Source organism: Roseovarius sp. TE539 (assembly GCF_003298505.1).
In the GTDB taxonomy this organism is placed as follows: domain Bacteria; phylum Pseudomonadota; class Alphaproteobacteria; order Rhodobacterales; family Rhodobacteraceae; genus Roseovarius.
This window is the reverse complement of the sequence record NZ_QNGB01000001.1, coordinates 224407-270684: the sequence shown is the minus strand read 5'-3', so window position 1 is coordinate 270684 and position 46278 is coordinate 224407. Positions and strand designations below refer to the sequence as shown.

General features: G+C 60.2%; 49 protein-coding genes (1 of these 49 only partly in view). 30 read left to right on the top strand and 19 right to left on the bottom strand.

Features of this window, described 5'->3' with window-relative positions:
- The 3 genes from DQW77_RS01335 to cysQ form a co-directional block, all read right to left on the bottom strand.
- Positions 1–156, bottom strand: a 156-nt coding sequence (locus DQW77_RS01335) for a transposase (RefSeq protein ID WP_258523634.1), incomplete at its 3' end; no start/stop codon positions are given.
- An 85-nt stretch (positions 157–241) separates the two neighbouring features.
- Positions 242–1042 (bottom strand): 3-deoxy-manno-octulosonate cytidylyltransferase, encoded by an 801-nt coding sequence (locus tag DQW77_RS01330; RefSeq protein WP_113256349.1) that lies wholly within the window; start codon positions 1040–1042, stop codon positions 242–244.
- A complete protein-coding gene (cysQ, locus tag DQW77_RS01325) occupies positions 1043–1843 on the bottom strand; it encodes a 3'(2'),5'-bisphosphate nucleotidase CysQ (protein ID WP_113256348.1) in 801 nt (266 codons plus the stop codon).
- Positions 1844–1969: 126 nt separating this feature from the next.
- Between cysQ and DQW77_RS01320 the strand changes: the two genes are divergently transcribed.
- Positions 1970–2791, top strand: a complete 822-nt coding sequence (locus DQW77_RS01320) for an ABC transporter permease (RefSeq protein ID WP_113256347.1) — start codon at positions 1970–1972, stop codon at positions 2789–2791.
- Here the strand turns inward: DQW77_RS01320 and DQW77_RS01315 are convergent.
- Together DQW77_RS01315 and glmM are read right to left on the bottom strand one after the other, a co-directional pair.
- Complete coding sequence (locus DQW77_RS01315) at positions 2788–3225, bottom strand: low molecular weight phosphotyrosine protein phosphatase (RefSeq protein WP_309301302.1); 438 nt, start codon at positions 3223–3225, stop codon at positions 2788–2790. The genes DQW77_RS01320 and DQW77_RS01315 overlap by 4 nt on opposite strands.
- A 49-nt stretch (positions 3226–3274) precedes the next feature.
- Positions 3275–4639, bottom strand: a complete 1365-nt coding sequence (glmM, locus tag DQW77_RS01310; protein ID WP_113256389.1) for a phosphoglucosamine mutase — start codon at positions 4637–4639, stop codon at positions 3275–3277.
- Between the two features lie 223 nt (positions 4640–4862).
- Between glmM and DQW77_RS01305 the strand changes: the two genes are divergently transcribed.
- Positions 4863–5225, top strand: a complete 363-nt coding sequence (locus tag DQW77_RS01305; RefSeq protein WP_113256345.1) for a VanZ family protein — start codon at positions 4863–4865, stop codon at positions 5223–5225.
- Here DQW77_RS01305 and pncA read toward each other — a convergent pair.
- Positions 5218–5814, bottom strand: coding sequence for a bifunctional nicotinamidase/pyrazinamidase (pncA, locus tag DQW77_RS01300; protein ID WP_113256388.1), 597 nt, complete (start codon positions 5812–5814; stop codon positions 5218–5220). The genes DQW77_RS01305 and pncA overlap by 8 nt on opposite strands.
- An 86-nt stretch (positions 5815–5900) precedes the next feature.
- On the opposite strand from pncA, the gene DQW77_RS01295 reads away from it, so the two are divergent.
- Both DQW77_RS01295 and DQW77_RS01290 read left to right on the top strand, forming a co-directional pair.
- Positions 5901–6185, top strand: coding sequence for a hypothetical protein (locus DQW77_RS01295; protein WP_181711169.1), 285 nt, complete (start codon positions 5901–5903; stop codon positions 6183–6185).
- A 68-nt stretch (positions 6186–6253) separates the two neighbouring features.
- Entirely contained in the window at positions 6254–7171 is a 918-nt protein-coding gene (locus DQW77_RS01290; RefSeq protein WP_113256344.1) for a rhodanese-related sulfurtransferase, read from the top strand.
- Positions 7172–7195: 24 nt separating this feature from the next.
- Here the strand turns inward: DQW77_RS01290 and ahcY are convergent, their stop codons facing one another.
- Entirely contained in the window at positions 7196–8590 is a 1395-nt protein-coding gene (ahcY, locus tag DQW77_RS01285) for an adenosylhomocysteinase (RefSeq protein WP_113256343.1), read from the bottom strand.
- Between the two features lie 225 nt (positions 8591–8815).
- On the opposite strand from ahcY, the gene DQW77_RS01280 reads away from it, so the two are divergent.
- Genes DQW77_RS01280 through DQW77_RS01270 form a run of 3 tightly spaced genes read left to right on the top strand, consistent with a single transcriptional unit; the run spans position 8816 to position 10845 of the window.
- Entirely contained in the window at positions 8816–9763 is a 948-nt protein-coding gene (locus DQW77_RS01280) for an FkbM family methyltransferase (RefSeq protein WP_113256342.1), read from the top strand.
- Positions 9764–9769: 6 nt separating this feature from the next.
- A complete protein-coding gene (locus tag DQW77_RS01275; protein ID WP_113256341.1) occupies positions 9770–10363 on the top strand; it encodes an HD domain-containing protein in 594 nt (197 codons plus the stop codon).
- Positions 10360–10845: a GNAT family N-acetyltransferase gene (locus tag DQW77_RS01270; protein ID WP_113256340.1), complete on the top strand. Its 486-nt coding sequence runs from the start codon at positions 10360–10362 to the stop codon at positions 10843–10845. The genes DQW77_RS01275 and DQW77_RS01270 overlap by 4 nt, the downstream gene beginning before the upstream one ends.
- Before the next feature lie 71 nt (positions 10846–10916).
- Here DQW77_RS01270 and DQW77_RS01265 read toward each other — a convergent pair whose 3' ends face one another.
- A complete protein-coding gene (locus DQW77_RS01265; RefSeq protein WP_113256339.1) occupies positions 10917–11468 on the bottom strand; it encodes an ActR/PrrA/RegA family redox response regulator transcription factor in 552 nt (183 codons plus the stop codon).
- 76 nt (positions 11469–11544) lie between these two features.
- Positions 11545–12177, bottom strand: a complete 633-nt coding sequence (locus DQW77_RS01260; RefSeq protein WP_113256338.1) for an SCO family protein — start codon at positions 12175–12177, stop codon at positions 11545–11547.
- A gap of 86 nt (positions 12178–12263) precedes the next feature.
- Here DQW77_RS01260 and regB point away from each other — a divergent pair, with 86 nt between their 5' ends.
- The 12 genes from regB to DQW77_RS01200 all read left to right on the top strand — a co-directional run bounded on the left by regB (position 12264) and on the right by DQW77_RS01200 (position 28483).
- The gene (gene regB, locus DQW77_RS01255) at positions 12264–13658 is read left to right on the top strand and encodes a sensor histidine kinase RegB (RefSeq protein ID WP_113256337.1); all 1395 of its coding nucleotides are present in this window, start codon (positions 12264–12266) and stop codon (positions 13656–13658) included.
- 75 nt (positions 13659–13733) lie between these two features.
- Positions 13734–15230: a PAS-domain containing protein gene (locus DQW77_RS01250; RefSeq protein ID WP_113256336.1), complete on the top strand. Its 1497-nt coding sequence runs from the start codon at positions 13734–13736 to the stop codon at positions 15228–15230.
- Positions 15231–15271: 41 nt separating this feature from the next.
- A complete protein-coding gene (gene tsaE / locus DQW77_RS01245; protein ID WP_113256335.1) occupies positions 15272–15754 on the top strand; it encodes a tRNA (adenosine(37)-N6)-threonylcarbamoyltransferase complex ATPase subunit type 1 TsaE in 483 nt (160 codons plus the stop codon).
- Entirely contained in the window at positions 15747–16766 is a 1020-nt protein-coding gene (locus DQW77_RS01240) for an aminoglycoside phosphotransferase family protein (protein ID WP_113256334.1), read from the top strand. Before tsaE ends, DQW77_RS01240 begins: the two co-directional genes overlap by 8 nt.
- The gene (locus tag DQW77_RS01235; RefSeq protein ID WP_113256333.1) at positions 16742–17434 is read left to right on the top strand and encodes a nucleotidyltransferase family protein; all 693 of its coding nucleotides are present in this window, start codon (positions 16742–16744) and stop codon (positions 17432–17434) included. The genes DQW77_RS01240 and DQW77_RS01235 overlap by 25 nt, the downstream gene beginning before the upstream one ends.
- Positions 17427–20360, top strand: a complete 2934-nt coding sequence (gene addB / locus DQW77_RS01230; protein WP_113256332.1) for a double-strand break repair protein AddB — start codon at positions 17427–17429, stop codon at positions 20358–20360. The genes DQW77_RS01235 and addB overlap by 8 nt, the downstream gene beginning before the upstream one ends.
- Positions 20357–23752, top strand: coding sequence for a double-strand break repair helicase AddA (addA, locus tag DQW77_RS01225; protein WP_113256331.1), 3396 nt, complete (start codon positions 20357–20359; stop codon positions 23750–23752). The genes addB and addA overlap by 4 nt, the downstream gene beginning before the upstream one ends.
- Before the next feature lie 59 nt (positions 23753–23811).
- Positions 23812–24132 carry a thioredoxin gene (gene trxA / locus DQW77_RS01220; protein WP_113256330.1) on the top strand — a complete coding sequence of 107 codons (321 nt, stop codon included), beginning with the start codon at positions 23812–23814 and terminating at the stop codon, positions 24130–24132.
- 129 nt (positions 24133–24261) lie between these two features.
- Complete coding sequence (hslV, locus tag DQW77_RS01215; protein WP_113256329.1) at positions 24262–24825, top strand: ATP-dependent protease subunit HslV; 564 nt, start codon at positions 24262–24264, stop codon at positions 24823–24825.
- On the top strand, positions 24822–25889 hold the full coding sequence (locus DQW77_RS01210; protein WP_113256328.1) for a hypothetical protein: 1068 nt from the start codon (positions 24822–24824) through the stop codon (positions 25887–25889). The genes hslV and DQW77_RS01210 overlap by 4 nt, the downstream gene beginning before the upstream one ends.
- Entirely contained in the window at positions 25886–27196 is a 1311-nt protein-coding gene (hslU, locus tag DQW77_RS01205; RefSeq protein ID WP_113256327.1) for an ATP-dependent protease ATPase subunit HslU, read from the top strand. Before DQW77_RS01210 ends, hslU begins: the two co-directional genes overlap by 4 nt.
- A 72-nt stretch (positions 27197–27268) precedes the next feature.
- Positions 27269–28483: an MFS transporter gene (locus DQW77_RS01200; RefSeq protein WP_113256326.1), complete on the top strand. Its 1215-nt coding sequence runs from the start codon at positions 27269–27271 to the stop codon at positions 28481–28483.
- On the opposite strand, the gene DQW77_RS01195 is transcribed toward DQW77_RS01200, so the two are convergent.
- Genes DQW77_RS01195 through DQW77_RS01185 form a run of 3 tightly spaced genes read right to left on the bottom strand, consistent with a single transcriptional unit; the run spans position 28472 to position 30752 of the window.
- Positions 28472–29059, bottom strand: a complete 588-nt coding sequence (locus tag DQW77_RS01195) for a Smr/MutS family protein (protein WP_404947916.1) — start codon at positions 29057–29059, stop codon at positions 28472–28474. The two genes, DQW77_RS01200 and DQW77_RS01195, sit on opposite strands and share 12 nt — an antisense overlap.
- Positions 29056–30093, bottom strand: a complete 1038-nt coding sequence (locus DQW77_RS01190) for a murein transglycosylase A (protein ID WP_113256324.1) — start codon at positions 30091–30093, stop codon at positions 29056–29058. Before DQW77_RS01190 ends, DQW77_RS01195 begins: the two co-directional genes overlap by 4 nt.
- A complete protein-coding gene (locus DQW77_RS01185; RefSeq protein ID WP_113256323.1) occupies positions 30090–30752 on the bottom strand; it encodes a Tim44/TimA family putative adaptor protein in 663 nt (220 codons plus the stop codon). The genes DQW77_RS01190 and DQW77_RS01185 overlap by 4 nt, the downstream gene beginning before the upstream one ends.
- Positions 30753–30859: 107 nt before the next feature.
- On the opposite strand from DQW77_RS01185, the gene DQW77_RS01180 reads away from it, so the two are divergent.
- Together DQW77_RS01180 and secB are read left to right on the top strand one after the other, a co-directional pair.
- Positions 30860–31348: an FxsA family protein gene (locus DQW77_RS01180; RefSeq protein ID WP_113256387.1), complete on the top strand. Its 489-nt coding sequence runs from the start codon at positions 30860–30862 to the stop codon at positions 31346–31348.
- Positions 31349–31407: 59 nt separating this feature from the next.
- A complete protein-coding gene (gene secB, locus DQW77_RS01175; protein WP_113256386.1) occupies positions 31408–31908 on the top strand; it encodes a protein-export chaperone SecB in 501 nt (166 codons plus the stop codon).
- Here the strand turns inward: secB and dnaQ are convergent, their stop codons facing one another.
- From dnaQ to DQW77_RS01155, 4 genes are read right to left on the bottom strand one after another with little or no spacing between them, the layout of a single operon-like run.
- Positions 31909–32607 carry a DNA polymerase III subunit epsilon gene (gene dnaQ, locus DQW77_RS01170; RefSeq protein WP_113256322.1) on the bottom strand — a complete coding sequence of 233 codons (699 nt, stop codon included), beginning with the start codon at positions 32605–32607 and terminating at the stop codon, positions 31909–31911.
- Positions 32600–33193, bottom strand: coding sequence for a dephospho-CoA kinase (coaE, locus tag DQW77_RS01165; RefSeq protein ID WP_113256321.1), 594 nt, complete (start codon positions 33191–33193; stop codon positions 32600–32602). The genes dnaQ and coaE overlap by 8 nt, the downstream gene beginning before the upstream one ends.
- Positions 33190–34023: a shikimate dehydrogenase gene (locus tag DQW77_RS01160; protein WP_113256320.1), complete on the bottom strand. Its 834-nt coding sequence runs from the start codon at positions 34021–34023 to the stop codon at positions 33190–33192. The genes coaE and DQW77_RS01160 overlap by 4 nt, the downstream gene beginning before the upstream one ends.
- Positions 34020–34619 (bottom strand): nucleoside triphosphate pyrophosphatase, encoded by a 600-nt coding sequence (locus DQW77_RS01155; protein ID WP_113256319.1) that lies wholly within the window; start codon positions 34617–34619, stop codon positions 34020–34022. Before DQW77_RS01155 ends, DQW77_RS01160 begins: the two co-directional genes overlap by 4 nt.
- A 418-nt stretch (positions 34620–35037) precedes the next feature.
- On the opposite strand from DQW77_RS01155, the gene hemJ reads away from it, so the two are divergent.
- From hemJ to DQW77_RS01120, 7 genes are all read left to right on the top strand, one after another.
- Positions 35038–35487: a protoporphyrinogen oxidase HemJ gene (hemJ, locus tag DQW77_RS01150; RefSeq protein WP_113256318.1), complete on the top strand. Its 450-nt coding sequence runs from the start codon at positions 35038–35040 to the stop codon at positions 35485–35487.
- Positions 35488–35606: 119 nt separating this feature from the next.
- Positions 35607–36878 (top strand): transcription termination factor Rho, encoded by a 1272-nt coding sequence (gene rho, locus DQW77_RS01145; RefSeq protein ID WP_113256317.1) that lies wholly within the window; start codon positions 35607–35609, stop codon positions 36876–36878.
- 28 nt (positions 36879–36906) lie between these two features.
- Complete coding sequence (gene mnmE / locus DQW77_RS01140) at positions 36907–38193, top strand: tRNA uridine-5-carboxymethylaminomethyl(34) synthesis GTPase MnmE (protein ID WP_113256316.1); 1287 nt, start codon at positions 36907–36909, stop codon at positions 38191–38193.
- 3 nt (positions 38194–38196) lie between these two features.
- On the top strand, positions 38197–40071 hold the full coding sequence (gene mnmG, locus DQW77_RS01135) for a tRNA uridine-5-carboxymethylaminomethyl(34) synthesis enzyme MnmG (RefSeq protein WP_113256315.1): 1875 nt from the start codon (positions 38197–38199) through the stop codon (positions 40069–40071).
- A complete protein-coding gene (gene rsmG / locus DQW77_RS01130; protein ID WP_113256314.1) occupies positions 40068–40682 on the top strand; it encodes a 16S rRNA (guanine(527)-N(7))-methyltransferase RsmG in 615 nt (204 codons plus the stop codon). Before mnmG ends, rsmG begins: the two co-directional genes overlap by 4 nt.
- A complete protein-coding gene (locus DQW77_RS01125; protein ID WP_113256313.1) occupies positions 40675–41484 on the top strand; it encodes a ParA family protein in 810 nt (269 codons plus the stop codon). Before rsmG ends, DQW77_RS01125 begins: the two co-directional genes overlap by 8 nt.
- Before the next feature lie 14 nt (positions 41485–41498).
- A complete protein-coding gene (locus tag DQW77_RS01120) occupies positions 41499–42419 on the top strand; it encodes a ParB/RepB/Spo0J family partition protein (RefSeq protein ID WP_113256312.1) in 921 nt (306 codons plus the stop codon).
- Positions 42420–42433: 14 nt separating this feature from the next.
- Here DQW77_RS01120 and hemW read toward each other — a convergent pair whose 3' ends face one another.
- The 3 genes from hemW to rph are packed head-to-tail and all read right to left on the bottom strand — an operon-like array spanning position 42434 to position 44901.
- Positions 42434–43591, bottom strand: coding sequence for a radical SAM family heme chaperone HemW (hemW, locus tag DQW77_RS01115; RefSeq protein ID WP_181711168.1), 1158 nt, complete (start codon positions 43589–43591; stop codon positions 42434–42436).
- Positions 43584–44192, bottom strand: coding sequence for an RdgB/HAM1 family non-canonical purine NTP pyrophosphatase (gene rdgB / locus DQW77_RS01110; RefSeq protein WP_113256310.1), 609 nt, complete (start codon positions 44190–44192; stop codon positions 43584–43586). Before rdgB ends, hemW begins: the two co-directional genes overlap by 8 nt.
- Positions 44185–44901 (bottom strand): ribonuclease PH, encoded by a 717-nt coding sequence (gene rph / locus DQW77_RS01105; protein ID WP_113256309.1) that lies wholly within the window; start codon positions 44899–44901, stop codon positions 44185–44187. The genes rdgB and rph overlap by 8 nt, the downstream gene beginning before the upstream one ends.
- Before the next feature lie 122 nt (positions 44902–45023).
- On the opposite strand from rph, the gene hrcA reads away from it, so the two are divergent.
- Positions 45024–46094 carry a heat-inducible transcriptional repressor HrcA gene (gene hrcA, locus DQW77_RS01100; RefSeq protein WP_113256308.1) on the top strand — a complete coding sequence of 357 codons (1071 nt, stop codon included), beginning with the start codon at positions 45024–45026 and terminating at the stop codon, positions 46092–46094.
- A gap of 4 nt (positions 46095–46098) precedes the next feature.
- Positions 46099–46278 carry the 5' end (the start) of a nucleotide exchange factor GrpE gene (locus DQW77_RS01095; RefSeq protein ID WP_113256307.1) on the top strand. It continues 381 nt past the right edge of the window, so 180 of the gene's 561 nt are visible here — the first part of the coding sequence; it begins with the start codon at positions 46099–46101; its stop codon lies off the right edge, out of view.

Below are 46278 nucleotides of genomic sequence, written 5' to 3'. Positions count from 1 at the left end.
GCCCAATTCGGGCGGCAGATCGCGCCACGGCGAGGCTCCCCGCGCCAGCCACAAGATCGCATCAAGGAAAAGCCGGTTGTCCGCCCCGGTCCGCCCGCGATCACCTTCCTTGCCAGGAACCAAAGGTTCGATGATCGCCCACTGCCTGTCTGTCAAAGTCCGTCTGCTCAAGATCGCCTCCCGTTTTTGATCTTGAATCAAACGAGAACCGATTTGGGAATCCCCTAAATGCAGACGCCGCCTAGGCCATGCCCATCTCGCGCATCATAGCCTCGAGACGCGCAATGTCCTCGGGGTTGTTGAGTTCCCAGAATTGCCTGTCACGCGCCGCCACTTTCACGCAGAGCACCGCGCGCCCGTGTTCGAGAAACCGGAGCTGCTCCAGCCCCTCAAGCATCTCCAACGGCCCGGGGGCAAGATCGGGATAGGCCGACAGCGCGCCGGGACGGTAGGCATAGACACCGACATGATGGAAAACCGGTGTCGCGGCATCGGGCGCGAAGCTCTGGCCGGTGTAAGGCACCACTTCCTTCGAGAAATAGAGCGCGTGGCGCCGGTTGCCGAAAACCGCTGTCGTGCCGCCGACACGGCCTTGGGCGCGATCCTCGAGAAACCCGTTCAGCGCCCGGCCGTCGCAGCGCAGCACCGGTGTTGCCACCTCGGCGGAGGCGTCGGCCGCGAGCCCGGCAACGAGATCCTCGACGAACCACGGCGGGGTCAGCGGCGCATCTCCCTGGAGGTTGACCACGATGTCATAGGCCCGGCTGAGCGCCTCATGCGCCTGGGCGCAGCGTTCCGTACCGTTCGCGCAGTCGGGCGACGTCATGACCACCTCGGCGCCGAAACCCTCGGCCGCGTCCCTGATGCGCCCGTCATCCGTGGCCACGACCACCCTGTCGGCCCCGCGCACCTGTTGTGCCGCCTCCCACGAGCGCTGGATCAGGCTGCGGGCCGCCCCGCCTGCACCGGTCAGCATCGCCAGCGGCTTTCCCGGATAACGTGAAGAGGCATAGCGCGCGGGTATGACGATCAGAACTCCCATTCAGCCCGCCCGCTTCAGCGCCACGCCGGGTGCGCAGGCGATGAAGAAAGGGTTTTCATAGCCCGGCTTGCCGTAGCCGAGCGGCGCGTGATCATCATGGCGCACCACCACGCCACCGGCCCCGCGCAACACCGCATCGCCGGCGGCGGTATCCCATTCCATCGTCCGGCCCAGACGTGGATAAAGGTCCGCCTCCCCCGACGCGACAAGGCAGAACTTCAAGGACGAACCGGCACTCTTCATGTCCTTGACGGCGTACTTGCCGATGTAATCCTCGGTCACCTGATCGCGGTGCGATTTGCTGGCCACCACCATCAGCGCGGAGTTGTCCGGTTCCGAGACGTGCAAGGGCCTCGTCAGGCCCGGGGTATCCGGATCGAAAGGCCCCGTTTCCTCCACCGCCGTACCATCGGGCAGAGTGTAGAACATCCGATCGCGTGCCGGGGCATAGACAACGCCACGGCGGGGCACGCCCGCCTCGACCCAGGCGATATTGACCGTGAAATCGCCGCGGCGCTGCACGAATTCCTTGGTACCGTCCAGAGGATCGACGATCAGGAAATCCGCCGCGTTTACGGCATGGGACTGAGCCTGTTCCTCTGTCACCAGCGCCACGCCGGGAAAGGCGGCAACAAGCCCGTCCGAAATCAACGCATCGGCGGCCTCATCGGCCACGGTCACGGGGCTGTCATCGGATTTCAGGCTCACGTCGAAATCATCCGAACGATAGATTTCCATGATCCGTGCACCCGCCTCGATGGCGAGGCGACGCATCACCGGTACAAGCGTTTCATAGTCCAAATCCGGGCTCCCCGCGGCCGTGGTGCCGCCTGTTGATGCATTTCACTCGGTGCCTTATGATGTCTGCTTAAAGGATCGGCAAGAATTCCGTATCAGAATTCAGGCAAGGGCGGGCGCGACAGGGCTATGTTTCAACAGGTAAAACCCAGATCAAGCCTGCATTCCGCCATCGTGATGGCCGAACTGGTCTATCATTCGATCGTCCGTGACGTTCGCAAGGGCCACGGCAATGCCATCATTGCCATAGGGCTCAACATCCTTCAGGCGGTGATTTTCGTCCTGGCCTTCTATGTCATGTTCAACATTATCGGCTTGCGCTCGGCGGCGCTGCGCGGGGATTTCCTGCTTTACATCATGTCGGGAATTTTCCTTTTCCTGACTCACATCAAGACGCTTGGCGCGGTCGTGGGCGCGGCAGGGCCGGCATCTCCGATGATGAAGCACGCGCCGATGAACCCGATCATATCGGTCTCGGCCGCGGCGCTCGGGGCTCTCTACATTCAGGTCTTGAGCCTTTTGCTGATCCTCTTCGTCTACCATGTGGGCTTCAAGGAATTTGACATCCACGAGCCCGTACCGGCCTTCGGAATGCTCCTCCTTGCATGGTTCACCGCGGTGGCGCTCGGCCTCGTCCTGTTGTCGATCAAGCCGTGGTTTCCCAATTTCGTCTCGACATTCACGCAGATCTACCAGCGCGCCAACATGATCGCCTCGGGCAAGATGTTCGTGGCCAACATGATGCCCGGATATATTCTCGCGATGTTCGACTGGAACCCGCTTTTTCACGCCATCGACCAATGTCGTGGCTTCGTGTTCATCAATTATTTCCCGCGCAACAGTTCGATCGAGTATCCGCTCACCGTCGGGGTGGTGATGATCGTCATCGGCCTGATGGGCGAATTCTACACGCGCCGTCACGCATCGCTCAGTTGGGACGCCAGGCGTTAGGCATCAGGGCCTGATATCCCTTGGCCGATCCGTGACGCCCAGGCATCCGCGCCCTGGATCAGCATGTCGAAGACAGCAGCGTGAACCGACCCGGGTCTGCGATACGGGTCCGGGATGGCCCGCGCGCCGGTCCAGTGATCGAAAAGCATGACGCGTCCCTGCAATTGCGGCGCGTCCGCAATGATCGTCCGCCGGTGCCACGGCTCCATCACCAGAACAAGATCCTGCCCGGCGCCCATCGAAGATGTGAACTGCCGCGCCACATGGTCGGCAAGCGACACACCCCGTGCCGCCGCGACGCACGCTGTCGTCTCGTTCGGTCCACGGCCAATCAGCGCGGCGATGCCCGCGGAGCTCACGGTTGCAGTGGGCAAGGCTGCTCGAAGCAGACGTTCGCCCAACGGTGATCTGCAAATGTTTCCGAAGCATACCACGAGAATGCGATTTTCACCGCCCGTGGAAGCGCCGCCGGATACCGCCACCTCAAGAGCCTTCCGGGACAATCCCCGAGACAGACCGAACCGCTTCGGAAATCGCCGAAACCGCGGCATTCAGAAGTGCCTCATCCTCGCATTCCGCCATCACCCGGATCAACGGCTCCGTCCCGGATTTCCGGATCAGGAGTCGTCCGCAGCCCGACAGGCGGCGTTCCTGTTCCGCGATCACGGTGCTGACATGGGCAGACTCGAGCGGGGCGGACCCCGCGGCGAAACGCACGTTTTCCAGCAATTGCGGCACGGGCGTGAAATTACGCATCAGCTCGCTGGCGGGCCGGTCGGCGCCGGTCATCGCGGCAAGAAACTGCAATCCGGCGATCAACCCGTCGCCGGTTGTGGCGTAATCGGTCATGACGATATGGCCGGACTGCTCCCCGCCGAGGTTGAAACCGCCCCGGCGCATACGTTCCACCACGTGCCTGTCCCCCACCGGGGTTCGTTCCAGCTTCAGACCGCGCGCCTCGACGTGACGTTCAAGACCAAGGTTGGACATTACCGTCGTCACCAGGGTTCCATGGGCCAGTTTACCAGCGTCCGCCCAGATACCGGCAAAAAGGGCCATGATCTGATCACCATCGGCAATCTGCCCCTTCTCGTCGATCAGGATGATTCTGTCGGCGTCTCCGTCAAGGCATATGCCCAGGTCCGCACCAGTGTCACAGACAAGCGCCGCTGCGGCCTCGGGCCGGGTTGAGCCGCATCCGCGGTTGATGTTGTAGCCATCCGGTTCCACGCCCATCGGCACCACCTCCGCACCCAGTTCCCAAAGAACTTCGGGGGCGGCACGGTAGGCAGCCCCGTTGGCACAGTCGACGACGACCTTCACACCGCTGAGGCGCCGGTTGCGCGGAAAGGTCGTCTTGGCATATTCCGCATATCGCCCCTCACCATGTTCGATGCGGCGCGCCCGTCCTATATTGGCGGGTTGCACCGGCACGATGTCACCAGACAGTATATTCTCGATCTGAAGCTCATCGGCATCGCTCAGCTTGAATCCATCGGGTCCGAAAAACTTGATTCCGTTATCGTCATGCGGATTGTGGCTGGCCGAGATCATGATCCCGAGATCGGCGCGCATCGAACGGGTCAGGAAACCCACCGCCGGGGTCGGAACCGGGCCGAGAAGAAGGACGTTCATGCCCGTGGAGGTCAGGCCCGCCGTCAGGGCATTCTCGAGCATGTACCCGGACCGGCGGGTGTCCTTGCCGATCACCACGCGATGCCCGTTATCACCGTCACGACGAAAATGCCGGCCCGCGGCCGCACCGATCCGCAGAGCCATTTCAGCCGTCATCGGATATGTGTTGGCGGTCCCGCGAATCCCGTCCGTTCCGAATATCCTGACGTTCATGTTGCCCTCTCGATCCTGCGCGGGTTTCATCCGGCCATTGCCCGAAGTCCTATAGTCAGAATCGTCCGGTTTGGCGAGGCCCGCGCGCCCTTGTCCTATCACGGCCCGCGAATCCTTGCCGGTCGGTTGGTCGGCACCGCGGTTCCTTGCATGTCCGGAATTGTTGTGCGCCAAATCGCGGGATCGGCTGAAGAACGTCACGAGGGGTCTTGACCGGATGAACATGACTGAACGGATCAAGCAACGCGCGGGGCTTGCCATGACTCTGACCATCGCCCTTTGCATCGCGGTTCTGGGCTTCATCCCGATGCCCGCCACCGGACCGGTCATGGCCAACGACAAGCTCAATCATTTCCTTGGCTTTGCCATCCTTGTTTTACCCGTGGCTTCCGTGCATCCGCGGCATGTGCCCTGGATCTTCATCGCCGCCGTGACTTATGGCGGAGCGATCGAACTGCTCCAGCCGTTCACCGGAAGGACCCGCTCCTGGGGTGACCTGGTGGCCGACGGCGCCGGGGCGGCTCTTGGCTGTGCCCTTGGCCGGGTGGTGTTTGCAAGGCTGGTCGGGACAGGCAGGTTCAACTGATCCGAACGCCCTTGGCACGCATCGCCTCCAGCGCAGCATCCAACGAGCCATCAAGGTTGATCGCCCGACACAGATCCGAGCGCAGTGTCACTTCGTAACCGTTGTCCGCCGCATCCTGGGCCGAAAAGCCGACACAGAAATCCGTGGCCAGTCCGACCATCGTCAATCTCTCCAACCCGCGGTCACGCAGGTATCCGTCAAGGCCGGTGGGGGTTTCGTGATCATTCTCGAAAAGCGCCGAATAGCTGTCGACAGCCGGGTCATACCCCTTGCGCACGATCAGGTCGGCACGATCGGTGTTCAACTCGGGATGGAATTCCGCCCCCCGACTGCCTTGAACACAATGATCCGGCCACAGTATCTGCGGCCCGTAGGGCATCTCCGTCATTTCGAAGGGCGCCCGCCCCGTGTGGCTCGATGCGAAACTGGAATGCCCGGCCGGATGCCAGTCCTGGGTCAGTATAACGGCCGGAAACTCCGCCATCAGCGCGTTGATTCCGGCCACAATCACATCTCCCTCGGGCACCTCCAACGCGCCACCGGGGCAGAAATCGTTCTGCATGTCGATCACGATCAGGGCTTCGGTCATGCGGCGCCTCCTTTGGCCCATGGGTAAGCGGCGCGGGCACACGCGTCAATGCGGGGCAGTATTTCACCACCATCGGTCCGGAGGACATGCACAATTCCAGCGGGCAGCGCCTGTGGAATTTCTGTGCCATCGTGCAGCAGGACAGGGCCAATTTTCACCTGTTCGGGATACGCCATCCCCAAGACGAGGGTGATCCTTTCTTCGGCACGTACGAAATGCGCTCGAAAATCCCGGGGGCGTGCCGGATCGTGCCCGGATCGGAATACGTGGCGGACAGGGTCTTGTCAGGCACCACCAAGTATATCCGCGTCGAAGTCTACGGGATCGACGGCGTTCCCACCGGGGTGACGGTTTCGAAGGGCACCGGTTAAGCCGGACGCCTGACTCCAGCACATTGCCCTATTGCCCGGGCGCCTCGGAGGCCTTATCTGGCTGGCCAATGTACACGATCGCCGCACTTTACCATTTCTGCCGCTTCGAGGATCCCGGAGCAATCCGGGGGCCCCTTCTTGATCTGTGCCGGGCCGAGGACGTAACCGGCACCCTTCTTCTGGCACGGGAGGGGATCAACGGCACCGTGGCGGGGTCGGCAAATGCCATTGAAAAGGTGCTGGCGCATATTCGCGCCCTGCCCGGTTGCGCGGCACTGGAGCACAAGAAAAGCCAAAGCAGCGCAGCGCCCTTCGCCCGCCTCAAGGTGCGCCTCAAGACAGAGATCGTGACCATGGGCCGGCCCGAGGTGGATCCGCGCGCCGCGACCGGCCATTACGTGGACCCCATCGACTGGAATGACCTGATCCGCAGCCCCGATGTCGCGGTGATCGATACCCGCAACGATTACGAGGTCGCCATCGGGACTTTCGAGGGCGCAATAGACCCTGAAACAGCCTCTTTCCGCGATTTTCCCGCATGGTGGGAAGCGAACCGACACCGGTTTCACAACAAGCGAATCGCGATGTTCTGCACCGGTGGCATCCGCTGCGAGAAATCCACCAATTACCTGCTCGGCCAAGGGGTGGAGGATGTTTACCACCTCAGGGGCGGTATCCTGAAATATCTCGAGGAGGTTCCGGCGGAGAAGAGCACATGGCAGGGATCGTGCTTTGTCTTCGACGGGCGTGTGTCCGTGGAACACGGCCTTCGCGAAGGGCCTCACAGTCTGTGCCACGCCTGTCGACGGCCGCTGGCGCCCGAGGATCTCAGGCGCCGCGACTACGAGGAAGGAGTGTCATGCCGGCACTGCATGGATGAGACGTCCGCGGCCGACAAGGCCCGCTTTCGCGAACGCCAGAAACAGATCGCCCTGGCCCGCGCCCGCGGCGAGCAGCACCTGCACGCCGCGGCGGAAAAGTCGTGAAGCGCGCCACCAAGCACGGGCTTGTCAGTACCGGTAATGCTCGGGCTTGAAGGGCCCCTCGGTCTTCACGCCGATATAATCGGCCTGGTCGGGCCGAAGTTCGGTGAGCCTGACACCGATACGGCCCAGATGCAGGCGCGCGACCTTTTCATCAAGGTGCTTGGGCAGGATGTAGACATCATTGTCGTAATCATCCCCCTTCGTCCAAAGCTCGATCTGGGCGAGGACCTGGTTGGTAAAACTTGCGCTCATCACGAAGCTGGGATGGCCGGTGGCATTGCCGAGATTGAGAAGGCGCCCCTCCGACAAAAGAATGATACGGTTGCCCGAAGGCATCTCGATCATGTCCACCTGGTCCTTGATGTTGGTCCATTTGTGATTTTTCAGGTTCGCAACCTGGATCTCGTTGTCGAAATGGCCGATATTGCCCACGATCGCCATATCCTTCATCTCGCGCATGTGCTCGATGCGGATCACGTCACGGTTGCCCGTGGTGGTGATGAAGATATCGGCTGACGACAGCACGTCTTCCAGCAGGACCACCTCGAACCCGTCCATCGCCGCCTGCAATGCGCAAATCGGGTCGACTTCGGTCACTTTCACGCGGGCACCGGCACCGCGCAAGGAGGCCGCCGAGCCCTTTCCGACATCGCCATACCCGCAGACCAGCGCCACCTTGCCGGCCATCATCGTATCAGTTGCACGGCGGATACCGTCGACCAGGCTTTCCTTGCAGCCGTACTTGTTGTCGAACTTCGACTTCGTCACGCTGTCATTGACGTTGATCGCCGGGAAGGGCAGGTGCCCTTTCTCCATCATCTTGTAGAGTCGATGAACGCCCGTGGTGGTTTCTTCGGACACGCCCTTGATCATGTGACGCTGCTTTACGAACCAACCGGGGCTTTCCGTCATGCGCTTGCGGATCTGCGCGAACAGCGCCTCTTCCTCCTCGCTGGTCGGGGCGGCGATCAATTCTTCCTCCCCTTCCTCCACACGGGCGCCGATCAGGACATAAAGGGTCGCGTCGCCGCCGTCGTCGAGGATCATGTTGGCCCCGCCCTCCTCGAACTGGAAGATGCGATCGCAATAGTCCCAGTATTCCTCCAGTGTCTCGCCCTTTATTGCAAACACGGGTGTCCCGCCTTCGGCGATCGCCGCGGCTGCGTGATCCTGGGTCGAGAAGATGTTGCACGAGGCCCAGCGTACGTCCGCACCCAACGCCACCAGTGTTTCGATCAGCACGGCGGTCTGAATCGTCATGTGCAGGCTTCCGGCGATGCGGGCGCCGGCAAGCGGCTTCTGCGCGCCGTATTCCTCGCGCAGGGCCATCAGCCCCGGCATCTCGGTTTCGGCGATATCCAGTTCCTTGCGCCCGAATGCCGCAAGTTCGATATCCTTGATCACGTAGTCTTTTGCCATGCCGGCGGCTCCTTGATGTCACCTTTTGGAATGGCAGATAGCACCGGTATGCGCGGCGGGCAATGCGGGATGCGCGGGCGTTGTCCGCCGCGGCACTTGGTGCCGGGTTAATCCCGGCGCCAAAGGGCGTCCTGTCGGCGGATCGGGAGGATTGCGTCTTGGTGTTTGCGCGCATCCCGACAACCGGATAGGTGAAATCGAGGTACTCCAAGCGGACCCCAGGGCATGAACCAGAAGCGGAAACCGGCCTTCGCAGGGCGTGGCGCACATCTTCAATACCGCGTGCTGATGGCGCTTTTCAGGCTGGCGATGACGCGCGGGCTTTATGGTCGGTTCGCCCGCGGGCTGGGGCGGTTCTTCGATCCCGAGAACGCGGTTATTGTCGATATTGGCGGCGCGGCCCCGTTTCGTGTCCGGCTGGCTGACGGCTATTGGACGCGATTTGCGTTGCGCGGCCCCCCTTATGAGCCAGAAATTGCCAGGGTGATGGCCGCCGCTGAACCGCACACCGACTGTTTCGTCGATCTTGGCGCCAATACCGGGTTCTGGACCCTGAAGGCCGCCAAGCTGTTTCAAAGGGTCATCGCGGTCGAGGCCGGGAAGAAAACCTTTCGCCGTTTGCAGGAGAATACCGATTGCCTTGCCCGGGTTGCACTGCATCGGGCCGCTGTCCATGCGTGCAGCAGACGGCAACTGCGCTTTGTGACACCGGAACTCAGCCATGCCTCCGCGCGACTGAGCGAAGAGGCGAAAGATGGCACAGATAGGTCTGAAATCGTCGAAACCGTCTCTGTTGATGATCTTGTTCCGGAAGGAACAGCCGCACTGATCAAACTTGATGTGGAGGGTGCGGAAGTGGCTGCGTTCGACGGTGCAGCACGCGCCTTTGCGGATGGCGCTGTCTTCATATACGAGGATCACGGCGGTGATCCCACCTGCGAACCCAGCGCCTGGCTTCTGTCACGCGGTGGATTTCGCCTTTGGTCGATCGGGAAAACGCCGATGGAGATAACTTCGACCGCACAGCTGCGAACCCTGAAAAAAGACCCTTACAAGGGTTATAATTTCCTCGTGGCGCAGGACGGTACGCCGCTTCTGTCAGCGATTCTGGACTCTTTGCAATCCGCAGGTCGTGAGGCTAACAGTGAAGATCAATTCCGAGAAGACCCGTGAGGAGAAATGGCTCAGCCCCGCGCCTGGCAAAAGATGCTTTCGGGCCGCAGGCTCGATCTTCTTGATCCGACCCCGGTTGATATAGAGATCGAGGATATCGCGCACGGTCTCAGTTTCGTGGCGCGGTGGAACGGCCAGACGATTGGCGATTTTCCCTATTCCGTGGCCGAGCATTCCCTGCTGGTCGACCGGCTTTATGGCCGGATCAAGCCGAACGCCCCGGCGAAATGGCGGCTTGCCGCGCTGTTGCACGACGCACCGGAATACGTGATCGGTGACATGATCAGCCCCGTCAAGGCGGCGGTCGGCCCCGGCTATGACGAACTGGACGAGCGTCTGTCGACGGCCATTCACATCCGCTTCGGTCTGCCCGCTGCTCTTCCCGTCACTGTCAAGCGACAGATCAAAAGGGCAGACCGGATCAGCGCCTGGATGGAGGCCACCGCCATCGCCGGATTCACCAAGGCGGAAGCTTCCCGGTTCTTCGGTTGCCCGGACCCCGCCCTTACCGAAGACCTGTCGATCCGGTTGCGTCCACCGATGGAGGTCCGCGGGGATTTTGTCGCCCGCCACGCGAAGCTGATGGGGCAAATGGCATGATAGGTGTAAGGCGTGCCCGCCCGTGCGATGCCCGGCCCATCACCGCGTTTCTCAATCCGATCATCACCCGCGGCGGCACCACCGCCCACACTGCGCCGGTCACCGGCGACATGATCACGGCCTGGATGGTGCGTGGCGGCGCACAGGCGGCCTGGCATGTGGCGGAGGACGACAACGGCATGCTTCTCGGCGTCCAATTCGTTGAACCACATCCCGATTTGCCGCTGATGGCCTGCGATATCGCGAGTTTCGTGCGCATCGGGCGAACGGGGCTCGGCATCGGTACCCGCCTCTTCGAGGCCAGCAGGCCCGCCGCCCGTGCCATTGGGTATGCCTGGATCAATGCGACCATCCGGGCCGACAATGCGGGCGGACTCGCCTATTATCGAAGTCTGGGATTTCTGGAATACGCCCGCGATCCCGGCACCCGGCTTGGCGATGGCACAGTCATCGACAGGATCAGCAAGCGCCTGTACCTCTGAAGGAATGTCCGGCAGAGCCCGGAATCCCGCGGTGGCCATGCGCGCCGCGTACGAGTGCCCACATGCCGCCCTCAGCGCGGGGAGCGTTTCGCGAGGATGCGTTGCAACGTGCGCCGGTGCATGTTGAGCCGCCGGGCGGTTTCACTCACGTTCCGGTCACACAGTTCATAGACCCGCTGGATATGCTCCCAGCGCACCCTGTCAGCGCTCATCGGGTTTTCCGGTGGCGGCGGAAATCCGTCGTCTTGCGCAAGGAGGGCATCGGTGATGTCCTTGGCATCCGCGGGCTTGGAAAGGTAATCCGTTGCCCCGATCTTGACCGCCGCCACTGCCGTGGCAATCGCGCCATACCCGGTCAGAACCACGATGCGGCTATCGGGCCGCTTTTCGCGGATGATCTCGACCACATCGAGCCCGTTTCCATCCTCGAGACGAAGATCGCAAACCGCGTACGCCGGCGGGCGCGCCGTGGCGATCGCTGATCCGGCCGCGACAGATTCCGCGGTCTCCACTGCGAAGCCACGTTTTTCCATGGCCTTGGCCAGCCGTTTCAGAAACTGTTCGTCGTCGTCGAGCAAGAGCAGAGACCTGTCCTCGCCGAGATCCACATCCTTGGCGGTCATCTCTTTCCTCCCGTTCGGCGCGATCGCGTAGCGGTGGTTCTATCCTGACAGTATGCCTGCGTCAAACCTTCGCAGGTCAGGGCCGTGCATCCAGAAAGCACCCAACCCTGTCCGCCAGTTGTTCTGGCCCGATGTCACGGCGAAAGAACTCCACGAACCCATCGCCGGGCAGTGTAAGGTAGGTGAATGTCGAGTGATCAACGAGATAGAATTCCTCGTCACCATCGGGCGGCTCCTGCGCCTGATAGAAGGTCCGGTAAGCGCGGCTCGCGCTTCGCACCTGTTCCTCGGATCCGGTGAGCCCCAGCATGCGCGGGTGCATGTTCGCCGTGAAATCGTCCACCACTTCAGGTGTGTCCCGGGCCGGATCCACTGAAATGAAAACGGGTTTCACGATCTCCCCCCTTTCTTCGAGTACGTCTACAGCTGCGGCATTGCGGGCCACGTCGAGCGGGCAGACATCGGGGCAGAAGGTATAACCGAAGTAGATCAGCGCCGGTTGGTCCAGAACGTCCTTATCAGTGACGGTTTTCCCGGTTTCATCCACCAAGGTGAAAGGCCCGCCGATCTGGCTTGCGCCACCCGCCACGCTTCCGTTGCGGCAGTGCGCGTACCGGTCATCGCCGCTGCTGGACGTGGTGAACACGTAGACGCCCAGAAGCCCGGCTGCAATGGCTGCCACCGCCGAGATGGTGATTATCCGATTCATTGGCCTGTTCCTGCTTGGCTGGGCAATCTTCACATCGTGTGTCACATCTAACATCGAAGAAGGAATATGCAATCTCGGAGCCTGCCATGACAGAAACGTCACCCGGCTTCTTCCATTCCCGCCGGCGCGGCACATGGATCCGCCTGCGTACACTCATCCTTTTAAGATGGTGGGCGGTGATCGGACAGATGACCGCGCTTATCATAGCGCAGCGCATCTACGACCTCGACTTCGAAACCGGGCTGTGTTTCCTGGTTATCGGTGCCTCCATCATCAGCAACCTCGTTGCATCGACGGTCTTTCCCGAAAACAAGCGGCTGACTGAATCGGAGAACCTTCTTGTCGTGGGTTTCGACATGGTTCAGCTGGCACTGCTTCTTTACCTGACCGGGGGTTTGCACAATCCGTTCTCGTTCCTGATCGTCGGACCCGTGATCGTCTCGGCCTCTGCGATGTCGACACGCTCGACCGTGATGCTGGGCCTCTCGGCGATCCTGATCGTTTCCCTACTCACAAAGCTCTATTCGCCACTGCGCACCAGTTCCGGCGAGATCCTGAGAATGCCGGAGCTTTTCCTGTTCGGCAACTGGGCCGCAATCGTAATTGCCATCACCTTTCTCGGTGTCTATTCGCGGTGGATCCTGTCCGAGATGCGGGCCATGTCGGATGCGCTGCAGGCCACACAGATGGCGCTTGCGCGAGAACAGAAACTGACCGATCTGGGTGGTGTCGTAGCGGCTGCAGCGCATGAGCTTGGCACGCCGCTTGCGACAATAAAGCTGACAAGCGGAGAACTGGCGGAAGAGCTTGCGGATGCGCCCGACCTGAAGGACGATGCGCTGTTGATCCGCGAACAGGCGGACCGGTGTCGCGATATTCTGCGCACGATGGGGCGCGCAGGCAAAACCGACCAGCATATGCGAAGCGCCCCCCTTACCGCGGTCATCGAGGAGGCGGCCGAACCTCACCTGGAGCGCGGCAAACCCATCATATTCGACCATGGCGCGACGCAGGCATCCCTTCGTTCACAGCCAACGATCCTGCGGCGTCCCGAGATGATCCATGGTCTCAGGAACCTGATCCAGAATGCCGTTGATTTCGCACGTTCGCGGGTCTGGGTCGAAAGCAGCTGGACCGCCGACACCGTGACCGTACGCATCATGGACGACGGGAGGGGGTATCCACCCCATCTTCTGGGACGTATCGGAGACCCGTTCATGCGTCGCCGTACCGGGCGCACCGACACGCGCAGACCCGATTACGAAGGAATGGGTCTGGGCTTGTTCATCGCCAAGACGCTTCTGGAAAGGATGGGGGCCGACCTGACATTTGCCAACGGTGCGGACTCTTTCCGTAACCGCAAGAGCCATTCCGAAAGAACCGGTGCCTTTGTCGAAGTTACCTTGCCACGCGCCGCCATCGAAACCTCGGATTCGACCGCGTCAAGCGTTCGGGACGGCGGTCCGGCGGTATCTTCCTGATCCCTTGTTAACCAACTCTTAACAAAATCCCTTCATGCTCGGGGTCATGGTTTCGATTTTGCCGTTGCCCGGTCGATGATCCCGATCTCCGCAATCTCCGCTGCCGGACTACTGGCGCTTTCGCTTCCGGTTTCGGCAATTGTCCTCTGGCTCATTGGCAGGCGGCTGCGGGAGGATGCGAAACCCGTCACGGCCCCTGACCCGGACGCGGACTCGCTCTGCGAATTCCTGTTCCATGACGGGTTCCTGGCAGACCATCATGCCGGGATCCCTGAGGACACGGATTGCCCCTTGACCAGCTGGTCGGAGATCCGCGCGTGGTTTGCCGCGCGATTTCCCGGATTGCCCGAGTGTCCGACCGGGATACCCGAAGGTGGGGAACACAGGTTCCTGTCATGTTCACCCGGGGACAGTGCCACGCTTTGCCTGAGCCGGAAAGGCAACGACACGAGGCTTGTCCTGGTGGATCCCCAGGTCCGCGATCCGGCAACACGACACGAAATCCTGCGTCTGAGGCAGATGGCGGACAATTTTCGGAGAATTCTGGAACAAGCGCCCGCTCCCGTTCTGAAAACCGACCGGGACGGTACGCTCTTGTGGCACAACGCCGCCTTCGGCCATCTGGCCGACGGGGACCGCGATGCCCTGAGACATGCGCTTGCCACGGCAGACTGCCGGGAAGAGCAGCATGAACAGCGGGTGAACGGTACCACCCGATCCTATACCGTCACAACCAGCACTGAAGAGAATGCCATTATCGGGCATGCGCACGATATATCGGCTCTGATAAGGGCCGAATCCGCACAACGGGATTTCGTTCAGACCCTCGCAAAGACATTTGCCCATCTGTCCACGGGCCTCGCCGTGTTCGACCGCAACAGGCAGCTTGTCCTGTTCAACCCCGCGTTGGTGGACCTGACATCCTTGCCCGCGGAATTCCTGAGCAACCGCCCGCATCTCATGGGGTTCTTCGACCGTCTGCGCGATCAGCAGGTGATGCCGGAGCCCCGCAATTACGCCGACTGGAAATCACATGTCAACGAGGTCACCGAACGCGCGTCGGACGGGCTCTACGAGGAAACCTGGACACTGCCGGACGACCTGACCTACCGGATCACCGGAAGACCACACCCCGACGGCGCGATCGCGTTCCTTTTTGAGGATATCACCGCCGAGGTTCATCTGGCGCGCCGGTTCCGGTCCCAGCTCGATCTGCGGCAGGCGGCGCTGGATGCTCTTCCGGACCCGGTGACGATATTCGGTCCCGACGGCATCCTTGCATTCTGCAACAAGGCTGCGATGGAGCATCTGCACATCGACCCGGAGTCCAGCTTCGCGGACATGAGCACGGCCGATTTGCTGGCCGTTTGCAAATCCCGTTTTCCGGATGCCTTGACCTGGACGAAACTGGAGCCGACGCTGATCGAGGGAACCGCCCGTGACCTTCGGGACTGGAACGATACGGCAAGCGGGGATCAGACGATTCGCATTCTTCTCAGGGACCTTCCGGGCGGAGCGCGAATGATGATCCTTAAGGTTGCAGCGGCCATGGATCGCCCATTGCCCGCCTGATCACTTGTTGCAGGCCGGTCCGGCACGTGTAGTGTCGGGCAATGACCACAAGACACCATGAACTGCACCTTGCCTCGCCAGATGAAACCTGCCGCTGCGCGCAGGCTCTGGCACCGTTCTTGCACGCCGGTGACGTGATCCTTCTCGGGGGTGATTTGGGCGCTGGCAAGACCCATTTTGCCCGCTGTCTCATACAGGCGTCACTGCCCGCGCCTGAAGACGTTCCGTCACCCACCTACACGCTGGTACAGACTTACACGTCTAAACAAGGCCCGGAGATCTGGCATGCTGACCTGTATCGTCTGGGAAGCGCCGAGGAAATCGAGGAAACCGGGTTGAGCGAGGCTTTTTCCGATGCGATCTGCCTGGTTGAATGGCCGGACCGGCTGGGCCCGCTCACGCCCGGGACAGCACTTTGCCTGACCCTGGTTGCCACCGATAACGACATTGGCCGCCGCATGATCCTTGCCTGGACCGATCCACGCTGGGACAAGACGATACGGGACGCCCTTCTTCATGAATGACCGTGATCACGACGCAGGAAAGTTCCTTGCAAAGGCGGGCTGGGCGAACGCCGCGACTTCGGTGATTGCAGGTGATGCGTCAAACAGGCGGTATCTGCGGCTGCGCTGCGGGGATGACACCGCGGTCCTGATGGATGCACCGCGCGAGCAAGGCGAGGATGTCGCACCATTCATGCGAATTGCGCGGTACCTGGCGGATCTGGGGCTCAGTGCGCCGCGCATACTTGCCTCGGACGAGGTTCACGGCTTCCTGTTGCTGGAGGATCTGGGCGACGACCTGTTCGGACGGGTCATTCATGCCGACCCCGGCAAAGAGGAGAGGCTCTATTACGCCGCAACGGACCTTCTCATTCATTTGCACCGTCATGATCCGCCTTCCAGACTCGGGGTTTACACGGCGGAATTGATGGCAGATCTCTCGGCACTTGCCTTTGACTGGTACCTGCGGTCCGCTAACGGGCCGGACATGGCCGCGCGCGAGAATTTCATCAGCCGCTTCCGTCCCCTGCTTGACCGACACGCGAGCCGGAGGGATGTGGTGATCCTCAGGGATTACCATGCCGAAAACCTGCTTTGGCTGCCTGATCGCAAGGGCAACGCACGGGTCGGTCTTCTGGATTTTCAGGACGCGATGTGCGGCCATGGTGCCTACGATCTCGTTTCGCTGTTGCAGGACGCGCGGCGCGACGTGCCCGTGTCCGTGGAGTCCGCCATGCTGGCGCATTTTCAGGACTCCGGTACAGTGCATCCGGAGGCTTTCGAAGCCGCCTATCACTGTCTTGGTGTACAGCGGAACCTTCGTATAATCGGTGTCTTCGCCCGGCTCTGCCTGCGTGACGGCAAACCACACTACGTCGATCTGATCCCGCGGGTATGGTCCCTTCTGCAACGCGATCTTGCCCACCCGTCGATGACCTCTGTTGCGCCAGCAGTCCATGATGTATTGCCTGAACCCACAGCCGAAATCCTGAACAGGTTGAAATCCGGATGCGCGACAGTCCCGACAGCGTAATGCTTTTCGCCGCCGGTTTCGGCACCCGGATGGGTCCACTTACCGCGGACCGCCCCAAACCGCTTGTGCCCGTTGCCGGCGTTCCGCTGATTGATCATGCTCTCGAACAGGTGAACGGCATCGCCCCGGCAAGGATCGTGGCGAACCTGCACTACAAGCCGCATGCGCTGGCAAGCCACCTTGCGGACCGCGATGTGGTGCTTTCATGGGAGCAGCCGGACATACTGGATACCGGCGGAGGATTAAGGGCCGCCCTGCCGCTGCTGGGTGATGGTCCGGTCTTCACGATGAACACCGATGCCGTCTGGAAGGGGCCGAACCCTCTGGAGTGCCTGCGGCGCGCATGGCGGCCCGGAGCGATGGAGGCCCTGCTTTTGTGTGTTCCGGCCGGCCGGGCACACGGGCATGCCGGACCGGGTGATTTCGAAGTGGGCCGCGACGGGCGCGCAAGGCGCGATGGTTCCCTGATTTTTACCGGCGCGCAGATCCTTGAAACGGAAAGAGTGGCAGAGATGCCGGAGGCCCCTTTTTCCATGAACGAGATCTGGGATGCGATGTTGACGCAGGGTACTTTGCACGCGATTGCCTATCCCGGCCACTGGGCCGACGCCGGAAACCCCGAGGGTATCAGCGCCGCCGAAGCCATGCTTCACCACCACGATGTTTGAGCCCGCGGAACATGCCCGGGTCTTTGGCCTGCCGCCCGGTACGGATTTCGCCGGGGAGCTTCTGCGCGGTCTGCGGACCCGGCTGGACGGGAAACCTCCGGAGACATTGGCGCGCACGCAGATCATCGTGAACACGCGGCGGACGGCACGAAGGCTGCGCGACCTTTTCGATGCCGGCCCTCCATGTCTCATGCCCCGGATAAGTCTGGTGACGGATATCGGGGAGACCTGGAACCTGAGCGGGATACCGGCCGCCGCACCTCCCCTCGAACGCCGGCTGGAGCTGGCGCGGCTTGTAGCGTCGCTTCTCGACAGGGAGCCCGATATAGCACCGCGTGCGGCCATTTACGATCTGGCGGACAGTCTTGCCGGACTGATGGACGAGATGCATGGCGAAGGGGTTTCGCCGGATGTTATCGACAGGCTCGATGTCAGCGATCAATCCGGTCACTGGGCCCGCATCAGGACATTCCTGAACATCGTGCGGCCCTATTTCGACGCCGGCAGCGACCGACCCGGCACAGAAGCACGGCAACGCATGGTCGTCGAGTCGCTGTCTCGGCTCTGGCAATCCAGTCCGCCGGAACACCCGGTCATCGTGGCGGGATCAACCGGGTCGCGTGGCGCAACGCGAATGCTCATGTGTGCAGTGGCACAGTTGCCACAAGGCGCTGTCCTGCTTCCGGGTTTCGATTTCGACACCCCCGAGGACGTGTGGAAGGAACTGGACGATCCGCTGCATTCCGAAGATCATCCGCAATACAGGTTTCATGCCTTCCTGGGTCAGCTTGGGCTGACTGCCGGCATGGTCAGGCGCTGGACGCCTGCTTCACCACCCGTACCGGCACGCAACAAGCTTCTTTCGCTGGCGCTCAGGCCCGCGCCAGTGACCGATCAATGGTTGCGCGATGGCCCGCGGCTTCGGGACATCGATACGGCGATGGAAAATGTCACTTTGCTGGAGGCGCCATCTGCCCGGCAGGAGGCACTCGCGATCGCAATGCGTCTGAGAAAAGCGGCCGAGGAGGGACAGACCGCAGCCCTTGTAACGCCGGACCGGACTCTGACACGTCAGGTCGCTGCGTCTCTCGACCGGTGGGGTATCCTGCCGGATGACAGCGCGGGGCAGCCCCTGCACCTTTCCCCGCCCGGCCGGTTCCTACGCCACGTTGCCGACCTCCATGGCCATCCGGTTTCCGCCGCGACGCTTCTGACACTTCTCAAGCACCCGCTTACCCATTCGGGCAACGGCCGGGGCGGGCACCTCCTGCTTACGCGGAAACTGGAACTGCACCTTCGCCGCGACGGGCCGCCGTATCCCGGGCCGGAAGACATCCTTGGATGGGCCGCGAACCAGAAAGGCGATGCGGCCGCCTGGGCGGCATGGATCGGCAAGGCCCTCTCGGTTCACGATGACGGGGGGGAACGGCCCCTTGAGGAGCGGGTCACCGAGCATTTGGCCCTTGCAGAGACCCTTGCCAGCGGCAGTTCCGACACCGGCAGCGGCACTCTATGGTGCGAGGAGGCTGGAACAGTGGCGCGCCGGGCGGTCGATGCGCTTGCCGAATCCGCACCGCATGGCGGACCGATCAACGCGTCGGATTACAGCGCCCTCTTCACCAGTGTCCTGTCCCGCGAGGAAGTCCATCAATCAAGCGCCGCACATCCCGGGATCCGTATCTGGGGCACCCTGGAAGCGCGTGTCCAGGGGGCCGACCTGTTGATTCTCGCAGGGCTGAACGAGGGCAGCTGGCCCGAACCGTCCCAACCGGACCCGTGGCTCAACCGTTCGCTGCGCCAACAGGCCGGGCTTCTGCTTCCCGAACGCCGGATCGGGCTGGCCGCCCACGACTTCCAGCAGGCGGCACTGGCATCCGAGGTGTGGCTAAGCCGGTCGATCCGGTCCGACGATGCGCAAACCGTCGCCTCAAGGTGGCTGAACCGGTTGATGAACCTGCTGGATGGCTTGCCCGAACAGGGTGGCAGTCTGGCTCTTCAGGCGGCCCGGCAACGCGGAAAGAAATGGCTGTCGCGGGCGACAATTCTGGAAGCGACGGAGAGCGCGGAGCCCGCGCCGCGGCCGTCGCCCTGCCCGCCCCCGGACGCACGGCCGACACAGCTTCCGGTAACCGCGATACAGAAATTGATCCGGGATCCCTATCATATCTACGCGCGGCACGTTCTGCGGCTCAGGCCGCTGGACCCATTGATGCGTGCGCCCGATGCGCTTCTACGCGGCACGATCCTTCACGACGTTCTTGAACGCTTCATTCGCGACACGCGTGACGCGCCGCAACGTCGCACGGAGGCCGTTCTGCTCGACACGGCCGAGAGCATTCTGCGTGACAAGGTAAGCTGGGCGGAGGCGCGTATCCTGTGGCAGGCCCGGCTTGAACGTGTCGCCGGCTGGTTTGTGGAAACGGAGGCGCAGAGGCGGGCGCGGGGGGATCCCGTGGCGTTGGAACAAAAGGGGGTTCTGGAACTGTCCGATCCCTCCTTCACGCTGACCGCAACCGCTGATCGGGTGGATCTGGATCCGCAAGGCCGGGTCTGGATCTATGATTACAAGACCGGAACACCGCCCGGGGCCAAGGAACAGAAACTCTTCGACAAGCAATTGCTGCTTGAGGCGGTCATCGCGGAGCGAGCGGGTTTCGGCCCGTTGGACGCGGCTCCGGTGGCGGGTGCCGCGTTTATCGGGCTTGGTACCAAGCCCGTGGAACAGCCTGTTCCGCTGGAAGAAACTCCGACCGAAGAGACATTGCATGACTTTCGGAAGTTGATCAGCGCGTACATGGAGCATGACCAGGGGTACACATCACGTCGGATGGACCGCACCATGCGGGAACCCGGCGATTTCGATCATCTTGCACGCTACGGCGAATGGGACATGACCGCAGCACCGCGGAAAACGAGGCTTGAATGAAAAAGCACGATCCCGCCAGCCAACGTCAGATCGACGCGGCCCGCCCCGACCGCTCGACATGGTTGTCCGCGAATGCCGGCTCCGGCAAGACCCGGGTTCTGACCGACCGGGTCGCGCGCCTGCTTCTGGACGGGGTCGATCCGCAGCATGTCCTGTGCCTGACATATACAAAGGCAGCGGCGAGCGAGATGCAGAACCGGCTTTTCGCCCGGCTCGGCAGCTGGGCGATGCTGCCCGACAGCGAATTGACCCGGGCGCTTGATGCCCTTGGCCTGGAGGGACCGTTGCCTGATACCGCGCTTCAGGACGCGCGGCGTCTGTTCGCGCGTGCGATCGAAACACCCGGCGGGTTGAAAATTCAGACGATTCATTCGTTCTGTGCGTCTCTGTTACGGCGTTTTCCTCTCGAATCCGGCGTCAGCCCTCAGTTTTCCGAAATGGAGGATCGCACCGCCGCGCGTTTGCGTGCCGAAATCGCGGAGGATATCGCGGCCGGTCCGAAATCCCCGATTTTGCGGGGCATCGCAAGACACTATCCCGGGGAATCCCTGGAGGGTCTGACGGCCGAGATCGTGCGCCACAGGACAGCCTTCACTGACCGGTGTGACCATACAGCCTTGCGGCATTCACTGGGCCTGGCCGATGGGCAGGACAACGAAAGCATCGCAGCGGCGGTGTTTCACGGTCATGAAGGGCCGCTGCTGGAACAGCTTGTTCCCGCCCTTCTGGAAAGCGGTTCCAACGACCGTGATGGTGGCGGGAAACTGGCCTGCATCGACACGCTGGACATCACGGCGTTGCCGGTTCTGGAGGATGTGTTTCTGCTCAAGTCCGGTGACAACGCGTTCGCACCCAAGACCCCGGACGTGACAAGGCAGCCCTTTCCGACAAAGGCGCTCCGCAAGAGGCTTGGTGACCTTTCCGAGGAGCTCAATGCCTGGATGGAGAGAGTGGCGGACGCGCGCGAAGCCCGTCTTGCCATGGCGACACTGGAGAAAACCGGGGCTCTTCACGATTTCGCGCATCTTTTCCTGTCCGAATACGATCAGGCGAAACAGAAGAAGGGGTGGCTCGACTTCGATGATCTTATCCTCAGGACGCGCGATCTTCTGACCAACCCGGATGTGGCGGCCTGGGTTCTCTATCGGATTGATGGCGGTATAGACCATATCCTTGTTGATGAAGCCCAGGATACAAGCCCGGTCCAGTGGCAGATCATCGAAAGGCTGGCACAGGAATTCACCAGCGGGCAGGGCGCGCTATCAGACAGACACCGGACCATTTTCGTTGTCGGAGACAAGAAGCAATCCATTTATTCATTCCAGGGCGCGGATCCGGACGCCTTTGACAGGATGCAGTGCGATTTCGCGGCACGTCTGGAAAACACCGGAACACCCCTTCAGCGCATGGAAATGGAATATTCCTTCCGGTCGGCCGGCGCGATCCTGTCTGTCGTGGATCACACCTTCGCAGGGTCCGAAGGCTCCGGCTTTTCGGCGGCGCAGACACACAGGGCGTTCAAGTCCACCTTGCCCGGACGGGTGGATTTGTGGCCGGTCGTGCCGCCCCCGCCGGACGACGACGATCAGCCCTGGTATTCCCCGCTGGATCAACCGGCCGGAAACGCTCCGGCGATCACCCTGGCCCATCGGATTGCCGATTCGATCACGCAAATGATCAAGGATGGTGCCCGGATTCCGGAAGCACCCGATGGCGACGGCGGATGGCGCATGCGGCCCGTCGCACCCGGTGATTTCCTGATCCTGGTGCAACGCCGTTCTGTTCTCTTTCACGAGCTGATCCGGGCCTGCAAGGCAAGGGGGCTGTCCGTGGCCGGCGCGGACCGTCTCAGAGTGGGTGCGGAACTCGCGGTGCGCGATATCGGTGCGTTGCTGTCCTTCCTTGCCTTGCCTGAAGACAGTCTTTCGCTTGCCGCGGCACTGCGGTCCCCCCTGTTCGGATGGTCCGAAGCGGAACTTTACGATCTGGCTCACAAACGGACGGAAAGACACTTATGGCCGGCGTTGCGTGCCCGGGCGGACGCCTTTCCCGAGACTATGGCGATTTTGCAGGATCTCAGGGCACAAACGGACTACCTTCGCCCCTATGACCTTATTGAACGGATCCTGATTCGGCATGACGGACGCCGGCGCTTGCTGGCTCGTCTCGGCAACGAGGCCGAGGACGGACTCGACGCGCTTCTGTCCCAGGCCCTGGCCTACGAAACACAGGCAGTTGACAGCCTGACGGGGTTCCTCGTTTGGATGGAAACCGACGAACTCGAGATCAAACGCCAGATGGACAACGCCGGGAACCGTATCCGCGTCATGACGGTTCACGGGGCCAAGGGGCTTGAATCCCCTGTCGTCATCTTGCCCGAAACCGGTCAGCGCAACCTGACCATGGATGATCATATAATTCGTGGCGAAGACGGCACAGCGCTCTGGCGGAGCGCCTCTCACGAGACACCGCAGAGGGTGAGCGAAACCATCGAAGGGATGAAGCGGGCACGACGGGCAGAACGCGACCGCCTGCTTTACGTGGCGATGACCCGAGCCGAAAAATGGCTGATCGTCGCGGCGCATGGTGATTTCGGCAAGTCCGGTGACACGTGGTATGAAAAGGTGAGGACCGGCATGGAAACCGCCGGTGCGATGAAACAGTCGTTCGAGGGCGGCGAGGGCCTGCGGCACCAAGAAGGAGACTGGGCCGGATCACAGATCGAAACGGGATATCCCGAGCCGGATGCATACCCGGATCTTGAGTCCTTCTACAGCCGATCCGCCCCGGCCGCGCCTGCTCGGGCAAAGACGGTTGCACCGTCGGAATTGGGCGGTTCAAAGGCTCTTGCCGGAGAGGAGGGTCTGGACGAGGAGGCCGCGAAACGGCGCGGAAGACAGATTCACAGGCTTCTGGAGGTTCTGCCGCGGGTCTCCCGGCAGGAATGGCCCTCCACGGCTGCCAGTCTTCTTGAAGGCGGGCCGGATCAGGCCAAAGGACGGGAACTGGAACTGCTTCTGTCCGAAGCCGTGAATGTGCTCGAAAAGCCCTGTCTTGCTGATCTTTTCTCCCGGGACGCCCTGACCGAGGTGGCGGTCACGGCACCGATATCCGATGAAGGAATGCGGGGTCACGGCACGATAGACCGCCTTCTGATCCGCCCGGACCATGTCCTTGCCGTGGACTTCAAGACCAACGCGATGGTGCCAGACAGCGTGACGGATGTGCCCGACGGCCTGTTGCGGCAGATGGGTGCCTACTCGGAGATGCTCGGCGCGATTTATCCGAGGAAGTCGGTGAGGACAGCCCTTCTTTGGACACGGACAGCGACGCTGATGCCATTGCCGCACGATATGGTGAGAGCGGCTCTTCGGGCGGCGCCCCCGCCTTGACGTTGCCCGCGACCCTGCCTACGTTCGCCTCTCAGACACACACTCCCGGGAGAATGACCATGTCCACTGTCGCCGTGACCGATGATACCTTCGAGTCCGAAGTAAAGAATTCCGAAATTCCCGTTGTCGTGGATTTCTGGGCGGAGTGGTGTGGCCCATGCAAGCAGATCGGCCCGGCGCTGGAAGAACTTTCATCGGAATTGGAAGGCCAGATCAAGGTTGCCAAGGTCGATGTTGACAGCAATCCCAATACTGCCGTTCAGATGGGCGTGCGCGGCATTCCCGCGCTCTTCATCTTCAAGAATGGCGAGGTCGTTTCGAACATGGCGGGCGCACGACCCAAGGCCGCGCTTGAGAGCTGGATCAAGGAATCCATCTGAACCCACTGCCCGAAAATGCACTGTCACGGGGCGCCGCGATTGGCGCCCCTCTTTGGTTTCGGCTCACCTTTCCGCGCTTGCAGGCCGTGTAGTCCGCATGCATACAAGGTGAAACGACAGGAGGCCATCATGTCGGATGACGCATTTCCCGGCTGGCACGGCACGACGATCATCGGCGTGAAGAAGGGAGGCGAAGTTGTGGTCGCCGGCGATGGGCAGGTCAGCCTCGGGCAGACTGTCATCAAGGGGAGTGCCCGGAAAGTCCGCAGGCTCCGACCCGGCGGTCATGATGTTGTGGCAGGTTTCGCAGGCTCCACCGCGGATGCCTTCGCCCTGCTTGAACGGCTTGAATCCAAGCTTGAGGCGACACCGGGACAGTTGCAGCGCGCGTGTGTGGATCTCGCCAAGGACTGGCGGACGGACAAGTATCTGCAGAAGCTCGAGGCGATGCTGATCGTCACCGACGGCGAGCAGGTTTACATGGTCACGGGGGCCGGCGACGTGCTTGAGCCCGAACATGACGTCGCCGCCATCGGCTCAGGCGGAAATTACGCACTTGCCGCCGCCCGCGGCATGATGGACAGCGACCGGACCGCAGAAGAGATCGCGCGGGCAGCCATGGAAATCGCCGCCGATATCTGTGTCTACACGAACGGAAACCTCACCGTGGAAACCATCGGGGCGCACCAATGACCCTGACCGAGGACGATCTTCGCGCCGCCGCCGCCGCGGGCATCATTGACGAGAGCCAGGCCGCCCGCCTTACAAGCCTGGCACATTCCAGGGCCGGACGCCTTGCACAGGGTCTGGCGGAGGACGAACCGTTCGAGCTTTTCCGCGGCTTCGCCGAAATCTTCATATCGGTGGGGCTCGTGCTTCTGCTGGCAGGGGCCGCCCTGCTTGCAACCGCAACCCAAAGCATGCCCGTCGTTGCCGCCGTGATCGCGGCCTGTTCGTGGCTCGGGGCACTGTACTTCACCAGGAGGCGGCGCATGACGCTTCCCTCCATCGTTCTCGTGATCGGGTTTGGCCAGGCTGTGGGGTTGCTTTCCATCTGGGTCCTGTCGGTGATCGGGGTTCCCGATGACAGCGGGTTGACCATCGTGTTCCTGGGCCTGATCGGCATTGCCGCGATGCTTCTGCATTATCGTGTCTTTCGGGTGCCGTTTTCAATGTTTCTCGCCGGGGTTTACGGTCTTGGTGTCGTCTTCGGCATCACCGGCGCGGTGACAGCCGCCGATACGTCCATGCAAGAGCTGGCAGATGTTTTCGATCTGCGGCGGGGCGGCGGCCTGGCCATCGGTACGCTGGTCTTCGGGTCTTTGGCCCTGGTTGCCGCCATGTGGTTCGATATACGCGACCCGCATCGCCTTGGGCGGATGGCCCGTTCGGCGTTCTGGCTGCACCTTCTGGCCGCGCCGGCCTTGGTGAACACCTTCGCGATGACCGCCTACAACATTGGCGGCAGCGCAGGTATGGCACTTACCATCGGGGCATTGATCCTGATCACAGGCTTTGCATTGATCATTGACCGGCGATCCTTCCTGACCGCCGGTCTCGTTTATCTGGGTCTTGTCGTGGCGTGGGCGATGCGGCTTGGCGAGGGCGAGCTGTCGCTTCCCCTCATGCTGCTGGTTCTCGGTGCCATTGTCACCTATCTGGGAAGCACCTGGGTGAGCCTGCGCGTAGGCTTGATGCGCATTCTGCCCGATTTTCCGGGCAAGAACAGACTGCCACCCTATTCGGAGGCTTCATGACAGACCTGACCCCCCGCGAGATCGTTTCCGAGCTCGATCGTTTCATCATCGGACAGAAAGACGCCAAGCGCGCAACCGCCGTAGCCCTGCGCAGCCGTTGGCGCCGCAAGCAACTTGCGCCCGATCTCCGCGACGAGGTCTATCCCAAGAACATCCTGATGATCGGTCCCACCGGTGTTGGCAAGACCGAGATCAGCCGCCGGCTCGCGAAACTTGCGCGCGCGCCTTTTATCAAGATCGAAGCGACGAAATTCACCGAGGTCGGCTATGTCGGCCGTGATGTCGAGCAGATCATCCGCGACCTCGTGGACAGTGCGATCGCCATGACCCGCGAGCAGATGCGCGAAGACGTCAAGTCCGCCGCGCATCAGGCGGCCGAGGACCGGGTGATTTCCGCCATTGCCGGCGAGGATGCGCGCGAAGCCACGCGAGAGATGTTCAGGCGAAAGCTGAAGAATGGTGAACTGGATGATACGGTGATCGAGGTTGACGTGGCCGATCATTCGAACCCTCTCGGGATGATGGACGTACCCGGACAGCCGGGGGGCGGCCAGATGGGGATGATGAACCTGGGCGATCTTTTCGGAAAGGCATTCGGCGGACGAACCGTGCGCAAGAAGGTGACTGTTGCGGAAAGCTACGATCTGCTTATCGGCGAAGAGGCGGACAAACTTCTCGATGACGAAACTGTAAACCGCGCCGCACTCGACGCGGTCGAACAGAACGGCATCGTCTTTCTTGACGAGATCGACAAGGTTTGCGCCAAATCCGAGGCACGGGGCGGTGACGTATCACGCGAGGGTGTGCAGCGCGATCTGCTTCCATTGATCGAGGGAACGACGGTATCGACCAAGCACGGCGCCGTCAGGACGGATCATATCCTGTTCATCGCATCCGGCGCCTTCCACATCGCCAAGCCGTCTGACCTTCTGCCGGAACTTCAGGGCCGTCTTCCGATCCGTGTGGAGCTTCGGGCGCTCACCGAAGCGGACTTCGTGCGCATCCTGACCGAGACGGACAATGCGTTGACACGTCAATATACCGCCCTTCTGGGAACCGAAAACGTGACCGTCGAGTTCACGGAAGACGGCATAGCGGCCCTTGCACGCATTGCCGCGGAGGTTAACCAGTCGGTCGAAAATATCGGCGCCCGGCGTCTTTATACCGTGATGGAACGTGTTTTCGAGGAACTGAGCTTCACCGCGCCTGACAAGGCTGGTGAGAAAGTGACCGTGGATGCCGATTTCGTGGAGGCCAACCTCGGTGAACTGACACGTTCCGCGGACCTGAGCCGTTACGTTCTTTGAGATTTCACGGCGCCAGCAACGGCGGCGTGAATCGGCTTTCCATTGCCCGTCATTTCGGGCGACAGAGGGTTCATGCCGATTCTCGTCTTTCTTCGTGAAAACGCGCCGTGGCTTTCGGCCGGGGTTCTGCTGACTTTCCTGTCCAGCATCGGACAGACCTATTTCATTTCGGTTTTCGCAGGCGAAATCCGCATTGCTTTCAACCTGAGCCATGGACAATGGGGCGGGATCTACACGCTGGGCACAACCGCCTCGGCGCTCGTGATGGTATGGGCAGGTGCGCTGACCGATCGGTTCCGGGTTCGGGCACTGGCGCCGGTTATCCTGATCTTGATGGCCGGAGCCTGTCTTTCGATGGCGCTCAACCCGGTCTGGTGGCTGCTGCCATTTATCATTTTCGCGCTTCGCTTCACCGGACAGGGCATGATGAGCCATATCGCCGTGGTTGCCATGGCCCGCTGGTTCGTCGCCACCCGCGGCAAGGCGCTGTCGGTTGCGACACTGGGCTTCGCCATGGGAGAGGCGCTGCTGCCCCTCATATTCGTCTCGCTGATGCTGATATATGACTGGCGCTTGCTCTGGGGTGCCATGGGTGTCGTGGCCTTGCTGGGCATTCCCCTTCTCATCCTTTTGCTTCGGCGGGAAAGAACGCCACAGAGTTGGGCGGAAACAAGCCAATCTCTCGGTATGGACGCACGGCACTGGACGCGTGGTCAGACGCTGCGCCATTTTCTTTTCTGGTTCATGATACCAGCGCTTCTGGGGCCATCGGCCTTCAACACCGCCTTCTTCTTTCATCAGGTTCATTTCGCCGAGGTGAAATCGGTGGCTCATGTCGAGCTGGTGGCGATGTTTCCATTCTATACAGGTGTCAGCATTGCCGCGATGGTCCTGTCGGGGTGGGCGCTCGACAGGGTGGGCACGGCGCGCCTGATGCCCTTCATGCAACTTCCCATGGTGGCAGCCTTCGCGATTTTTGCATTGGGGGCCGGTCCATTGGCGCTCTTGAGCGGATTTTTCTTCCTTGCACTCACGACCGGAGCGAACACGACGCTCCCCAACGCCTTCTGGGCAGAGTTCTACGGGACAGGCAATATCGGGTCGATCAAGGCCATGGCCGCCGCGATCATGGTCCTGGGTTCCGCAATCGGCCCCGGCCTGACCGGGGTGGGCATCGATCTGGGGATCGGGATTGAAACGCAGTTCGCGGTCGTGGCGGCCTATTTCGTATTCACAACCCTCATGATGGGCATCGGAATCGCGCGGGCCCGTCCCTTATTGGCGTGATCGCCTCAGATACACGTAATAAGCTCCGGCGCCACCGTGACGCGCGTGCGCTTCGGTGATCTGAAGAAGCATGCCGGAAAGGGGCGGACGCGTCAGCCATTGTGGTACGTTATGCCGCAATACACCCGGACGTGCGGGGATCGGGCCCGTGTCCGGGCCTGCCCGTCCCTTGCCCGTGATCACGAGAACCAGCCGTTTTCCATCTGAAAACGATCTCAGTATGAACGCGATAAGGGCAGGATGCGCCTTTTCCAGAGTCATTCCGTGCAGGTCAATGCGCCCCTCGGGCACCAGCTTTCCACGGCGGAGTTTCGTGAACGCCTTCTTGTCCATCGACAGGTGGGTTCGTGGCATCGGCAGGGACCCGGCACCGCCCCTCCCGGACTTTTCACCGATCTGGAAATCAGGCAGGGCTTTCTCGGATCGGTCCTTCTTCCCGGTTTCCCGATCCGGAATCCATTCCGGTGTTTCTTGCCCCGATGCGGTTAATTGTCGCTCGGGATGCAGTGGGTCCGTGGTCCGCGTAACTTGCCGCCAGAGATCGAGTTCTTCCGGCCGCAACTTGCGTCGGGTCACAATGGCACCTCCGGACGCATTGCATAGGCGCGTTGTATCGGCAGAAGAATCGCCATCCGGCCGCCGTCACGCAAGTGCCCGGCACGCCTTCCGGCCTTGTCCCCGGTGCCAAAGAAGATGTCCGCCCGCTGCGGTCCCTTTATCGCCGATCCGGTGTCCTGTGCGATCATCAGGCGGTTTATCGGATCCTTGCCCGCCTTTTCGAGCCATACCGGAGCGCCAAGTGGTGTATAATCGGGATCCACCGCGATGCTGCGACCCGCGGTGATCGAGCGGTTCATGGCGCCAAGCGGTCCTTCATCCGCCGGCACCTCGTCAACCCTGCGAAAGAATACGTAGGATGGATTGTGATGCAGAAGATCCCGGCCCTTCCGCGGGTTTCTGCGCACCCAGCTCTTTATCACATCGGCCGAGACCTGATGCACGGAATAGATCCCGCGGCGGACCATTTCCCGTCCAACCGAGCGGTAGTCATGGCCGTTCGATCCACCGTAACCGACACGAATGTTGCGCCCGTCCGGAAGCCGGATTCGCCCGGATCCCTGAACCTGAAGAAAGAACAATTCGACAGGGTCGTCCACCCAGGCGATCTCGAGGCCTCTGCCCTTCATTGCCGGCCCAGTCTCGATTTCCTTGCGGCTCAGCCATCGGGTGCCGGGCTGCACGGAATCGGGTGCGCGGTACAGCGGATATTTGAAGCGGTCGCTTTCCGAGAGCGCGCCTTCGAGTTCCGGCTCGTAATACCCGGTAAAAAGGGCGCGGTCATCGTTCGATATCACCACCGGGCGAAAGAAAAGCTCGAAGAAATCGCGTGCATCCGGCTTTTGCTGGGCAAGTGCGCACAGGCTTTTCCAGTCGGGTTCCGTCATGTCCGGACAGGTATCGAGAAAAACGTCGAGTGCTTGCTGATGATCGTCTTCTTCCCAGCCGGCCAGATCCTCGAAGTCGAGGATTTCGTAATCGAGATCTGACGCCATGACCGTTCCGGCCATCGCGATCCAGAACCCGATCGCCGTCCGGATTGCCCGGGTCATTCGCCCGTGGCGACGAGCCGCCAATTGGGATCATCCGAGCCCATGATACGCTCGAATGTCCAGACATCGCGCTGTCGCTTGGTCTGGCCGGGTGTACCTTCGACGATCTCGCCGGTGCTGTCACGGACAACCGAAGTCAACTCTCCGACGAATCTCACGGTCACTTCTCCCTTGCGGGTTTCGCTGTCAAACGCGGCATCCACCAGCGATATTTCCCGTACACCGGCGAATTCCGCCTCAACGCTCAATCCCTGTTCCTCACGGGCGTCCACGACTTGCGCGAAACTCTCGAAAACGTCCTGGGAAAGAAACGGGCTTATCTCGTCAAGATTGCCACGCTCGAAGGACATCAGGATCATTTCGTAAGCACCACGGGCACCTTGCAGGAAATCCGTGACACTGAAAGACGGATCGGCGCGCTTCATGTCCGAAAGGGCTGCAGCGGCGTCGGAATCCTCGGCGACGTGATCCGTTATATCCTGATCAGGCCCTCCTTCTATGACCTCGAAACCCTGTCGACGGTCACGCGCCGCCGGCTCTGCCTGACTGCGGGGCGGGCCTTCGAACCCCTCGCGACTTCCCAGAACGCTCTTGAGGCGCAGGATGAGGAACACCGCGATGCCCGCGAGCACCAATAATTGCAATATGGGCGAATTCATGAGCACCTCGTTTCGCGCAGGGCATGGAAAGCTATGTCTCAGCACTTATGTAAGTGACGGTGGGGGTCAAGTCTACCATCCGCCTGCAAAAGACCGGAGGTCAGGACATGTGGCTATTTTTCGCGTTTCTCGGCGTGCCGTTGATTGAGATCGCGCTGTTCATTCAGGTTGGGGGATTTATCGGTCTGTGGCCCACTCTTGCCATCGTCGTCATCACCGCCATTCTTGGAACAGTGCTCGTGCGTGCTCAGGGGGCCATGGCGCTCGAGGATCTCAGAACGTCCTTCTCGCGGCAGTCCGATCCGTCCGAAGCACTTGTCCACGGGGCAATGATACTTGTCGCCGGTGCGCTTTTGCTGACCCCCGGGTTTTTTACTGATGGTGTCGGTTTCGCATTGCTGGTTCCGGGGGTTCGGCGGGCGGCCTACCGGTACCTGCGGGCGCGGGTCGAGGTCCGTTCCTTCACCACCGCCGCGCCCGGACGCGACCCTCGGCGGCACCGTCCGCATGATCCTGGCATAATCGAAGGTGATTATGACGAAGTCGACCCGCCCTCGACAGGAACGGACGGTCAATCGGGGTGGACAAGGCATTGAGGCCCCTTGCCCGGCCTGCTACAGGATTTCCCGAACATCGATAGCCTGGAGAGATGGTGATGGCCGAGAATGAACAGGGCAACGGTAGCGCGGAAGAGAAGCCGCAGGTCAGGATGCAAACGCTCACGCAGTTTGTTCGCGACCTTTCGTTTGAAAACGTGCTAGCACAACGTGGACATGGCGGCGAGGTCCAGCCTGATGTCTCCGTTGAGGTCAACCTCGATGCCAAGAAGCGCAGTACCGAGCACCAGTACGAGGTGACGACCAAACTTCGGGTCACGTCCAAGGACAAGGAAAGCCAGGACACCCTGTTCATACTCGAAATGGAATACGCGGGGGTTTTCCATGTCGAGAACGTGCCGCAGGATCAGCTTCATCCTTTTCTTCTGATCGAATGTCCGCGCATGATTTTCCCGTTCATGCGCCGCATCGTCAGCGATGTCACGCGGGACGGTGGCTTTCCGCCGCTCAATCTGGAAAACATCGACTTCGTACAGATCTACCGTAACGAGATCGCACGCCGGCAGGCCGAAGAGGCTGAGACGGCCGGCACCGCCTGATCAACCGGTTTCGATTTTTCGCCAAAGGGCATCTTCACCCATAGAGGCGACAAAATCGGCATGAGCCGACGCCTCTTCCGGATGCACCCTTGACGGAAGCGCCTTGGGCCGCGGACGGGCGCGCCATTCCTGGCCTGCGGACGCGCCCCGGTTTTGCCCGATTGTTCCGGAAAGGGCGAAGTCGGGCTGTCGGCCACCGATAAGCTCGAGATACACCTCGGCAAGGATCTCGGAGTCCAGCAAGGCGCCGTGAAGCGTACGGCTGGAATTGTCGATTCCGAAGCGTCGGCACAAGGCATCGAGTGACGCAGGAGATCCGGGGAATCGCCGACGTGCGATGGCCAGTGTATCCACCGCCCTTTCCCAGGGCAGCGCCGGCAACTTCAACCAACCGAATTCCGCATTTATGAATTTCATGTCGAATGCGGCGTTGTGAATCACCAGCCTCGCATCCGAAATAAATTCGAGGAAGTCGTTCGCGATCCCTGCGAAACGCGGCTTGTCCCTCAGAAACTCGGTGCCAAGACCATGCACTTCGAAGGCTTCCTGCGGCATGTCCCGCTCGGGGTTTATGTATTGGTGGAAAGTTCTGCCGGTGGGCATGTGGTTCAGGAGTTCCACTGCACCGATTTCCACGATCCTGTCGCCTTGTTCAGGATCCAGTCCCGTTGTTTCTGTATCCAGAACGATTTCACGCATCTTGTTGTTCTGTCCTTATTTTTTTCACGATGTCATGTACCTGCTGTTTCGCGTGGTGCATGGTATCCGTCACGATCAGGTAATCCGCGCGTTGCCTTTTCTCGCTGTCAGGCATCTGTTTTGAAAGCATCGCCTCGAACCGCGCTTCGGTCATGTCCGGCCGGGCCAGTACGCGCTGGCGCTGAATTTCGGGGGCAACCGTCACGCAGGCAACCGCATCCATGGTCGCCTCGGCTCCGGTTTCGAAAAGCAGCGGTATGTCGAAGACCACGATATCGGCATCCGTCTGCTGCAGGAAATTCTTCCTGTCCTCAGCCACCAGCGGATGAACCACGGCCTCGACCTTGGGCAAGACCGTCGGGTCGTCACGTATAAGATCACGAAGCCGTTCCCGCGAGACACATTCACCGAAAATCGCATCCGGCAGGATATCGGCCAGTGGCTCCACGGCAGCGCCTCCGGGCACATACAGGCGGTGAACCGCGGCATCCGCATCCCAGACGGCACAGCCCTCTTCGGCAAACATTGCCGCGGTAGTGGATTTGCCCATTCCGATGGAGCCTGTAAGACCAAGGCAGAACGTCATCGAAGCGCCGCCGCCCGGGCTGCACTGTCAACCTCGGGGCGTGTTCCGAACCAGCGCTCGAATCCGGGGACCGCCTGATGGAGCAGCATGCCCAAGCCATCCACGGTGTGGCAGCCCATTTCCTCTGCCACCTCAAGGAAGCGCGTTTTCAGCGGTGCATACACCAGATCGGTGACCACGGCGCCCTTGCGCAACCCATCAAGGGGAACACGCAGAGGCGGCCGGCCAAGCATGCCGAGTGACGTGGTGTTGATCACGGTTGTCGCATCTTCCAGCATGTTCCCGGCTTGAACCCAGTCGTAGATCTTGAGCCGTTTGCCGAAATCAGATTGCAGGCTTTCGGCCCGGACGCGCGTTCGGTTCGAGATCAGGATCTCTGGAACGCCCGCATCAAGCAGGGACGCAACCACGGCACGGGCCGCGCCACCAGCCCCCAGAACCGCCGCGGGGCCCGAAGCCGGATTCCAGGCGAGGCCGGACTGCTTCAGGTTTTCGATGAATCCATAACCATCCGTGTTGTCGGCATGTATCTTGCCATCCTTTCGGAAGATCAACGTGTTTGCTGCACCGATGAGGGTTGCACGGTCGGTTGCAAGATCCGCGAGGGCCAGCGCGGTCTCCTTGTGCGGCACCGTTACGTTGACACCGACAAAACCTGCTTTCGGCAGTGTTCTGAGGACAGTCTCGAAATCATCCGTGCTGACGTCCATCGGTATGTAGTACCCGGTAATGCCATGGGTGTTCAGCCAATGACGATGAAGCTGCGGTGACTTCGAATGTGCGACAGGCGTGCCGATGACACCCGCCAAGGGAATTTTCTGCTCGGTCATGTTTCAATTTCTCCTCGCACTGCCAGAAATGACAGGACTTCGAGTAGGGGCAATCCAAGGACGGAAAAATAATCTCCTTTGATACGTGAGAAAAGCCTCACCCCTTCCTCCTCAAGCTTGTATGCGCCAACGGTTTCCTGAATGCTCGTCCAGTTGCGACTCACATATGACTCCAGGAAGTCATCCGATGATTTGCGCATCTCCATATGCACCACACCGACATGCCGCCAGATCGGTGCCCCGTCCGCACATATGACCGCCGCGCTCAGGAGGTCATGGTTTTTTCCGCGCATGAGCTTCAATTGCCCGATCGCATCTTCAGGTGTTTGCGGCTTGTTCAAGACCTGCCCGTCAAACTCCAGTATCTGGTCACATCCCAGGACCAGTGAACCGGGATATCGTTCACTCACCCGCCGTGCCTTCATTTCCGCCAGTGTATCCGCGATATCGCGCGGTGTGGCGGCGTCCGCCAGGAGCGCTTTTTTCATCATGTGCTCGTCCACCTTGGCGGGGATCGCACTGAATTTCAACGCCGCGTTGCTCAGGAGCATGGACCGGGCTGCGGACCCGGACGCGAGGATAAGGCGTTCTGTCATGTGGAGAACTCCGTGTATGATATGCGGACGTCCTAACGCCCGTGGGGAACTCTTTCCATCCCTGCTTGTCGGTCTGGAGTTCCGGCAGGGCTCCGGCTGTATCCAGGGATGTCATGCCCATGTGGATCGGTATAAATCAGCCGTGGTGAAGGTACGGGAGGCGCTGTGGGTTACGTGATTTATCCCGATGTAGAGAAATACCTCTCTGTTGTATAACCTTTTGCGATATAAGTGTTTTATATGATCTTGACAAACCCAGGGCTGATTCATCCCATAGTTTATCCCCAAGTAAAACCTCTGTGGACCAACATGCGGAGAACCTGATAATCCACAGACAACCGGTACTCCTACAAAAACATCTTCCTATTCCATTTTCTTTTTATTTAAGGGGGTCCATAAGGTTGGGCGGAGGCACAGCATGATTGAAATCCTGATCCTTTTCTATCCCTGGACCAAGGCACTGCATATCATGTCGGTGATCGCTTGGATGGCAGGTCTGTTCTACCTCCCTCGGTTGTTTGTCTACCACGTCGAGGAAACAACATCCGGGGAGCCGCTGGATGTCATTTTTCAGAAAATGGAGAGGAAGCTTCTCAGGGTGATCATGAACCCCGCGATGGTCGCAACATGGATCTTCGGTTTGTTGCTGGTCGCTACCCCCGGTGTCGTGGACTGGTATGCGGTGTGGCCTTATACCAAGGGCGCGGGTATTGTCGCCATGACGTGGTTTCACCATTGGCTGGGCCGTCGTCGCAAGGATTTCATTACCGGGTCCAATGAAATGACAGGACGACAGTTCCGGATGATGAACGAGGTTCCCACGCTTTTGATGGTTGTGATCGTCCTTTCCGTCGTCGTCCGGTTCTGAGGTACGTTGACGCGGTCATTCCGACGCTGTATGCACGCGGCCGGAAGCTCGTCCGGGTTTATCCTTTTCCATTCTCCATAGCCGTATGCGCCGACACGCGTTTGCCGAGGGTTGTTCCAATGTCCGAAGATCGTCTTAACCTGTCCGACCTCAAGGCGCATAGCGCCAAGGAACTCCTAACGATGGCCGAAGATCTGGAGATCGAGAACGCCTCGACGATGCGCAAGGGCGAGATGATGTTCTCGATCCTGAAGGAACGGGCGGAGGACGGCTGGACAGTTTTCGGGGATGGTGTCCTCGAGGTGTTACAGGACGGGTTCGGTTTCCTGCGATCGCCGGAGGCGAACTATCTGCCGGGCCCCGACGATATCTACGTGTCCCCCGAAACCATCAAGAGCTATTCGCTCCGGACAGGTGACACCGTAGAAGGTGAGATGAAACAGCCTGAAGAGAGTGAAAGGTACTTTGCGCTTACCAATGTCAGCCAGATCAACTTTCAGGATCCGGAGCGAGCCCGTCACAAGATCGCATTCGACAACCTTACGCCGCTGTATCCGGACGAAAGGTTCAAGCTGGAAATCGAGGATCCGACGATCAAGGACAAGTCTGCACGGGTGATAGATCTTGTCGCGCCGATCGGGAAAGGCCAGAGGTCCCTGATTGTTGCGCCTCCGCGGACCGGGAAGACGGTTATCCTGCAGAACATAGCGGCAAGCATCGAGAAGAACCACCCGGAGTGTTACCTGATCGTTCTGCTGATCGACGAACGGCCCGAAGAAGTGACGGACATGCAGAGAAGCGTCAAGGGAGAGGTCATCAGCTCGACCTTCGACGAACCCGCGACGCGGCACGTGGCTGTTTCGGAAATGGTCATCGAGAAGGCGAAACGGCTTGTGGAACACAAACGTGATGTCGTGATCCTGCTGGACTCCATCACGCGGCTTGGCCGGGCCTACAATACGGTTGTTCCGTCGTCGGGAAAGGTGTTGACCGGTGGCGTTGATGCCAACGCGCTTCAGCGCCCCAAAAGGTTTTTCGGGGCAGCCCGGAATATCGAGGAGGGCGGATCCCTGACGATCGTGTCAACAGCCCTCATCGATACCGGTAGCCGCATGGACGAGGTCATTTTCGAGGAGTTCAAGGGCACAGGCAACTCCGAACTCATTCTTGACCGCAAGATCGCTGACAAGAGAGTTTTCCCGGCCATCGACATCTTGAAGTCCGGGACGCGGAAAGAGGATCTGCTGATCGAAAAGAGCGACTTGCAGAAGACGTTCGTTTTGCGCCGTATCCTGAACCCGATGGGGACGACGGATGCGATCGAGTTTCTTTTGTCGAAGTTGAAGCAGACAAAGACAAACTCGGAATTCTTTGACTCCATGAATACCTGACCGCCGAGGCGAGGTAAGGGTAACAGTCTTGGATACGATATTCGCGGTTGCTTCTGCACGCGGCATGGCCGGCGTCGCTGTCATTCGGGTAAGCGGGCCTGATGCGTTCGAGGCGTGCAAGCAGTGTGCCGGTGACGTGCCGGCAAGAAGGGTGGCATCGCTTCGTGTGTTGCGGCGCCCCGACGGCGGCCGGATAGACGAGGCGTTGGTCCTGACCTTTTCCGAGAACCGAAGTTTTACCGGCGAGGAGGTGGTGGAGTTCCATGTTCACGGCAGCCCGGCTGTAATATCTGCCGTCTTGGAGATGTTGAGCGGGATTCCGGGCCTAAGAGTTGCCGATCCTGGAGAATTCACCCGGCGCGCAATGGAAAATGGGAAGATGAACCTTGCGCAGGTCGAGGGTTTGGCAGATCTTATTGCGGCTGAAACCGAAGCGCAAAGGCGTCAGGCAACACGGGTACTGGCCGGCGATCTTGGCCGGCGTGCAGACGAATGGCGAGAGGCGCTGGTGCGGGCGGCGGCCCTTCTTGAGGTGACCATCGATTTCGTCGATGAGGATGTACCGGTTGATGTTACGCCCGAAGTGACCAAGCTGATCGAGGCAGTGAGAGGGAGCCTGAGCAAGGAAATTTCAAATGTTGGTCATGCTGAGCGTATCCGAGCCGGGTTCGAGGTGGCGATCGTGGGCGCGCCCAATGTTGGGAAATCGACGCTTTTGAATTGTCTCGCAGGCCGGGAGGCTGCAATAACGTCTTCGCTTGCGGGTACGACACGTGACGTTATCGAGGTAAGGATGGACATCCAGGGCTTGCCGGTGATGCTTCTCGATACGGCGGGGCTCCGGATTGGTGGTGAAGAGATCGAAGCGATCGGTATCGAGCGGGCTCGTGAGCGTGCTGTAAACGCTGACCTGAGGGTTTTTCTTACGGATGGCGGCGCGCCACCGCTTCTGGAACCGGGGCCGAGTGATATTGTGCGTCAATGCAAGGGTGACCTGTTTCCGGGGAGAAGCGCATCCGTGTCGGGGTTGACAGGTGAAGGCGTGGACCAGCTGTTGGGTGAGATTGCCGACAAGCTGGGCGCGCAGAATGCTGGAACCGGTTTGGCAACGCGGACTCGCCACGCGCAGGGTATGCGTGCAGGCGTTGAAGCACTGGACGCGGCCATGAATTGTCTTTCGTCCGGCGCAACGGAAACCGAACTGGCTGCCGAAGAGGTGCGGCGTGGTGTTCGGGCGCTTGATTCTCTGGTAGGACGCGTAGATGTCGAAGCTGTACTTGACGAAATTTTCTCGAGCTTCTGCCTGGGTAAGTGAGGAGTGTTTCACGTGAAACAGGATTTTGACGTCGTGGTAATCGGGGGTGGACATGCCGGCGCCGAAGCAGCGCACGCAGCGGCCCGGCTTGGTGTGGCGACAGCGTTGGTCACACTTGACCGAGAAGGTATCGGTGTCATGTCGTGTAACCCGGCGATTGGTGGTCTTGGTAAAGGTCATCTTGTTCGTGAGATTGATGCGCTTGATGGCGTGATGGGGAAAGCTGCGGATGCGGCTGGGATCCAGTTTCGTCTGTTGAATCGCCGTAAGGGTCCGGCGGTTCAGGGACCACGTACTCAGGCCGACAGGCATATTTATCGCAAGTACATGTTGTCGCGGACTGAGGGAGAGCCCAATCTCGAAATAATCGAGGGCGAGGTGGCGGATTTCATTGTTACAGCCGGTTGCGTGCGGGGTGTCGTGCTGGCGGACGGGTCTCGGATAAGCGCGGCAAGTGTCGTGTTGACTACGGGGACGTTTCTGCGGGGCGTCATCCACATAGGTGACGTATCGCGTCCCGGCGGGCGTATGGGTGACAAACCTTCGGTGCGACTGGCCGAACGCATAGATGACTTCGGATTGAGTCTTGGTCGTCTGAAGACCGGCACACCGCCGCGGTTGGACGGGCGGAGCATCGATTGGTCTGGCCTGGAGATGCAGGCACCGGACGACGATCCGGTTATGTTTTCATTTCTGTCCGAGGCTCCGAAATGCCAACAAGTATCCTGCGGCATCACCCATACCAATGAGCGTACGCACGATATAATCAAAAGTAACCTCGAACGGTCGGCTATGTATGGCGGTCACATCGACGGTGTCGGCCCACGATACTGTCCGTCCATCGAGGACAAGGTCGTGCGTTTTGGCGACAAGGAAGCTCACCAGATATTTCTGGAGCCGGAAAGCCTTTCGGATAACGTCATTTACCCGAATGGAATATCGACGTCCCTCCCGGTCGAGGTGCAGGAAGCGTATGTGCGTTCGATCAATGGGCTGGAGAATGCAACGATTCTGCAACCCGGATATGCCATCGAGTATGATTTCGTCGATCCACGCGCTCTGGATTCCTGTTTGGCGGTGAAGGGTATTCCGGGGTTACTGCTGGCTGGCCAAATCAACGGCACAACCGGATATGAAGAGGCGGCAGCACAAGGGCTGGTGGCCGGGCTGAACGCCGCTCTGGCGGTGGCCGGCCGAGATGGCATCAGCTTCAGCCGTAGCAACAGCTACATCGGCGTGATGATTGATGATCTGGTCACGCGTGGCGTGTCCGAGCCGTATCGTATGTTCACCTCCCGCGCCGAGTTCCGATTATCGCTTCGTGCGGATAACGCCGATCAGAGGCTGACGCCGTCGGGGATTGAAATTGGATGTGTCAGTGAAGCCCGAAAAGCGGCGTTCGAGGAAAAAATGGACCGTCTTGAGGCGGCAAGGCGCATGCTGCAAAGCGAAAGCTATTCCGCTAATGCACTGGCTGATCTCGGGCTCAAGGTCAGCCAGGATGGATCGCGCCGCAACGGCCTGGAACTTCTGAGCATGCCGCAAGTGGGTTTCGATGAGATCACAGTCCTAAATTCGGAATGGTCGGTCATTGATCAAGAGAGCCGGCGCCAACTGGAACGTGAGGCGTTGTATGCGAACTACATAGAACGGCAAAAAAGGGATGTCGCCGGTCTTCAGCGCGATGAATCGCAGGTGATTCCCGACGATTTTAGCTATGCGGCGGTAACCGGGCTGTCGAATGAGCTCAAGGAAAAGCTGAAACAAACAAGGCCGGGGAATCTGGGCCAAGCCGGGCGGATAGACGGGATGACTCCTGCTGCTCTGACGCTGATTCTCTCATGTATTCGGCAGGGCAAACATAAAGATTCAGCATGAGCGGGCCAGATCCGTTCGCGGATGTTTCACGTGAAACACTCGACAAGCTTTACCGGCTGGCGGCCCTTTTGGAGCGATGGAATCCCCGGATAAACCTTGTCTCCAAAAACACGCTGCCGCAGCTCTGGACCCGCCACCTTGCTGATAGCGCTCAGCTAATGGATTTCGTTGAACATCCGGTGGATCACTGGGCTGATCTGGGATCGGGCGGTGGCTTTCCCGGGCTGGTTGTTGGAATTCTGGCTTCCGAACGCAACTCGCCACGGCGTTTGACGCTGGTCGAAAGCGACGGGCGCAAATGCGCCTTCCTGCGCACAGCGATACGCGAAACGGGGATCTCCGCGGAGGTTCGAGCGGCCAGAATCGAAGACATACCGGCGCTCAACGCAGATGTCCTTTCGGCAAGGGCGCTCGCACCGTTGACGGAACTTCTTCCATTCGCAGAACAACACCTTGCCAGCACGGGTATAGCGCTTTTTCAAAAGGGGGCAGCCTGGCGAAAAGAGGTGGACGACGCGCAAAGAACGTGGAATTTCACGTATCACGTTGATAAAAGTATAACTGAAATCGGCCCCGTCATCCTTACCATAAAAGGAGTTTCCCGTGCCTGACCCGATCCTCGTTCAAGGTCCAAGGATCATTGCCATTGCCAATCAGAAAGGCGGTGTCGGCAAGACGACAACGACAATCAATCTCGGCGCCGCACTTGCCGAAGCAGGTTTTCGGGTGCTGATCGTCGATCTGGACCCGCAAGGCAATTCCTCTACAGGCCTCGGCGTCGAGGCGGGTGACCGTGAGGCGACGACCTATGATCTTCTTCTGGATGACGTTCCGCTGCGCGATATCGTTCGCGAGACCGGAGATGAAAGGCTTCTGATCATACCGGCCACCGTCGATCTGAGTTCGGCCGATATCGAACTGATCAGCAATGAAAAGCGAAGTTTCCTTTTACATGATGCATTGCGGCAACCAGCGCTTGATACCTACGCACTCGACTTCATTCTTGTTGATTGTCCGCCATCGTTGAACCTGCTCACTGTCAACGCGATGGTCGCAGCGCATTCTGTTCTTGTGCCCCTTCAGAGCGAATTTTTTGCATTGGAGGGCTTGTCCCAGCTCATGCTAACCATTCGCGAGGTTCGGCAGACGGCCAACCCAGATCTGCGGATCGAGGGAATTGTCCTCACCATGTACGACGCACGCAACAACCTGTCGGCACAAGTGGAGCAGGATGCGCGTGAAAACTTGGGCGACCTCGTGTTCCGAACCCTCATTCCCCGGAATGTTCGTGTGAGCGAGGCACCTTCCTATGCGCTACCGGTGCTTAAGTATGACACCTCGTCGCGCGGGGCAGAAGCTTATCGCGCGCTTGCAGCGGAACTCATCCGCAATCAATCCCGCGCAGCCGCGTAATCAAGGAAGCGAAGATGGCAGACAGGAAAACCAGACAACGCGGGCTTGGACGCGGTTTATCCGCACTGATGTCGGATGTGACCGAAGGAGGCAACTCCGCCGAACACGCCGAGCCATCGCAGCGCCGGCCGGACATGATGGCACCGATCGAACGCATCAGCCCGAATCCGGAACAACCGCGGCGCAGTTTCGAGCAGGAGCAGTTGGAGGATCTTGCGAAGTCAATTCGCGAAAAAGGTGTTATCCAGCCGTTGATCGTACGACCACGCCCCGGCCATGAGGACGAGTTCGAAATTGTCGCCGGTGAACGGAGGTGGCGCGCAGCGCAAATAGCGCAGCAACACGAGGTTCCGGTAATCGTTCGAGATTTCGACGATACCGAGGTCCTTGAGGTTGCGATCATCGAGAATATTCAACGCGCCGATCTCAACCCGATTGAAGAGGCTGCCGGTTTTTCACAGCTCATGAACCGGTTCGGGCATACACAGGAAAAGCTCGCCGACGTTCTGGGCAAGAGCCGCAGCCACATAGCCAACTCCGTCCGGTTGCTGCACCTGCCCGAAGAAGTTCAGGATTTCTTGCGCCAGGGCAAGCTCTCCGCCGGCCATGCCAGAGCGTTGGTCACCGCAGATGATCCGGCCTCACTGGCGCGACGTGTCATCAAGAAGGGTCTTTCCGTTCGGGAGACGGAGAAGATGGCGAAAGACGGTGTGGGAAACGTCTTTACGGAAACCGGCAAAAGCGATGCAGGTGCAGGGAAGCCGTCCAAGGATGCGGATACCAAGGCTTTGGAAGGTGATCTTTCGGCCAATCTTGGTATGAAGGTTGCGGTTGACCACAAGCCTGAAAAGGAGTCCGGCCAGATCCGTATCAGCTACGCCACGCTGGACGAGCTTGACACGCTTTGCCGGTTGCTCAGTGGCCAACGGGAATAATAACAACAAGCGGTTTAGTCGGGCAGGAGCGACCCGATAACGGAGTTGAGCACGATCCGGCCCTGGCTCGTTGCACGGAGATTTCCACTTGTCCGTGCGATCATCCCGAGATCCTCCAGTTCCTGCAATTTGATGGGATCAAGCGGGGCTCCGGCCAGTCCTTCAAACCGGTTTTCATCGATACCGTCCCGAAGTCGCAGGCCCATCATCAAATATTCAACTGCCTGATCGCTTCCGGCCAGTCGGGCATTGTACCTGTCGGGATTTGCCTCGGCCACTGCGTTGAGCCACTTTTCAGGGTTCGACCAAGCCTCGGTCGCATGCCGTTGCCCGTTCAGGGTCAACCGCCCGTGCGCACCGGGGCCGATCCCCGCGTAATCCCCGTAACGCCAGTAGATCAGGTTATGCCGTGATTCCGCTCCGGGCCGAGCGTGGTTGGAAACTTCATACGCGTTAAGACCTGCCGCCTCGCAAACCTCCTGCGTGACGTGATACATGTCCGCCGCGGTGTCATCGGTCGGAAGATCACGCAATCCACCAGCCGCAAACCTGTTACCAAATGCCGTATCAGGCTCAATGGTGAGTTGATACAGGGACAGGTGATCCGCGGCCATATCCAATGCCTCACCCAACTCCTTCCGCCATGCAGAAAGGGCCTGGCCCTGACGCGCGTAGATCAGATCGAAACTCACACGATCAAAAGCGTCTCGGGCGATATCGAAAGCGCGACGTGCTTCTGCAGCAGTGTGAATTCGGCCCAGACGCTTGAGATCATCGTCGTTGAGCGCCTGAACGCCGATTGACACACGTGAAACACCGCCGGCGGCATAGGCCCTGAAGCGTCCCGCCTCGACAGAACCGGGATTAGCCTCAAGCGTAACCTCGAAATCGTTGGATACAGGCCAGTATGCACGGATCCGATCCAGAACGGCACTGACAGTACCTGGATCCATCAAGCTCGGGGTGCCGCCGCCGAAGAAAACCGATTTCAGGGGGCGGCCCGGCACCAATGCCGCGATTCGATCCACCTCACGCAGATACGCATTGCGCCAGCGATCCTGGTCGATCTTTGCGGCAACATGGCTGTTGAAATCGCAATACGGGCACTTCGCCTCGCAGAAAGGCCAGTGGATATAAAGCCCGAAACCACCTGATTGCCAATCCTCAGCCAAGACAAGCCTTGACGAACTTGGCCACGGCATCTGCGCGATGGCTGATCCGGTTCTTTTCCCAACGATCCATTTCACCAAATGTCACAGTGTAGCCATCCGGCTGGAATATGGGATCATAGCCGTGACCATTCGCACCCCGCATGGGCCAGACGACACGGCCCTCGATGACGCCGGGAAAGACCTCTTCATGCCCATCGGGCCATGCCAGAACCAGGGTACAGCAAAACCGCGCATGCCACGGCTGTTCGGCTCCTGCCGCCAGCAATTCGTCATGCGCCCGGGTCATCGCTTTCACGAAATCGCGTGTTCCGCCCGATTCCGCCCAATTTGCTGTATACACCCCGGGAGCGCCGTTCAGCGCGTCAATCTCGATACCGGAATCATCGGATAACGCCGGTAGCCCGGAAGCTTTCGCCGCGGTATGTGCCTTGATCCGGGCATTCCCGACAAAGGTTGATTCGGTCTCATCCGGTTCGGCAAGTCCGAAATCGTCGGCCCCGACAACGGTTACGCCGAACGGCCGAACAAGGGATTGAATTTCCTCAAGTTTCCCGCTGTTATGCGTTGCAACAAGAAGTTTATCGTCGGTGAGCTTACGCACTTGATGCGGCCCTCTGGATTTCGGCCAGCTCTCGAACCCCTGCCTCGGCAAGATCCATGAGCCGGGTCATCTGATCGCGGTTGAATGTGGCGCCTTCGGCGGACATCTGAACCTCGATAAGCTGGCCCGAGGCTGTCATGATGAAATTTCCGTCGACACCCGCTTCGCTATCTTCCGGATAATCGAGATCAACCAGGGGTTGGCCGGCATAGATCCCGCAGGAAACCGCGCCGATCGGCTCCACCAGCGGATCGCTCAGGATATCGCCGGCCTTGATCAGTTTATTGACCGCCAGACGCAAAGCGACCCAGCCGCCGGTAATCGCTGCGCAACGCGTACCGCCATCGGCCTGAATGACATCGCAATCCACCGTGATCTGACGTTCACCCAGCGCGACGCGGTCAACACCGGCACGCAGGGACCGGCCGATCAGCCGCTGGATTTCCACCGTGCGCCCACCCTGTTTTCCGGCGGTCGCCTCGCGCCGCATCCGGCTTGTGGTCGATCGTGGCAACATCCCGTATTCGGCCGTGACCCAACCAAGGCCCGAGCCCTTCATGAAGGGTGGCACGCGGTCTTCGATGGTCGCCGTGCACAGAACATGTGTATCGCCCACGCGGATCATGCAGGAGCCTTCGGCATGTTTGGTGACGCCAGTCTCGATTGAAACGGGCCGCATTTCACTTAAGTTTCTACCCGAAGGGCGCATTTTCTGTCCTTTCCTGCTTTGGCGTTCGAATACAGCCGAGCGGATGCAGATAGCAACCCCGATTGACCTTTTGCGCGCCACGCCTTTTAGTGACCCGCCAGAGAGGACAGCAGTACAAGGCCATGACTGACAGAGCCAGGATTCTGGAGGAAATGAACGATCGCTCGCGCGAAGTGTTCCGCCGCGTCGTGGAATCCTATCTTGCGACGGGTGATCCCGTCGGATCACGCACTCTGACACGCAATCTCAGCGAGAAGGTTTCGGCTGCCACGATCCGGAATGTGATGCAGGATCTGGAATATCTCGGTCTGCTTGGAAGCCCTCATGTCAGTGCCGGGCGGGTCCCGACGCAAGAGGGGCTGCGCATGTTCGTGGACGGCCTTCTGGAGGTCGGGGATCTTCAGGCCGACGACCGCGACCTGATAGATGCCACCATGAGCAGCAATTCGCAGGACGTGGCCGGAGTTCTGGACCGGATCGGATCCGCGCTTTCAGGGGTGACGCAGGGCGCGTCGCTGGTTCTGGCCCCAAAGCACGAGGCGCCCATCAAGCATATCGAGTTCGTGGGTCTTGGCCATGACCGGGCTCTTGTTGTGCTTGTCTTCGCAGATGGTCACGTGGAAAATCGCATTTTCACACCGCCGCCGGGCCAGACTCCCAGTTCCATGCGTGAAGCGGCGAATTTTCTCAACGCACTGGCAGAAGGCCGGACGCTTTCGGACCTTCAGAATGATATAACCGCGCAGATCGCCGAGCGGCGACAGGAAATCGACACATTGGCACATGCCCTCGTCGAGAGTGGCCTGGCCGTCTGGGACGGAGAGGACACAGGCGACGAGAGGCTCATCGTTCGCGGCCGCGCGAATCTTTTGAATTCCGAAACCGAGGAAGAAGACCTTGAGCGTATCCGGTCCCTCTTCGATGATCTCGAGCGCAAGCGTGACATAGCCGAATTCCTCGAATTGGCAGACGCGGGTGAAGGTGTGCGCATTTTTATCGGCTCCGAGAACAAACTTTTCTCTCTAACGGGTTCCTCTTTGGTGGTGTCTCCATATATGAACGCTGACCGAAAGATCATTGGTGCGGTGGGAGTCATCGGTCCCACTCGCCTGAATTACGGACGGATCGTACCGATCGTGGACTACACCGCGCAACTGGTGGGTAAGCTGATCGCGGACCGGAATGAGAGGTAGAGACATGGCAGACCCGAGAAACGACGAGTTTCTGGACGACATCGCCGAGGCAGAGGCCGAAGCGCAAGCCGCAGAGGCGGAGGAAGTTTCGGAAGAGGAGGTGGAACTTGATGCGCTGCGTGCTGAACGGGACGCGTTGCAAGACAAGTTCATGCGCGCACTTGCCGATGCCGAGAACGCGCGC

Excerpts from the sequence above, each read along its gene's own strand:
- DQW77_RS01260 (WP_113256338.1), bottom strand. The coding sequence starts at position 12,177 with ATGAATCGGATAATCACCATCTCGGCGGTGGCAGCCATTGCAGCCGGG.
- DQW77_RS01160 (WP_113256320.1), bottom strand. The coding sequence starts at position 34,023 with ATGACCGAGCAGAAAATTCCCTTGGCGGGTGTCATCGGCACGCCTGTC.
- dnaQ (WP_113256322.1), bottom strand. The coding sequence starts at position 32,607 with ATGCGTGAAATCGTTCTGGATACAGAAACAACGGGACTGGATCCTGAA.
- regB (WP_113256337.1), top strand. The coding sequence starts at position 12,264 with ATGACAGAAACGTCACCCGGCTTCTTCCATTCCCGCCGGCGCGGCACA.
- DQW77_RS01270 (WP_113256340.1), top strand. The coding sequence starts at position 10,360 with ATGATAGGTGTAAGGCGTGCCCGCCCGTGCGATGCCCGGCCCATCACC.
- DQW77_RS01180 (WP_113256387.1), top strand. The coding sequence starts at position 30,860 with ATGTGGCTATTTTTCGCGTTTCTCGGCGTGCCGTTGATTGAGATCGCG.
- DQW77_RS01280 (WP_113256342.1), top strand. The coding sequence starts at position 8,816 with ATGAACCAGAAGCGGAAACCGGCCTTCGCAGGGCGTGGCGCACATCTT.
- glmM (WP_113256389.1), bottom strand. The coding sequence starts at position 4,639 with ATGAACGTCAGGATATTCGGAACGGACGGGATTCGCGGGACCGCCAAC.
- addB (WP_113256332.1), top strand. The coding sequence starts at position 17,427 with ATGTTTGAGCCCGCGGAACATGCCCGGGTCTTTGGCCTGCCGCCCGGT.
- secB (WP_113256386.1), top strand. The coding sequence starts at position 31,408 with ATGGCCGAGAATGAACAGGGCAACGGTAGCGCGGAAGAGAAGCCGCAG.
- DQW77_RS01320 (WP_113256347.1), top strand. The coding sequence starts at position 1,970 with ATGTTTCAACAGGTAAAACCCAGATCAAGCCTGCATTCCGCCATCGTG.
- hrcA (WP_113256308.1), top strand. The coding sequence starts at position 45,024 with ATGACTGACAGAGCCAGGATTCTGGAGGAAATGAACGATCGCTCGCGC.
- DQW77_RS01265 (WP_113256339.1), bottom strand. The coding sequence starts at position 11,468 with ATGACCGCCAAGGATGTGGATCTCGGCGAGGACAGGTCTCTGCTCTTG.
- trxA (WP_113256330.1), top strand. The coding sequence starts at position 23,812 with ATGTCCACTGTCGCCGTGACCGATGATACCTTCGAGTCCGAAGTAAAG.
- DQW77_RS01155 (WP_113256319.1), bottom strand. The coding sequence starts at position 34,619 with ATGACAGAACGCCTTATCCTCGCGTCCGGGTCCGCAGCCCGGTCCATG.
- DQW77_RS01250 (WP_113256336.1), top strand. The coding sequence starts at position 13,734 with ATGATCCCGATCTCCGCAATCTCCGCTGCCGGACTACTGGCGCTTTCG.
- hslV (WP_113256329.1), top strand. The coding sequence starts at position 24,262 with ATGTCGGATGACGCATTTCCCGGCTGGCACGGCACGACGATCATCGGC.
- DQW77_RS01330 (WP_113256349.1), bottom strand. The coding sequence starts at position 1,042 with ATGGGAGTTCTGATCGTCATACCCGCGCGCTATGCCTCTTCACGTTAT.
- ahcY (WP_113256343.1), bottom strand. The coding sequence starts at position 8,590 with ATGGCAAAAGACTACGTGATCAAGGATATCGAACTTGCGGCATTCGGG.
- coaE (WP_113256321.1), bottom strand. The coding sequence starts at position 33,193 with ATGACGTTCTGCCTTGGTCTTACAGGCTCCATCGGAATGGGCAAATCC.
- rho (WP_113256317.1), top strand. The coding sequence starts at position 35,607 with ATGTCCGAAGATCGTCTTAACCTGTCCGACCTCAAGGCGCATAGCGCC.
- DQW77_RS01120 (WP_113256312.1), top strand. The coding sequence starts at position 41,499 with ATGGCAGACAGGAAAACCAGACAACGCGGGCTTGGACGCGGTTTATCC.
- DQW77_RS01290 (WP_113256344.1), top strand. The coding sequence starts at position 6,254 with ATGTACACGATCGCCGCACTTTACCATTTCTGCCGCTTCGAGGATCCC.
- rph (WP_113256309.1), bottom strand. The coding sequence starts at position 44,901 with ATGCGCCCTTCGGGTAGAAACTTAAGTGAAATGCGGCCCGTTTCAATC.
- DQW77_RS01275 (WP_113256341.1), top strand. The coding sequence starts at position 9,770 with ATGGCTCAGCCCCGCGCCTGGCAAAAGATGCTTTCGGGCCGCAGGCTC.
- DQW77_RS01240 (WP_113256334.1), top strand. The coding sequence starts at position 15,747 with ATGAATGACCGTGATCACGACGCAGGAAAGTTCCTTGCAAAGGCGGGC.
- DQW77_RS01295 (WP_181711169.1), top strand. The coding sequence starts at position 5,901 with ATGCACAATTCCAGCGGGCAGCGCCTGTGGAATTTCTGTGCCATCGTG.
- addA (WP_113256331.1), top strand. The coding sequence starts at position 20,357 with ATGAAAAAGCACGATCCCGCCAGCCAACGTCAGATCGACGCGGCCCGC.
- DQW77_RS01210 (WP_113256328.1), top strand. The coding sequence starts at position 24,822 with ATGACCCTGACCGAGGACGATCTTCGCGCCGCCGCCGCCGCGGGCATC.
- pncA (WP_113256388.1), bottom strand. The coding sequence starts at position 5,814 with ATGACCGAAGCCCTGATCGTGATCGACATGCAGAACGATTTCTGCCCC.
- hslU (WP_113256327.1), top strand. The coding sequence starts at position 25,886 with ATGACAGACCTGACCCCCCGCGAGATCGTTTCCGAGCTCGATCGTTTC.
- DQW77_RS01305 (WP_113256345.1), top strand. The coding sequence starts at position 4,863 with ATGACTGAACGGATCAAGCAACGCGCGGGGCTTGCCATGACTCTGACC.
- rsmG (WP_113256314.1), top strand. The coding sequence starts at position 40,068 with ATGAGCGGGCCAGATCCGTTCGCGGATGTTTCACGTGAAACACTCGAC.
- hemJ (WP_113256318.1), top strand. The coding sequence starts at position 35,038 with ATGATTGAAATCCTGATCCTTTTCTATCCCTGGACCAAGGCACTGCAT.
- DQW77_RS01185 (WP_113256323.1), bottom strand. The coding sequence starts at position 30,752 with ATGAATTCGCCCATATTGCAATTATTGGTGCTCGCGGGCATCGCGGTG.
- tsaE (WP_113256335.1), top strand. The coding sequence starts at position 15,272 with ATGACCACAAGACACCATGAACTGCACCTTGCCTCGCCAGATGAAACC.
- DQW77_RS01200 (WP_113256326.1), top strand. The coding sequence starts at position 27,269 with ATGCCGATTCTCGTCTTTCTTCGTGAAAACGCGCCGTGGCTTTCGGCC.
- DQW77_RS01235 (WP_113256333.1), top strand. The coding sequence starts at position 16,742 with ATGCGCGACAGTCCCGACAGCGTAATGCTTTTCGCCGCCGGTTTCGGC.
- DQW77_RS01190 (WP_113256324.1), bottom strand. The coding sequence starts at position 30,093 with ATGACCCGGGCAATCCGGACGGCGATCGGGTTCTGGATCGCGATGGCC.